The organism is Kitasatospora sp. RG8 (genome assembly GCF_017813315.1).
In the GTDB taxonomy this organism is placed as follows: Bacteria; Actinomycetota; Actinomycetes; order Streptomycetales; family Streptomycetaceae; genus Kitasatospora.
In genome coordinates this window covers 57011-112786 of sequence record NZ_JAGIYX010000003.1, presented here as the reverse complement: position 1 = coordinate 112786, position 55776 = coordinate 57011, and the positions used below count along the sequence as shown (strand labels likewise).

52 protein-coding genes (1 of these 52 running past the window's edge) are annotated in these 55776 nt (G+C 72.9%); 30 read left to right on the top strand and 22 right to left on the bottom strand.

All coding sequences use genetic code 11. The annotated features are described in order from the left end of the window. Positions 1–849, bottom strand: partial view of a peptidoglycan recognition family protein gene (locus tag J5Y04_RS05860; RefSeq protein WP_209410751.1) — the 5' portion only. The gene continues 321 nt to the left of window position 1, outside the view; 849 of the gene's 1170 nt are visible here — the first part of the coding sequence; its start codon is at positions 847–849; its stop codon lies beyond the left edge, outside the window. A 310-nt stretch (positions 850–1159) separates the two neighbouring features. Continuing rightward, the gene (locus tag J5Y04_RS05855) at positions 1160–1606 is read right to left on the bottom strand and encodes an SRPBCC family protein (RefSeq protein WP_209410750.1); all 447 of its coding nucleotides are present in this window, start codon (positions 1604–1606) and stop codon (positions 1160–1162) included. A gap of 135 nt (positions 1607–1741) precedes the next feature. Here J5Y04_RS05855 and J5Y04_RS05850 point away from each other — a divergent pair, with 135 nt between their 5' ends. Next, a complete protein-coding gene (locus tag J5Y04_RS05850; RefSeq protein WP_209410749.1) occupies positions 1742–3379 on the top strand; it encodes an AMP-binding protein in 1638 nt (545 codons plus the stop codon). 303 nt (positions 3380–3682) lie between these two features. Here the strand turns inward: J5Y04_RS05850 and J5Y04_RS05845 are convergent, their stop codons facing one another. Continuing rightward, positions 3683–4444 carry a DNA-binding transcriptional regulator gene (locus J5Y04_RS05845; RefSeq protein WP_209410748.1) on the bottom strand — a complete coding sequence of 254 codons (762 nt, stop codon included), beginning with the start codon at positions 4442–4444 and terminating at the stop codon, positions 3683–3685. Positions 4445–4673: 229 nt separating this feature from the next. Here J5Y04_RS05845 and J5Y04_RS05840 point away from each other — a divergent pair, with 229 nt between their 5' ends. The 4 genes from J5Y04_RS05840 (at position 4674) to J5Y04_RS05825 (ending at position 5940) form a co-directional block, all read left to right on the top strand. Continuing rightward, positions 4674–4811 (top strand): hypothetical protein, encoded by a 138-nt coding sequence (locus tag J5Y04_RS05840; RefSeq protein ID WP_209410747.1) that lies wholly within the window; start codon positions 4674–4676, stop codon positions 4809–4811. A 26-nt stretch (positions 4812–4837) separates the two neighbouring features. Then, positions 4838–4996, top strand: a complete 159-nt coding sequence (locus J5Y04_RS05835) for a hypothetical protein (RefSeq protein ID WP_209410746.1) — start codon at positions 4838–4840, stop codon at positions 4994–4996. 133 nt (positions 4997–5129) lie between these two features. Further along, complete coding sequence (locus J5Y04_RS05830; protein ID WP_209410745.1) at positions 5130–5675, top strand: hypothetical protein; 546 nt, start codon at positions 5130–5132, stop codon at positions 5673–5675. A gap of 34 nt (positions 5676–5709) precedes the next feature. Further along, positions 5710–5940, top strand: a complete 231-nt coding sequence (locus J5Y04_RS05825) for a hypothetical protein (protein WP_209410744.1) — start codon at positions 5710–5712, stop codon at positions 5938–5940. Between the two features lie 247 nt (positions 5941–6187). Here J5Y04_RS05825 and J5Y04_RS05820 read toward each other — a convergent pair whose 3' ends face one another. Then, positions 6188–6874, bottom strand: a complete 687-nt coding sequence (locus J5Y04_RS05820) for an AraC family transcriptional regulator (RefSeq protein ID WP_245204361.1) — start codon at positions 6872–6874, stop codon at positions 6188–6190. A 63-nt stretch (positions 6875–6937) separates the two neighbouring features. Between J5Y04_RS05820 and J5Y04_RS05815 the strand changes: the two genes are divergently transcribed. Then, positions 6938–7741 (top strand): NAD(P)H-binding protein, encoded by an 804-nt coding sequence (locus J5Y04_RS05815; protein WP_209410742.1) that lies wholly within the window; start codon positions 6938–6940, stop codon positions 7739–7741. A 54-nt stretch (positions 7742–7795) separates the two neighbouring features. Here the strand turns inward: J5Y04_RS05815 and J5Y04_RS05810 are convergent, their stop codons facing one another. Then, the gene (locus J5Y04_RS05810; protein ID WP_209410741.1) at positions 7796–8527 is read right to left on the bottom strand and encodes a hypothetical protein; all 732 of its coding nucleotides are present in this window, start codon (positions 8525–8527) and stop codon (positions 7796–7798) included. 284 nt (positions 8528–8811) lie between these two features. On the opposite strand from J5Y04_RS05810, the gene J5Y04_RS05805 reads away from it, so the two are divergent. Beyond that, positions 8812–9882: a hypothetical protein gene (locus J5Y04_RS05805; protein WP_209410740.1), complete on the top strand. Its 1071-nt coding sequence runs from the start codon at positions 8812–8814 to the stop codon at positions 9880–9882. A gap of 54 nt (positions 9883–9936) precedes the next feature. Here J5Y04_RS05805 and J5Y04_RS05800 read toward each other — a convergent pair whose 3' ends face one another. Together J5Y04_RS05800 and J5Y04_RS05795 are read right to left on the bottom strand one after the other, a co-directional pair. Continuing rightward, positions 9937–10734, bottom strand: a complete 798-nt coding sequence (locus J5Y04_RS05800) for an N-formylglutamate amidohydrolase (protein WP_209410739.1) — start codon at positions 10732–10734, stop codon at positions 9937–9939. A 222-nt stretch (positions 10735–10956) separates the two neighbouring features. After that, on the bottom strand, positions 10957–11886 hold the full coding sequence (locus J5Y04_RS05795; RefSeq protein ID WP_209410738.1) for a LysR family transcriptional regulator: 930 nt from the start codon (positions 11884–11886) through the stop codon (positions 10957–10959). A 460-nt stretch (positions 11887–12346) separates the two neighbouring features. Between J5Y04_RS05795 and J5Y04_RS05790 the strand changes: the two genes are divergently transcribed. Then, positions 12347–14140 carry an FUSC family protein gene (locus J5Y04_RS05790; protein ID WP_245204401.1) on the top strand — a complete coding sequence of 598 codons (1794 nt, stop codon included), beginning with the start codon at positions 12347–12349 and terminating at the stop codon, positions 14138–14140. A 62-nt stretch (positions 14141–14202) separates the two neighbouring features. Here the strand turns inward: J5Y04_RS05790 and J5Y04_RS05785 are convergent, their stop codons facing one another. After that, positions 14203–16515, bottom strand: a complete 2313-nt coding sequence (locus tag J5Y04_RS05785; protein WP_209410736.1) for an FdhF/YdeP family oxidoreductase — start codon at positions 16513–16515, stop codon at positions 14203–14205. Between the two features lie 256 nt (positions 16516–16771). Between J5Y04_RS05785 and J5Y04_RS05780 the strand changes: the two genes are divergently transcribed. Continuing rightward, positions 16772–17455 carry a DUF1345 domain-containing protein gene (locus J5Y04_RS05780; RefSeq protein ID WP_307852946.1) on the top strand — a complete coding sequence of 228 codons (684 nt, stop codon included), beginning with the start codon at positions 16772–16774 and terminating at the stop codon, positions 17453–17455. 146 nt (positions 17456–17601) lie between these two features. Here J5Y04_RS05780 and J5Y04_RS05775 read toward each other — a convergent pair whose 3' ends face one another. The 3 genes from J5Y04_RS05775 to J5Y04_RS05765 all read right to left on the bottom strand — a co-directional run bounded on the left by J5Y04_RS05775 (position 17602) and on the right by J5Y04_RS05765 (position 19156). Further along, on the bottom strand, positions 17602–18075 hold the full coding sequence (locus tag J5Y04_RS05775; RefSeq protein WP_209410734.1) for a GreA/GreB family elongation factor: 474 nt from the start codon (positions 18073–18075) through the stop codon (positions 17602–17604). A gap of 167 nt (positions 18076–18242) precedes the next feature. Beyond that, the gene (locus J5Y04_RS05770; RefSeq protein ID WP_209410733.1) at positions 18243–18797 is read right to left on the bottom strand and encodes a TetR family transcriptional regulator; all 555 of its coding nucleotides are present in this window, start codon (positions 18795–18797) and stop codon (positions 18243–18245) included. Beyond that, positions 18794–19156 (bottom strand): DUF1304 domain-containing protein, encoded by a 363-nt coding sequence (locus tag J5Y04_RS05765; protein ID WP_209410732.1) that lies wholly within the window; start codon positions 19154–19156, stop codon positions 18794–18796. The genes J5Y04_RS05770 and J5Y04_RS05765 overlap by 4 nt, the downstream gene beginning before the upstream one ends. Positions 19157–19420: 264 nt before the next feature. On the opposite strand from J5Y04_RS05765, the gene J5Y04_RS05760 reads away from it, so the two are divergent. Continuing rightward, on the top strand, positions 19421–20902 hold the full coding sequence (locus tag J5Y04_RS05760) for a glycoside hydrolase family 16 protein (RefSeq protein WP_374105951.1): 1482 nt from the start codon (positions 19421–19423) through the stop codon (positions 20900–20902). A 149-nt stretch (positions 20903–21051) separates the two neighbouring features. Here J5Y04_RS05760 and J5Y04_RS05755 read toward each other — a convergent pair whose 3' ends face one another. Beyond that, positions 21052–21732, bottom strand: a complete 681-nt coding sequence (locus tag J5Y04_RS05755) for a TetR/AcrR family transcriptional regulator (protein ID WP_209410731.1) — start codon at positions 21730–21732, stop codon at positions 21052–21054. Positions 21733–21814: 82 nt separating this feature from the next. On the opposite strand from J5Y04_RS05755, the gene J5Y04_RS05750 reads away from it, so the two are divergent. Together J5Y04_RS05750 and J5Y04_RS05745 are read left to right on the top strand one after the other, a co-directional pair. Next, entirely contained in the window at positions 21815–22930 is a 1116-nt protein-coding gene (locus tag J5Y04_RS05750; protein WP_209410730.1) for an NAD(P)/FAD-dependent oxidoreductase, read from the top strand. 136 nt (positions 22931–23066) lie between these two features. Further along, the gene (locus tag J5Y04_RS05745) at positions 23067–24158 is read left to right on the top strand and encodes a LacI family DNA-binding transcriptional regulator (RefSeq protein WP_209410729.1); all 1092 of its coding nucleotides are present in this window, start codon (positions 23067–23069) and stop codon (positions 24156–24158) included. A 103-nt stretch (positions 24159–24261) separates the two neighbouring features. Here J5Y04_RS05745 and J5Y04_RS05740 read toward each other — a convergent pair whose 3' ends face one another. Next, a complete protein-coding gene (locus J5Y04_RS05740; protein ID WP_209410728.1) occupies positions 24262–25665 on the bottom strand; it encodes an FRG domain-containing protein in 1404 nt (467 codons plus the stop codon). 701 nt (positions 25666–26366) lie between these two features. Here J5Y04_RS05740 and J5Y04_RS05735 point away from each other — a divergent pair. The 6 genes from J5Y04_RS05735 to J5Y04_RS05710 all read left to right on the top strand — a co-directional run bounded on the left by J5Y04_RS05735 (position 26367) and on the right by J5Y04_RS05710 (position 34347). Beyond that, positions 26367–28430: a hypothetical protein gene (locus J5Y04_RS05735; RefSeq protein ID WP_209410727.1), complete on the top strand. Its 2064-nt coding sequence runs from the start codon at positions 26367–26369 to the stop codon at positions 28428–28430. A 450-nt stretch (positions 28431–28880) separates the two neighbouring features. Continuing rightward, on the top strand, positions 28881–30176 hold the full coding sequence (locus tag J5Y04_RS05730) for an extracellular solute-binding protein (protein WP_209410726.1): 1296 nt from the start codon (positions 28881–28883) through the stop codon (positions 30174–30176). Between the two features lie 38 nt (positions 30177–30214). Next, positions 30215–31156, top strand: a complete 942-nt coding sequence (locus tag J5Y04_RS05725; protein WP_148640539.1) for a carbohydrate ABC transporter permease — start codon at positions 30215–30217, stop codon at positions 31154–31156. A 97-nt stretch (positions 31157–31253) separates the two neighbouring features. Then, a complete protein-coding gene (locus J5Y04_RS05720) occupies positions 31254–32114 on the top strand; it encodes a carbohydrate ABC transporter permease (protein WP_209411070.1) in 861 nt (286 codons plus the stop codon). Positions 32115–32364: 250 nt separating this feature from the next. After that, positions 32365–33786, top strand: coding sequence for a GH1 family beta-glucosidase (locus J5Y04_RS05715; RefSeq protein WP_245204360.1), 1422 nt, complete (start codon positions 32365–32367; stop codon positions 33784–33786). An 81-nt stretch (positions 33787–33867) separates the two neighbouring features. Next, positions 33868–34347 carry a hypothetical protein gene (locus J5Y04_RS05710; protein WP_245204359.1) on the top strand — a complete coding sequence of 160 codons (480 nt, stop codon included), beginning with the start codon at positions 33868–33870 and terminating at the stop codon, positions 34345–34347. A 183-nt stretch (positions 34348–34530) separates the two neighbouring features. Here J5Y04_RS05710 and J5Y04_RS05705 read toward each other — a convergent pair whose 3' ends face one another. Further along, positions 34531–35694 (bottom strand): permease, encoded by a 1164-nt coding sequence (locus J5Y04_RS05705; protein WP_209410724.1) that lies wholly within the window; start codon positions 35692–35694, stop codon positions 34531–34533. A gap of 158 nt (positions 35695–35852) precedes the next feature. On the opposite strand from J5Y04_RS05705, the gene J5Y04_RS05700 reads away from it, so the two are divergent. The 3 genes from J5Y04_RS05700 to J5Y04_RS05690 are packed head-to-tail and all read left to right on the top strand — an operon-like array spanning position 35853 to position 38739. After that, complete coding sequence (locus J5Y04_RS05700; protein WP_209410723.1) at positions 35853–37265, top strand: TerD family protein; 1413 nt, start codon at positions 35853–35855, stop codon at positions 37263–37265. A 34-nt stretch (positions 37266–37299) separates the two neighbouring features. Continuing rightward, positions 37300–37992, top strand: coding sequence for an AIM24 family protein (locus J5Y04_RS05695; RefSeq protein ID WP_209410722.1), 693 nt, complete (start codon positions 37300–37302; stop codon positions 37990–37992). 30 nt (positions 37993–38022) lie between these two features. Next, positions 38023–38739, top strand: coding sequence for an AIM24 family protein (locus J5Y04_RS05690; RefSeq protein WP_209410721.1), 717 nt, complete (start codon positions 38023–38025; stop codon positions 38737–38739). 51 nt (positions 38740–38790) lie between these two features. Here the strand turns inward: J5Y04_RS05690 and J5Y04_RS05685 are convergent, their stop codons facing one another. Then, positions 38791–39333 (bottom strand): hypothetical protein, encoded by a 543-nt coding sequence (locus J5Y04_RS05685; protein ID WP_209410720.1) that lies wholly within the window; start codon positions 39331–39333, stop codon positions 38791–38793. A 257-nt stretch (positions 39334–39590) separates the two neighbouring features. On the opposite strand from J5Y04_RS05685, the gene J5Y04_RS05680 reads away from it, so the two are divergent. Continuing rightward, positions 39591–40898 (top strand): YncE family protein, encoded by a 1308-nt coding sequence (locus J5Y04_RS05680; RefSeq protein WP_245204358.1) that lies wholly within the window; start codon positions 39591–39593, stop codon positions 40896–40898. A gap of 118 nt (positions 40899–41016) precedes the next feature. On the opposite strand, the gene J5Y04_RS05675 is transcribed toward J5Y04_RS05680, so the two are convergent. Then, positions 41017–41901, bottom strand: coding sequence for an MBL fold metallo-hydrolase (locus J5Y04_RS05675; protein WP_209410719.1), 885 nt, complete (start codon positions 41899–41901; stop codon positions 41017–41019). Between the two features lie 525 nt (positions 41902–42426). On the opposite strand from J5Y04_RS05675, the gene J5Y04_RS05670 reads away from it, so the two are divergent. Continuing rightward, positions 42427–43077: a DUF4190 domain-containing protein gene (locus J5Y04_RS05670; RefSeq protein WP_209410718.1), complete on the top strand. Its 651-nt coding sequence runs from the start codon at positions 42427–42429 to the stop codon at positions 43075–43077. A 225-nt stretch (positions 43078–43302) separates the two neighbouring features. Here J5Y04_RS05670 and J5Y04_RS05665 read toward each other — a convergent pair whose 3' ends face one another. The 4 genes from J5Y04_RS05665 to J5Y04_RS05650 all read right to left on the bottom strand — a co-directional run bounded on the left by J5Y04_RS05665 (position 43303) and on the right by J5Y04_RS05650 (position 46873). Further along, a complete protein-coding gene (locus J5Y04_RS05665) occupies positions 43303–43722 on the bottom strand; it encodes an SsgA family sporulation/cell division regulator (protein WP_209410717.1) in 420 nt (139 codons plus the stop codon). 576 nt (positions 43723–44298) lie between these two features. Continuing rightward, the gene (locus J5Y04_RS05660; protein ID WP_209410716.1) at positions 44299–44832 is read right to left on the bottom strand and encodes a flavodoxin domain-containing protein; all 534 of its coding nucleotides are present in this window, start codon (positions 44830–44832) and stop codon (positions 44299–44301) included. A gap of 201 nt (positions 44833–45033) precedes the next feature. Then, positions 45034–45939, bottom strand: coding sequence for a universal stress protein (locus tag J5Y04_RS05655; RefSeq protein ID WP_209410715.1), 906 nt, complete (start codon positions 45937–45939; stop codon positions 45034–45036). 52 nt (positions 45940–45991) lie between these two features. Further along, positions 45992–46873 carry a universal stress protein gene (locus J5Y04_RS05650; RefSeq protein ID WP_209410714.1) on the bottom strand — a complete coding sequence of 294 codons (882 nt, stop codon included), beginning with the start codon at positions 46871–46873 and terminating at the stop codon, positions 45992–45994. A gap of 281 nt (positions 46874–47154) precedes the next feature. Between J5Y04_RS05650 and J5Y04_RS05645 the strand changes: the two genes are divergently transcribed. The 4 genes from J5Y04_RS05645 (at position 47155) to J5Y04_RS05630 (ending at position 50178) form a co-directional block, all read left to right on the top strand. Continuing rightward, complete coding sequence (locus J5Y04_RS05645) at positions 47155–47760, top strand: hypothetical protein (RefSeq protein WP_209410713.1); 606 nt, start codon at positions 47155–47157, stop codon at positions 47758–47760. Positions 47761–47898: 138 nt separating this feature from the next. Beyond that, entirely contained in the window at positions 47899–48615 is a 717-nt protein-coding gene (locus J5Y04_RS05640; RefSeq protein ID WP_209410712.1) for a response regulator transcription factor, read from the top strand. Between the two features lie 204 nt (positions 48616–48819). Further along, positions 48820–49098: an SHOCT domain-containing protein gene (locus tag J5Y04_RS05635; RefSeq protein ID WP_245204357.1), complete on the top strand. Its 279-nt coding sequence runs from the start codon at positions 48820–48822 to the stop codon at positions 49096–49098. A 93-nt stretch (positions 49099–49191) separates the two neighbouring features. Next, the gene (locus tag J5Y04_RS05630) at positions 49192–50178 is read left to right on the top strand and encodes a hypothetical protein (RefSeq protein ID WP_209410710.1); all 987 of its coding nucleotides are present in this window, start codon (positions 49192–49194) and stop codon (positions 50176–50178) included. 69 nt (positions 50179–50247) lie between these two features. On the opposite strand, the gene J5Y04_RS05625 is transcribed toward J5Y04_RS05630, so the two are convergent. Then, on the bottom strand, positions 50248–51015 hold the full coding sequence (locus J5Y04_RS05625; RefSeq protein ID WP_209410709.1) for a GNAT family N-acetyltransferase: 768 nt from the start codon (positions 51013–51015) through the stop codon (positions 50248–50250). Positions 51016–51158: 143 nt separating this feature from the next. Here J5Y04_RS05625 and J5Y04_RS05620 point away from each other — a divergent pair, with 143 nt between their 5' ends. After that, a complete protein-coding gene (locus J5Y04_RS05620) occupies positions 51159–51575 on the top strand; it encodes a hypothetical protein (protein WP_209410707.1) in 417 nt (138 codons plus the stop codon). Between the two features lie 121 nt (positions 51576–51696). Here J5Y04_RS05620 and J5Y04_RS05615 read toward each other — a convergent pair whose 3' ends face one another. After that, a complete protein-coding gene (locus J5Y04_RS05615) occupies positions 51697–53439 on the bottom strand; it encodes a GAF domain-containing protein (RefSeq protein ID WP_209410705.1) in 1743 nt (580 codons plus the stop codon). A gap of 467 nt (positions 53440–53906) precedes the next feature. On the opposite strand from J5Y04_RS05615, the gene J5Y04_RS05610 reads away from it, so the two are divergent. Then, entirely contained in the window at positions 53907–54950 is a 1044-nt protein-coding gene (locus J5Y04_RS05610) for a zinc-dependent alcohol dehydrogenase family protein (RefSeq protein WP_209410703.1), read from the top strand. Positions 54951–54997: 47 nt separating this feature from the next. Next, entirely contained in the window at positions 54998–55672 is a 675-nt protein-coding gene (locus J5Y04_RS05605; protein ID WP_307852945.1) for a pyridoxamine 5'-phosphate oxidase family protein, read from the top strand. Positions 55673–55776: the final 104 nt, after the last annotated feature.

Here is a 55776-nt window from a genome sequence, read left to right as displayed (position 1 = left end):
GTTGCCGGCGGCGTCGTGCGCCGGGACGCCGTCGTCGCCGGACCAGCGGCCCTCGTAGATCCGGCCGGCCTCGTCGATCAGGAAGTGGTAGCCGATGTCGCCCCAGTCGTTGGTGATCGCGTGGTACTCGTAGATCGCGCGGACGGTCGCCGCCGGGTCGGGGTCGGCGTTCGGCGTGTCGGTGTGGTGGACCGTCAGGGTCTGGAGCGGGTAGTACTTCGCGGGGGAGTTCTCCACGCCGTTCTTGAAGCGCTTGGACTCGTCGGCGCCCCACGCGGCCCGCGAGAGGTACTCGACGCCGGCGAAGGAGGCCGGGGCGGACGCGGCGACGGCCAGCGTGCGGACCGGCCCGTGCACGGTGTCGATCGCGGCGGTGCGGACGTTGCCGGCGCCGTCGGGCAGGCGCAGGTCGTAGCCGGGCGCGCCGCCGGCGGCGACCAGCGCGGTGGCGGTGCCGATGGCGCCCGCACCGGCCGGGCGCTCGGGGCCGTCCGGCCCGCCCGCGCAGCCGGCGGGCAGGGGCTGCCACGCGCCGGGGCCCGCGCCGTCCCGGTGGAGCCGGATGGCCGCGCCGCGCCGGGGGCCGTCCCAGCTGACGCCGACGTACCGGATCGGGAACCCGGCCCGGACGGTCGCGGCCTCCGGGCCCGTCGCCGACTGTGCCCGGGTGGCGGGGGCGCTGACCGTCCGCGCGGCCCGCCCGGAGGCGGGCGAGGGGGCGGTGGCGGGCGGGACGGGGGCGGCGGTCGCGGCGGATGCGGCGGCCGGGGCGACGGCGAGCGCGGCGGCGGTGGCGCCCAGCGCCCCGACGACGGTGCGTCGGGTCACGGCGGGCTGCGGGTTCGGCATGGAGGTCCTGTCCAGGGTGCGTGAAAGGCCGGGAGGGGGCGATGACCTGCTCCGATCCCACGCCCCCGTTGACTGATCATCAGTCAGGCGCGAATGTACCCGACTGATCGTTTCGGCTGGTCAGGCGGTGGACGATCTCCGCACATCCCTGCCCGAAGAGGCACCCGGCCCTCACCGGAACGGCGGCCCGGGGCGGCCCGGCGCGGTGGCGTCCGCCCCGGGCCGCCCCGGGCCGCAGGGCCGACCTACCGCCGGCCCTGCACCCCGGGGCGGGAGCCGCAGTCAGGGCGACCCGGGGCGGGAGCCGCGCTCAGGAGGCCTCGACCGCTGCCTTGATACGCCGGCCGAACGCGGGTGCGTCCTTGCGGGCCGCGCTCAGGGCAACGCCCACCAGGAGCTTGCCGAACCCGTGCCCCTCCAGCGAGTTGAAGATCCGCACCCGTGTCGTGGTCCCGGTCAGCGGTGTCAGGTCGTAACCCCCGACGCTGGAGGTGACGAGGTTGCGGGAGACCTCGGTCCAGCGCAGCGTGGTCGGGGCGTCCAGTGCGGTGATCCGGATCCGGCGCCTGGTCCGCATTCCGGCGTCCTTGACCGTGCTGGTGAACACGGTGCCGGGGGCCGTCGGGCCGTCCGGATCCTTGCTGATCTCCAGGACGCGCGGGCTGAACTCGGGGTCGTTCCTGCCGTCCGCGAGGTAGGCGAACACCTCCGCGATGGGTCGCTCGACCTCGATCACGGCCTCGAACTGACCTGCCATGGGTGCTCCTCCGACGTTCCTTCGACAATTCGGTGACGTTGCGTCATGGTTCCAGTACACACGGGTGAATGACGTCAGGCGCGGCCCTGCATAGACTCGGGCGCCAGCTGTCCGGACGAGCCGAGGAGCCCCCGCATGCCCACCCCGCCCGCCAGCATCGGCGCCGGTGCCACGGCCACGCCCCTGCTCGACGAAACCATCGGCGCGGCCCTGGACCGGGTCGTCCGTGCCTTCCCCGAGCGCGAGGCGCTGGTCGACCTGCCGGCCGGCCGCCGCTGGACGTACCGCGAGCTGTCCGCCGAGGTGGACCGGGTCGCGGCCGGCCTGCTCGCCCTCGGCGTCGGCCGGGGCGACCGGGTCGGGATCTGGGCGCCGAACTGCGCGGAATGGGTGTTCGTGCAGTACGCCACGGCCCGGATCGGCGCGATCCTGGTGACCGTCAACCCCGGCTACCGCACCCACGAACTGGAGTACGTGCTGCGGCAGTCGGGCATCCGCACGGTCGTCGCCGCGCCCTCGTTCAAGACCTCCGACTACGCGGCGATGCTCGCCGAGGCGGCGCCGCGCTGCCCGGAGCTGAAGGACGTCCTGCTGATCGGCTCCGCCGCCTGGACCGACCTCCTCGGCGCCGCCGACGCCGACGGGCCGGCCGCTACCGGGCTCGCCCCGGACGACCCGATCAACATCCAGTACACCTCGGGCACCACCGGCTTCCCCAAGGGCGCGACGCTCTCGCACCGCAACATCCTTAACAACGGGTTCTTCGTCGGCGAGCTGTGCGGCTACACCGAACACGACCGGATCTGCGTCCCGGTGCCGTTCTACCACTGCTTCGGCATGGTCATGGGCAACCTCGCAGCCCTGTCGCACGGCGCCTGCGTGGTGATCCCGGCCCCCGCCTTCGACCCCGCCGCCACCCTGCACGCGGTCGCCGCCGAGCGCTGCACGTCGCTCTACGGCGTCCCCACCATGTTCATCGCCGAGCTCAACGACCCGGGCTTCGCCGATCACGACCTCTCCAGCCTGCGGACCGGGATCATGGCCGGCTCGCCCTGTCCCACCGAGGTCATGAAGCAGGTCGTCGAACGGATGGGCATGCGCGACGTGTCGATCTGCTACGGCATGACCGAGACCTCCCCGGTCTCCACCCAGACCCGCGCCACCGACCCGCTGGAGCGCCGCGTCTCCACCGTCGGCCGGCCCGGCCCGCACCTCCAGGTCAGGATCGCCGACCCGCAGACCGGACGGACCGTCCCCCGCGGGACGCCCGGCGAACTCTGCACCCGCGGCTACTCGGTCATGCTCGGCTACTGGGACCAGCCGGACCGCACCGCCGAGGTGGTCGACGCCGACGGCTGGATGCACACCGGCGACCTCGCCGTGATGGACGAGGAGGGCTACCTCACCATCACCGGCCGGATCAAGGACATGGTCATCCGCGGCGGCGAGAACATCTACCCCCGCGAGATCGAGGAGTTCCTCCACACCCACCCCGACGTCCTCGACGCCCAGGTCATCGGCGTCCCCGACGCCAAGTACGGCGAGGAGCTGATGGCCTGGGTCCGGCTGCGTCCCGGCGCCCCCGAGCTGACCCCCGAGAGCCTGCGCGCGTACTGCACCGGCCGGATCGCCCACTACAAGATCCCGCGCTACGTGCACCTCGTCGACGAGTTCCCGATGACCGTCACCGGCAAGGTCCGCAAGGTCGAGATGCGCGAACAGGCCGCCGGCCTGCTGGGCCTCGGGGCGGAGGCAGGCCCCCCGCACGCCTGACGGCCGCGCCCGCCGGGGGCCGCCCGGCGGGCGCCGATCAGTCCGCCGTGGTGGGGGGTGGCTCGCGGGAGGCTGGGTGGTGGAGGACTTGCTTCGAATCCTCTGCGCCTCCTTGCCACAGACGACGCAGGGCCCGTGAAGCTGCCCTGCCGCGCCCTGCGGCGTAGGACTGCGGCGCCTGCTGTGCCCGGCAAGACCGTTCCGGGAGTGTGCGGGAAGTGCCGCCAGTCCGAAGAGGCCCCCCGGAGCGGTCCGGAGGGCCTGGCGACACTGAAGGCCTGGAGGGACAGGCTTTAGTGATGCCTAGTCAGTGGTGAGCGCCTTCGGAGCGACGCTGTACCTGCGTCGAACCTCGTCGGCCGTTGACCTGTCGAGGAGCCGCAGTTCCCAGGGGCCCGTGTTGACATCGAACTCCTTGCCGAAGCCCACCCACTTCCCGGCCATGTGCCGGCCGGTGGGGTCCACGAGGAGCTGGATAGCCCCGTGGTACCGGGCGCCCCGGTAGTAGCCGTCGTTGGCGGTCTGCTCGGTCCAGGTGCCGGTGACGACGTTGCGGTCAACGGTGAGATCGAGCGTAAGCGGCGAGTCGGGGTTGGATGAGGCGCCGGGCAGCGACGTTGCGGTGATTCGGTTGCCGTGGTGGGCCAGTACCACGTGGTGCAGGCCCGAGTAGGTGTTCGCTCGGCTGCTGCTGAAGAACTCGTAGTGACTCAGCCATACTCCGCTGTAGTCGTCGCCTGCCGGGCCGGGCGCGGGGAGTTCCGTCGGGTGAAGAGGTGTCACGTCGTGTCCTCCGGCTCCGTCGTCTGCAACGCGTGGTGGCAGGTGAATGGACTGGAACCCTAGACGATCGGCGGGCAGCTTGGTTACGGCCTCCAGTGCCCGCAGGTACACCGGGCGCGGCGCCCGTACGTCACCGGCCTCCCATCGCTGGACAAGCCGCTTGTTGGCGTCGTTGGGTTCGCCCATGGCGTCACCTGCGTCGCGGAGCCTCCGTGCCATCTCGTCCTGGCTGAGACGGAGGCTGATGCGAACGGCACGGAAGGTCTCGTTCGGGGTCGTCATGCGTCCAAATGTAGGCCGTGCCAGGCCGTTGTGACACCGAAATGACGCCTTGCAAAAGGTCGAAGTGACGCCTTGTTGGCGTTACTAAGACCCTGCGTGACGAGGGAGGATCAGTTCTGCTCGCCCGGCGACAGAACGGATCGAAAGGGGCAACCTCATGGCATCGTCAACGTCGCGTTCCAAGCCCGGGAGGCGTGCCGTGCGCACGCCCGCGTCGAACAAGCCAGCCGTGAGCTGGACCCCGCTGGACGACTACCGGGCCGCCAAGCGGGACGACAGCTTCGCGACGCCCGCCGAACGGCTGTCGAGGGACTCCATCCTCGTGCACTGCGTCTGCATCAACTGCAAGGCCAGGAGATGCCCTTGAGTCCAGCTGGCCCACGACCGCCACGGATGACGAACGACGGCCTGGAGCCCTACCGCGACATCGCCGAGCAGCACCGCCAGGGGATCCGCGACCCGCGGCGTCTCACGGCCGCCTTCGCGGTGTCCGTGGCCGGCCTCGTGGTGGTCGTCGCGTTGCTGCTGACGGTCTGCCGTCCGCGCCCGTGAGCACTCCCACAGATTCCCGCCCCGGCAGCCGAGATCTTGGCAGAGAGCAGCAGCCGGAGCGGGTTCCGCAACACCGAACGGCCCCGAGCGTCATTCGACGCCCGGGAAACCCTCAGCGTGAGGAGACACCAGTATGACCACGCCCGAGCGTCCGCCCGGCGACACCGGTCCCGTCGCCCGCAACCTGCTCGCCCCCGCGCAGTTCGACGGGGTCGTCTTCACCGTCCTGGACAACAACCCCGGTATGGCCGACGACACGGCCGAGCGCATCGTCACCGAAGCGCTCAAGTTCGTCGCCACTGCCCGCACGTTCCCCGCCGCGCGGGTCACGCCGTCCAACGTCGTGGACGAGGGGTGGCACGCGCTCATCCTGCACACCCGCGTGTACGCCGAGCTGTGCGACAGGCTCGATGGGTTCGTCCACCACTACCCGGAGCGGCCCGACCCGACGCGTCACGACGCGGACGCGCTCGCCCGGACCATTGCCCTGATCGAAGAGGCCGGGTACACCCCGGACCACGAGCTCTGGACCGGCCCGACCCGCGCCCTGGTGGCCGTGGCCGCGAACTGCTCCCACACCCCCGTCCCCGGTGGATGCGGACCGATCAACCCCGGCGGGTGCGCGTCGCACTGCAACGGGGGCGGCGGAGGCGGGGGCGAAGGCGGCAGCGCCCGCTAGCCTGGGCGCACCGAACTCCGAAAGGGCGGGAACCGTGGACGAGAACGAAGCCCAGCAAATGGCCAACACCCTGCGCCGGCTGGGGATTCGGGGAATCGTGTCCCCCGAAGACCTGAGCAACCCGGACGGACAGTGGCGGGTGTACGACAGCAGTGATCCAGCCGCCCGACGGGACATCACCGACGAAGTGCTGACGGTCGTAAAGGGCATGTCCCGCACAACAGGTGGGCCGACGCGAGGATTCGTCGTCCGCAACCCTCGCTGAGCAACACCTCAATTCGGCCCGGCCGTTCTGACGTCGCCCGCGGAGGACGGCCGGGCCCCTGAACGCCTCTTCCTCGCACCGCTCGGAGCAGTCGGCAACGGCCTCTGCCCACCCGGTCCGTCACCGACACGACGTTCCGGCGCGTGACTGGCCGGCCCCTCCTCGCCTTGCACAGGGCTGGTGATCACGGGATTGCGACGCGCTGTGCTCGCCGGGAGGCCTGCTTCTCTGCGCCGTGTCCTGGAACTCAGGCAGTGCACACGGTCGCGGCGGGGCGCCGACCAGCGGTGAACGCGGCCGGTGGGACACCCATGAAGTGGCGGAACTCGGCCGTCATGTGGGACTGGTCGTAGTAGCCGGCCGTCGCGGCGATGTCCGCCCATCGGCCCGCACCGGCCGCGAGCACGGTGCGAACGCGGTCGATGCGTGCGAAGTGCTTGGGGGACAAGCCGGTGGCGTCGGTGAACAGGGCGTGCAGGCGGCGCTCACTGATGTTCAACCGGGCCGCGGTCGCGGTGACAGTGGTGGCGGCCAGTAGACGCGCCGCCTCTTCGAGTCGCTCCGACGGCTCCGGGCGGTCGGCCAACGCCTTTTCGAGAGCGGTGACCGGGTCGGCGGCGAGCTCGTCGATGTCCAGGTCCGGTAGTTCGCGGAGCGGCAGGGCACCGTCGGCGAGACCACGCAGCGAACGTCCGAGCAGGGCTTGGGCACGACCCGGCCGCATACGAACCCGCACGCACGAGTGGCCGGGTGCGGCGACGTGATAGGCGGCACGGGTACGGGGGCCCATGACGATCAGCTCGCGCTTGTCGGTGCGCAGGAGAAGTGTGGTGGCGTGGTCGGGCACGTCGACCGCCGCCGAACCGGCCGCCGTGGCGACATCGATCCCGGCCACCCACCGCAGAAGGGCAGGCGGTACGACGAGAGAGCTCATGCGGCCCACGATAGTGCCGAAACTTCCTATCACGAGGTGTGAGAGCGCTGTCATCGTCGGGACATGATCCTTGTTACCGGTGCCACCGGCACCATCGGTAGTCACGTCGTCCGCCTGCTCACCGAGCGGGGCCTACCGTTCCGGGCGATGTCCCGCCGCGAGCGGCCCGGCGGGGTGCGGGCCGACTTCGACGACCCGGCGTCGCTGGCGCGCGCAGTGGCCGACGTCGACACGGTCTTCCTCGTAACCGTGCCCCCCGTACCAACCGCTGACCACGACATCGCCCTGGTCGCGGCCGCGCGGGCGGCAGGCGTCCGAAAGATCGTCAAGCTGTCCGCCATCGGCAGCGGCGAGCGGTTCGACGGGGCGACCGTCGGCGCGTGGCACCTCGCCGCGGAGGAGGCGATCGAGGCCAGCGGGCTCGTGTGGACGATGCTTCGCCCGCCGAGCTTCGCCTCGAACCTCTTGCGGTACCGGGCCCTGATCCAGGCCGGAGAACCGATCCCGAACCTGGCCGGCGACTCCCGGCAGGCCATCGTCGACCCGAGGGACGTGGCCGCGGTCGCCGTCGCCGCCATAACCAGCGATGTGCACGACGGGCAGCGGTACGACCTGACCGGGCCGGAGCTTCTGACGTCCGCAGACCAGGCGGCGATCCTGGAGGGCGTGCTGGAACGGCCGGTCAGGATCACCGACACGAATGCGCTCGACCGGTTGCCGGTCGGGATGGTCACCGGCATCGGCTGGGCACGCGCCGGTGGTGCGGCCTACGTCACCGATCACGTGCCGCGGGTGCTCGGCCGGCCGGCGGGCACGTTTGAGCAGTGGGCACGCGACCATCGGGAGGCCTTCGCGGCAATGCCGTGACCGACCGCCGCCGACGGCCGCCGGGGCTCTGGTAGTTCAAGGGGCACAGCCCGTTCAGCCGTCCCAGGTGGCCACAATGACGCAGGCGGTCATGGACAGCCAGCCGAGGACGGGGGCGGCCAGGGTGACGGCGAGCGGCTGTTGCGACGAGACGAAGACGAGGCAGCCGAGGAAGGCCATGGCGGCGACGAAGACGGCGGTGGAGAAATAGAAGGGGGCCGCTCGCAGGCCCAACCGTGAATGGGACACGCCGGTGGCGGTGAGTGCCGATCCCAGGCCGACCAGGAGGGCCACCTCAAGGGAGGTCAGCCAGGGCGTGCCAGGGTTCTGGGCGCGGTGCCCGTGGTAGGAGACCTCGGCCACCCGCCCCCGGAAGACCGCCAGCTCCACGTCCACGCCGACCTTCGCGTCGTAGAAGACGGCCGAGTTGACCGTGTAGCTGTGCCCGGGGGCCGTCTCGCGTGCCACGGTCAGCCTGTAGGTGGTGGACTCGCCGCCGATGTCGGTGCTGATGGCCGTCACCTTGCCGGTCTCGTGCCGCACACAGTCCGTGCCGGGCGTGTGCGCCGCCGTGTCGCACACCGGGGCGGTGCGGTAGGCGCCCGCCGCGTCGTGCTCGTCGACGAACCAACTGAAGCCGAGAACGGTGGTGGCCAGTCCTGCCAGGAGGAACAGTCCCTTCGTCAGTACGCGGGCGACCGCCCCGGAGGGCCGGGGCCGGGGCCGGGGCCGGAGTCGGGGCCGGGGTCGGGCCGGAGGCTTCGCGTCCCTGATCCGAGTCTTCATCGCAACCCCCATCGATCGCGTCCACGGGCACCTCCCCGATGCCCAGCAGGGATGCTTCCAGGGAGCTGGCCGACTGGGGAGTAACCCGGCGTTCTTGTAGCGAAGTTGTGGAGATTCCGGCCCGAGGGGCGGGCCTCGGGCCGGGGCGAGGGTGTCGGACAGGGGCGATCGCCGTGGAGACGGTGGGTCATGGGCAGCCATCCGAGGGCGGGGACAGCCGGGGTCGCCGGGGGTCGCCGGGGGTGCCCGGACGGCGGGCGCAGCGGCTGTCTATGGTCGTCGCCATGACGAGGACCACCCCGCCGCGCCCGCTCGACGTCGAGGCGCTCTTCCCGGAACTGGCCGCCCACCGGGGTACCACCACCCGGCTCCACCCGCGGCCGGGCCACCCGGAGGTGACGGCCAGCCACGTCGGAGGGCCGCTGCTGTGGCCGGTGGACGAGCCGTGGCCGGTGTGCCCCCAGCCGCATGGCCGCCGCCGTGGCAGGCGCCCGGCCGACATCCACCGGTACCGGCAGGTGCTGGACACGGCCTGGGCCCGCGACCCCTCGTCGGGCCCCACCGACGAGGAGCGGCAGCTCCTGGGTGAACTCCGGCGGGAGTACCGGCTCGAACCGGAGGACGCGGCCGCCCCGACGCCGTTGATCGGCCTTGCCCAGCTGTACCGCCGGGACCTCCCCGACCTTCCGGCCGGACCGGACGGCTGCGACCTGCTCCAGGTCTTCTGGTGCCCCTTCGACCTGCACGGGCCGACCGGCTACGGCATGCACCTCGACCTGCGCTGGCGCCGTTCCCGGGAGGTGGCCGAGGTGCTGGCCGCGCCGCCGCAGCCGCAGGTGGTCGGCTTCGACGGGTACGTGCCCGAGCCGTGCGTGCTGCATCCGGAGCAGGTGGCCACGTACCCGTTCGCCGGCCTCCTGCCCGAGGACCTGTGCGCCCGGATCTACGCCTGGGAGGACGCTCGGGAGGAGGCCGAGGAGCAGACGGTCGAGGAGGAGGACGCCGAGGAGAACGGCGAGGAGTCGGCGGACGAAGGCGCGGACCGGTCGGCCCGCTACCAGTACGACCTCTCCATCCCGCCCGGCTGGCGCGCCGGCGGCTTCGCGTCCTGGCACACGACCGACCCGGGCCCCATGGACTGCCGGGTCTGCGAGACACCGATGCACCTGCTGCTCACCGTCGACAGCTCGGAGTGGGACGGCGGCAGCGGCAGCTGGAAACCACTGGAGGAACGCGACCTGCCGGCACACCAGTACGCCACGCCCACGGAGGTGACCGTCGGCCGCTGGGGCGAGCTCAACGTCTTCGCCTGCCCCGCCGACCCCGGCCATCCGCACGGCTGGAGCATCCAGTAGGTCACGGGATCCCGGAGGCCCGTCAGCCGGCAGGTCGCGGGGCCCGGAGGCCCGTCAGCCGGAGAGCCGCCCGACGAGGTCGGCCAGCGCGCCCGCCAGCGCGTCGAGCCCGGGGCCGGCGGGGCCCCCGGGCTCGTCCATGTAGAGGTCGCGGCGGATCTCCACCATGAGGGCGCTGACGTTCGCGGCCTTCCCGTAGTGCCGCAGGGGCACGTACGTCCCGGCGAACGGGCTGTCGAGGCCGGTGCCGCCGAAGCCCGCGAACGCCTGCTGCGCCGCGTCGAGCAACGCGGCGGGCGTGTGGAACGGGTCCGTGCCGAGGCAGACCGGCGGCCTGGGCCCCTCACCGTGGAGCTCGTACGGCAGGGCCTTCGTCGGGTACGAGTGGACGTCGATGACCACCGCGCGACCGACCGCTTCGAGACGCTCCTCGACCGCGGCCGTCACAGCCTCCGCGTACGGGTGGAAGTAGCGCTCCAGCAACGGCCGGCCGTCGAAGCCCTCCGGGCGGAGCACCTCGCGGTGCGTGGTCCGGGTGTAGACCGCACCCATGCCGGCCGCCAGCATCTCCTCCCGCTCGTCGGGGAAGCGTTCGGGGTCGACGACCAGGCGCGAGAGCCGGTTGACGAACCGCCAGGGGGTGACGCCCGCCGCGGCCGCCGCCCTCGCGGCGATCTCCGCCGTGTGTGCGTCGGTGATGTGGTCGAGTTCCCGCGTGAGCGCCTCCTCGTCCAGCACGATCCCGGCGCGGACCCCGGCGGGTATGTCCCGGGAGGAGTGCGGGACGTGCAGGATCACGGGGGAGTCGGGGGCGCCCGGGTGGAGCCGGAAGGAGGCGGAGGCGTCGGTCATCTGGTCCTCGCAACGTGTCGGGTGTGGTGATGAGGTGTCACCGCCATCATGTCCGCCCGACGGCCCGTCTGCTGCGCCCTGTCTGCGGCGCGCTGTCCGCTGCGGCTCGTCCGACCGCGGCGCGTCCACCGCGCCCGTCTGCTCCGGCCCGTCCGCCGCGCCCCGTCCACCGCGCCCCGTCCGCCGTGGCTTGCCTGCTGCGGCCCGCCTGCTGCGGCTCGTCTACTGCGGCCCGGGGTCGCCGGGGAGGCGGTCCAGGGCGGCGGCGACGTCGGTGCCGCGGGCGGTCTCCGTGAGTGCGCGGGCCAGGACCGAACCCGGCTCGCGGGCGGACACCACCAGCCCGACCGGCACCGCCCGGGCGGGCCCGGTCATCGGCACCGCCCGCATGCCGTACGGCACGCCGAAGACGTGCAGCCAGGTGTGCGGGACGATACTGGCCCACCTGCCCGTCCGGACGTGGGCGAAGAGGGCCGCCACGGAATCGGTCTCGACCCGGGGCGACGGCCGCAGCCCGGCCTCGGCGAACAGCTCGTCCAGCACCCGGCGGCCCTGCATCGCCGGGGTCAGCAGGCAGAGCGGCAGCTGCGAGGCCTCCGCCCAGGTCGCCGGGGTCCGGTGGGCGAGGCTGTCGGCGTCGCCGCTGAGCAGCACGTACCGCTCCTCGTACAGCGGGACGGCCCGGAGGTTCTCGGAGAGGTCTCCGTGCAGGTAGGTGACTCCGGCGTCGAGTTCGAAGTTCTGCAGCCGCCGGAGGATCTCCTCCGACCGGAGGTCCGCGCTGACCTCCACGGTGACCAGCGGGTGCGCCGCGCAGAACGGGCCGGTCAGCTGTGCGACGGCGCCGGACGCGGTCGGGACGGCCCCGATCCGCAGCCGGCCGCTCAGCCCGCTGCGCAGGGCGCCGACCTCGCTCCGGAGGGCGTCACGGTCGGCCAGGATCCGCCGCGCCCGCACGACGATGCGTTCGCCCTCGGGCGTGAGGCCCTCGTACCTGCGGCCGCGTAGGACCAGCGGGACGTCCAACTCCTCCTCCAGCTTGCGGATCGCCTCGGAGAGGGCGGGCTGGGAGACGTGACAGGCCTGCGCGGCGCGGGCGAAGTGGCGCTCCCGGGAGAGGGCCACCAGGTATTCGAGTTGACGGAACAGCACGTCCCGGGTCTACCGGACCGTCGCTCCGGACGCCAGTCGGCGCTTCGGGGGCGCGGGGGGCACGGGGGCACGGGGGCACGGGGGCACGGTGAAATTTTCGGGTATTCACGAGTGTTGTTCGCGAATACACGAATTCTGGTGCGGGAGCAGCTTCCCTCGTGCGCACCGAAAGGTCAAAGAGGGGTCGCCGATAAGCCGATAGGTATGGCTTATCGTTTCGGATAACCGGCGCCGATCGGGCAATCGGTAATCCCTCTTTGACTTCTCCGGGGAATTCGCGGAGGGTGATCGCGGAGTGATGAATCCGGGACGAGGAGCGGATCGGCGCGTGCTGAGTACCAGGGGGAGCGGCCGGCGGCGTGCGGCTTCCAGGGTGCGGCGCGCGCTCTCCCCGCGGGGCGCGCTCGCCCTGAAGAGCGTCGACGGCGCCCTGTCCTTCGCCCTGCGGGCCGCGCTGGCAATGGCGTTGCCGGCGGTGCCGTTGGCCCTGGCCGGGCACGCCGACCAGGCCGTCTACACGATGCTGGGATCCTTCGCCACCACGTTCGGCCACAACCTGCCCTATGCGCGCCGCGCCCGGGTGCTCGCGCTGGTCGCGGTGGCCATGACGGCGTGCGTGGGCTGCGGTTCGGCGCTCGCCGCGTGGGCCCATCCGCGGGACGGGGGAGCAGGTGCCGCCGTGGTGATCGCGGCCATGGCCGTGGTGGCCGGCGTCGCGAAGTTCGCCTGCGACGCGGCACGGCTGGGCGGGCTGGGCGCGGTGCTGCTGCTCTTCTCCTTCGCCGTGGCGGCCAACGGCGCACCCGCCCCGGCCGACGTCCTTCCCCAGACCGGCCTGGCCGCCCTGGGTGCTGCCGTGGCCTGGGGCCTGGCCGTGGCGGGTTGGCTCGTGTACCCGGACCGTCCGCAGCGGCTCGCCGTGGCGGCGGCCCTGCGCGAGCTCACGTACCTGTGGGAGGCGACTGGCGGCGGTGCGGTGGGCGGAGGGGCGGTGGGCGGAGGGGCAACCGGCGCCGGTGCGGTGAACGGGGCGGCGACCGGCAGCGGTGCGGTGGGCGGAGGGGCGACCGGCGGCAGTGTGGCGGGCGAGAGCAGGCCCGCCCGGCACCGGGCGACCGCCGCCGTTCTGCAGGCGTACCAGATGCTCGACGTCATGCCTCCGACGGCCGCCGAGCTGGGTGTCGGCCGGGGCGGTACCTGCGTGCGCCTGACCGACCTCTCCTGGTCGCTGCTGATCGGGTCCGGCCGGCGGCCGCCGGAGGACGCCACCGGCCTGGCGCGGCACCTGCGCGGCCAGGTCCGCCTGCTGGTGAGCCGTCGCCACCGGGAGCCGCCACTCCTGTCGGAGCTGTCGTCGCCGACCGCCCTCACCCGGGTCGCCCCGGTCCCGGACCCGGCCGGTCCGACCACCCGTCCCTCCACCACCCGTCCCTCCGCCACCCGTCCCTCTGCCACCCGCCGCGCCGCCGCGCTGCTCGCCGCCGAACTGCGCGCCGCCGAGCTGGTGACGGGGCGGCTGGTGACGGCGCAGCGCCGGGGCGGCCCCGGGCACGCCTCGGTCCTGCTCGTCCCCGCCCTGCGGATGGCCCTCGGTACCGGGCTGGCGGGTTGGACGGCCCTGCTGCTCGGCCTCGGTCACGCCTACTGGGCGGCCATCTCCGCCGCCGCGGTGCTGCACTCGGTCAACGTCCGCACGGCGGCGCAGCGTGCCGTCCAGCGCACCCTGGGCACGGCCGCCGGGCTGGTGCTCGCGCTCGGTGTGCTGGCCGCGCACCCCGGTCCCCTGGCGCTGGTGCTGGTGATCGTGCTCCTGGAGTTCCTGCTGGAGTACGTCGTGGCCCGCAACTACGGCCTCGGAGTCGTCTTCCTCACGCCGCTCGCGCTGCTGCTGACCGACCTGGCGGCCCCGTCGCCCACCGGGACCCTCGTCACGGACCGGGTGCTGAGCAGCGTCCTCGGCATCGGCATCGCGCTGGCCTGTGCGCTGTTGGTGGTCCACGACCGGGCGGCGGTCCGGGCGCAGCGCGCGCTGGCCGCGTGCACGGAGGCGTCCGAGCGGGCGGAGCAGGTGCTGGAGAGCCGCCTGGAGCGGTCGTTCCCGGTCGTCCAGACGCACCTGGCCGCCGCCGTGGTGGAGTTGCGCGAGGCCGACGACGCCGCGGCCGGCGAGCTCTGGCCGGCGGAGGTCGACCCGACCGAGCTCGCCGCCGCGGAGCAGCGTGCCTACCTCCTCCTGGAGCGGTTCGTCCGGTGACAGAGGACCGACGGCGGACCGAGGGCGGACCGAGGGCGGACCGACGGCGGACCGGCCCGCCGTCAGGCGGAGGGGTCGATGGTGACCTTGAGGTGCTTCATGATCGGCTGGTCGCTCTGGGTGCTGTGGTCGCCGATCGCGCAGAGCACGTTCATCTCCGGCATGTAGCCGGCCGCGCAGCCGCGGGGGATGTCGTAGGGGATGGCGAGGTAGCCGTGGAGCGAGCGACGGCTGCCGTCCCTCGCGGTGCTCGTGATGTCGACCGGCCCGAGGTCGGCGATGCCGCGCTCGCGCATGTCGGCCCGGTTCATGAAGACGAGCGTGCGCAGGTTCCTGATGCCGCGGTAGCGGTCGTTGTCGGAGTAGATGGTGGTGTTCCACTGGTCGTGGGAGCGCATGGTGCCCAGGGCCAGGGTGCCGGGGGCGGGGACGACGTCGGGCAGGGTGGCGGTGGAGAACTCGGCGCGCCCGGACGGGGTCAGGAAGACCAGTTCACGGGCGGGCTGCTTGAGCCGGAAGCCGAGCGGCAGGCGCACCCGGCGGTTGAAGTCCTCGAAGCCGTCGAGGGCCTGGGCCATGGTGTCGCGGATCCGGTCGTAGTCCTCGACGTACCACTCCCAGGGCGTCGCGCTGTCGGGCAGGGCGGCGCGGGCCATGCCGGCGACGATGGCCGGCTCGGACAGCAGGTGCGGTGAGGCGGGGCGCTTCATGCCGACCGACAGGTGGACCATGCTCATCGAGTCCTCGACCGAGGTGCTCTGGACGCCCCTGCGCTGGTGGTCCTTCTCGGTACGGCCGAGGCACGGCAGGATGAGGGCCTGCCGGCCGTGGACGATGTGGCTGCGGTTCAGCTTGGTGCTCACCTGGACGGTGAGCTCGCAGGAGCGCAGCGCCGCGTAGGTGTACGGGGTGTCGGGCGCCGCGAGCGCGAAGTTGCCGCCCATGCCGACGAACACCTTCACGTCACCGCTGTGCATCGCCCTGAGGGTGTTGACGGTGTCCAGGCCGTGGTCACGCGGCGGCCGGATCTTGCAGACCTCGGCGAGTCGGTCCAGGAACTCGTCGCTGGGGCGGTGGTCGATGCCGCAGGTGCGGTTGCCCTGGACGTTGCTGTGCCCGCGCACGGGGGAGGGACCGGCGCCCTCCCGGCCCAGGTTGCCGCGGAGCAGCAGCAGGTTGACGATCTCCCGGACGGTGTCGACGCCGTGCTCGTGCTGGGTGAGCCCCAGGCACCAGCTGATGACGGAGCGGTCGGCCTCGCCGTACACGCGTGCCGCCTTGAGGACGTCGGCGCGGCTCAGCCCGGACTGCTTCTCGATCTCCTCCCACGACGTGGCCTCGCACAGTGCGCGGTACTCGTCGAAGCCGGCGGTGTGGCGGTCGATGAACTCCCGGTCCAGGGCCCTCGGGTCGGACTCGGACTGCTCCAGGACCGCCTTGGCCATGCCGCGCAGCAGGGCCATGTCGCCGCCGATGCGCGGCTGGAGGTTCAGGGTGCTGGTCCGGGTCGTCTTGAACAGGGCCATGTCCATCATGTCGTGGGGGATGATGGTCCGGGTGGCCGCCGCTTCGACGAGCGGATTGACGTGCACGATCTGCGCGCCGCGGTGGTAGGCCTCGGCGAGGGCGGTGAGCATCCGGGGCGCGTTGGAGGCGGCGTTGACGCCCAGGATGAACAGGGCGTCGGCGCTCTCCCAGTCCTTGAGGTCGACCGTCCCCTTCCCTGTGCCCAGGGAAGCCTGGAGAGCGCGTCCGCTCGCCTCGTGGCACATGTTGGAATAGTCCGGCAGGTTGTTGGTGCCCAGCTCGCGGGCCATCAACTGGTAGAGGAAGGTGGCCTCGTTGCCGAGCCGGCCGGAGGTGTAGAACGAGGCCTGGTTCGGGTCGTCCAGCTCGCGCAGGGCGCGGCCGACCACCGCGAACGCCTCCTTCCAGCTGATCGGGACGTAGTGGTCGGACTCGGGGTCGTAGACCATCGGTTCGGTCAGCCGCCCCTGGTTCTCCAGGTCGTAGTCGCTCCACCCGGACAGCTCGGTCACCGAGTGCGCGGCGAAGAACTCGCGTCCGACCCGCTTGCGGGTCATCTCCCAGGTGACGTGCTTGATGCCGTTCTCGCAGATGTCCAGGTGCAGGCCCTTGGTGTCGTCCGGCCACGCGCACCCCGGGCAGTCGAACCCGGTGTTCTCGTGGTTCATCCGCATGATCGCCCGCGGGCCGTCCACCAGTGCGCCCTCGCGCACCATGAAGCGGGACACGCTCTTCGCCGCGCCCCAGCCGGCGGCGGGGTGATGGTAGGGGTGGAACTCGGGATCCGCCTCGGGGACGGGCCCCACGCCGGCCTCCAGGGGATCCTGCTGGTCACTGTTGGTGCTCACGACACTCGACCCTCCGAAGCGGGCATGAGGGGACGGAACGGCATTTTCGGGCAGGCTATGCCCGCTGGTCCGGGCACGCCATTCGACTCCGTGGGCAGTACCGGGCCCTTCGCAGGGGCGCTCCCACCGTGCGGCCGGGGCTGCACCGGTGTACCCGCGCGGATACGCTGACGCTGTCCTCCCCGCCCGCGCCGTCCTCCCCCTGTTCCACCGATGACCGTTCCTGCGTCCCGAGGCCCCCGTGTACAACCGCCTGGTGCTCCCCGCCGTCCCCCGGCTCGCCTGTTCGGCGGTGGCCGGCGCGGTGGTCGGTGCCCTCGTCGGCGCGCTGACCACCACCCCGCTGGGGATCCTCGCCGGGATCGCCGCGGCGGAGACGGCCTTCGTGGTGGCGGGGTGGTGCGTCCTGTGGCCCATGGACGCCGACGCCACCCGCAGCAACGTGCGGCGCGAGGAGTTCCGGCCGGTCGTCGAGGAACTCGTCGTGGTGGCGGCCGCGTTGTGCGGGCTGGCCGGCATCGTGGCGCTGCTTCTGGTCGGCAAGTCGGACCTGAGCCACGCCGCGGCCGCGGCGGCGCTCTGCGGCGTGTTCGCGTCCTGGGCGGCCCTGCATCTGATGTACGCCACCCGTTACGCGTACATCTACTACCTTCCGGCCGGGGGTGGGTCGGCCGACGGCGGGTCGGCCGGGGGTGGGTCAGCCGGGGGCGGGTCGACCAGGGGCGGGATCGACTTCAACACCAACGACCCGCCCCGCTACAGCGACTTCCTCTACTTCAGCTACAACTTGGGGATGACCTACCAGGTTTCCGACACCAGCGTCTCCAGCTCCCGGCTGCGCGCGGTCATCCTCCGGCACTGCCTGCTGTCGTACGTGTTCGGAGCGAGCATCCTGGCCACCACCATCAACCTCGTGGCCGGTATCGTCACCGGCCGTTGACGGGTGGGCCCCCGGCGTCGTGGGGCACGGCGTCGTTGGCGTCGTGGTGCACGGAGTCGTTGCGACCCGTCGGTCCTGTCGGTCCTGTCGGTCGGGTCGGTCTACCTGTCGGTCGCGGCTGTCGGTCCACCTGTCGGTCGTGGCCGCTACCCGTCGGTCCCGTCGCCGAGGGACAGCACGACGGCGGTCGCCGGCCCGGTGGGCGCCTCGTAGTCGACGGTCTCACCGACGCGGTGCCCGAGCAGGGCGCGCCCGAGCGGGCTGTCGGTGGTGACCAGGGTCCGGTCCAGCGCCTCCGCGAGCTCGCCGACCTGGACGGTGGTCTCGGTCCCGTCCGCGAACCGCACCCGCACGGTGCTGCCCACGCCGATCGCGTCGGTGTCCGGGGGGCCGGCCACGGTGGCCTGGCGCAGGCGCCCGTCGATCACGGCGATGCGGGCGTCCAGGCGGTCGACCTCCGTGGCGCGCTGCAACTCGTCGGCCTGGTCTGCCCGGTCGCCCACCTCCTCGCCGCCCCGCAGGGTGGCGGCGACCTTCGCGCGGTCGGTGCGCAGCCCGGCGAGTTCCCGTTCCAGAGCTTCGCGGGCGACGGCGCTGATGGGCTCGGCTTGACCGGTCATTCCGGGCTCCTGGAGTGCAGGCGGCACGGTCGAGTGCCACGGGACAATTGCGGCATTCTCGAAGATATCAGGCAAGCCGCGGCACTGCGGCAGCGGGCGAGGGCCGCCGCCCGGCCCCGGCCGGCCCCGGCCGGCCCCGGCCGGGTGGCCCGAGGACTCGCGGGCCCTCAGGTGAACGGCGTGCGGTGGAGCGAGATCAGCAGGCGCCAGCTGTGGGCCGCGAGCTCGTCCGGGGTGGCCGGCACCAGGGCGTGGAGCCAGTCGGCGAGCAGGGCGCTGAAGGTGGCGGCGACGGCGGTGGCGACCAGGTCGGGATGCGGGGCGCCGGCCAACCGCCGCTCGGTGCGGCTGCGTTCGCGGAGCTGACGGTGGAGCAGGTCGCCCAGCGGACCGGTGCCGCCGGGCAGGAGCAGTGAGCGGTAGACCGCCGCGTGCCGGTCCACCTCGGTGAGGAAGGCGGCCAGGGCGGGTGGCGGGGCGGCCGGGTCGGGGGTGCCGCGCCAGGCGTGCAGGGCGTCGACGGCGTCCCGGACGACCTCGGCGCAGGCGTCCACCGCGAGGGCCTGGAGGTCCTCGTAGTGGAGGTAGAAGGTGGCCCGTCCGACGGCCGCCCGCCGGACCACGGCGGCCACACTGACCTCGGCCAGCGGGCGCTCGGCGCACTCGGCGAGCAGGGCCGCGCGGAGCCGGGCCCGGGTGCGGTCGGTCCGTGCGTCGCTCATCGCGCGGCCAGGACGGCGGCGAGCGCGAGGGCGCCGGGAAGGGCCTGGGCGACGAGGATCCGGCGGTTGGCGGTCGCCGCGCCGTACAGGCCCGCCACCACCACGCAGGACAGGAAGAACACCTGGACGGGGAAGCCCGTGGGGTCGCCTGCGACCAGGCCCCAGACCAGGCCGGCGGCCAGGAAGCCGTTGTAGAGGCCCTGGTTGGCGGCCAACGGGGCGGTGGCCTTCGCCATCTGCGCGTCGAAGCCGGAGAGGCCCCGGCCGGGCGCCCGCTCCCAGAGGAACATCTCCAGCACCAGGATGTATCCGTGCAGCGCGGCCACCAGGGCTACCAACGTGTTTGCCACGACGCCCATGGACGGGCTCCTTTCTGGACAGGTGTCCATTAATCATAGACACATGTCCAGGAAGGCGGTCAATCCCACTCGGAGGGCGGGCGACCTCACTCAGTTCAAGGCATGAACTCATCGGTCGCGGGCAGAAGTTCGCCACTTCACCTCTTGACCGCAGTCGTTCAGGGGCGGGACAGTGGTGCGCATCGGAGGAATGAGAGCGCTCTCATCCGTCGCTCCCACCGGCTCCGAGCCCCCACGTCCGCCCACCCACGGAGGTGCCCCACCGTGTCCGCAAGCACCGTGCCCAGAACCACCGTGCCCAGCACCACCGCCACCCGCCGACGGCGTCCCCGCCGGGCCCTGGCCACCGTCCTGACGGCGGCCGGCGCGGCCACCGCGCTCTGCGCCGCACTGCTGGGCTCCACCGCCACGGCCGCCGTCCCGCCCGCCCCCGCCGGCTGGACCACCGTCTGGAGCGACGACTTCGGCGGCGCCGCCAACACCCTGCCCTCCGGCGCCGACTGGATCGTCGACACCGGGACGAGCTACCCCGGCGGCGCCGCCAACTGGGGTACCGGCGAGGTCCAGACGTACACCGCCGACACCGCCAACCTCCGCCAGGACGGCGCCGGGAACCTGCGCATCACCCCGATCCGGGACGCCAACGGCAACTGGACCTCCGGCCGGATCGAGACCCGGCGCAGCGACTTCGAACCGCCGGCCGGGGGCAAGCTGCGGATCGAGTCCCGCATCCAGATGCCGAACGTGACCGGCCCGGCCGCGGCCGGCTACTGGCCGGCCTTCTGGACGCTGGGCGCGCCGTACCGCGGCAACTACTGGAACTGGCCGTCCATCGGCGAGTTCGACCTGATGGAGAACGTCAACGGCGTCAACCAGGTCTGGGGCACCCTGCACTGCGGCGGCAACCCCGGCGGCCCGTGCAACGAGACCACCGGCCTCGGCGCCGTGCACGCCTGCCCGGGCTCCGCCTGCCAGGGCAACTTCCACACCTACGCGCTGGAGTGGGACCGCACCGTCAGCCCGCAGCAGCTGCGCTGGTACGTCGACGGCGTGCAGTACCACTCCGTCACCTCGGCGCAGATGGACGCGGCCAGTTGGGACGCGGCCACCGCGCACGGGCACTTCATCCTGCTGAACGTCGCGATGGGCGGTGCGTTCCCGGACCCGGTGGCGGGCTACCGCACGCCGACGGCGAGCACCGCCTCCGGCGTCCCGATGCTGGTGGACTACGTCGCGGTCTACAGCTCCGGGGGCACGGGCACGCCGCCGCCGACCACGCAGCCTCCGACGACGACGCCGCCGCCCACCACCACGCCGCCGCCCGGCGGCACCGGCAGCGCGTACGGCACCATCCAGGCCGAGGCCTACAGCGGGCAGTCGGGGACAGCTCTGGAGACCACCACGGACTCCGGCGGCGGCCAGAACCTCGCCGCCCTGGCCAACGGGGACTGGGCGCTCTACCCCGGCGTGGACTTCGGCACCACCCCGGCCCGGCAGTTCAAGGCCCGGGTGGCCTCGGGCGCGGCCGGCGGCGTCAGCGGACTGGTGGAGGTCCGGCTGGACAGCCGGACCAGCGCCCCGGTCGGCTCGTTCGCCGTCGCCAACACCGGCGGCTGGCAGAGCTGGACCACCGTGCCGGCCAACATCAGCGCGGTCACCGGCAAGCACGACGTCTACCTGACCTTCACCAGCGGCCAGCCGGCCGACTTCGTCAACGTCAACTGGTTCACCTTCAGCACCACCTGACGCGGGGCGCCGCGCGGCGGTGGACGGCGCCCGTCCACCGCCGCTGCGGCCTGCCCGGGTGGGGGAGGTGACGGCCGGGGAGCGATCTCAACGGTTCGCCCAGACCCCCGGTGCGGCGGTCGGAGTTGGTGCGGGCTCCCGGCCGGGCGTCAGTTCGAGATGCGGGCCTCGATGCCGTCGAGGAGGAAGTCGAGGCCGGTCCGGAAGGTCCGGTCGGCGTCCAGGTGGGGGCCGTCGCGTACGACCGTGGCCAGCGCGGGGAACCGGCCCGTTGCGAAGGTCCGCTCCAGGTACGGCCCGAAGGCGGCCTGCCACTGCTGCTTGTCCATCCCCGTGGCCCGCTCGGCGCGCCGCTCGGTGATCTCCCGGCGCACCGCGCCGACCACGTACGCGTTGACCGCGGCGATCGCCGGGACGGTGACGTCCAGGTCGACACCGCCCATCGCGGCCACCACCGCCTCCCCGCCGGCCAGCGTGTGCGGGCCGAGCTGCGGCCGCCCACCGATCAGATCGGCGAACCATTCGTGCCGGTGAGCCGCCCGCCGAGTGGCTTCGGCAAGGGAGTGCAGCACCTCCCGCCAGCCGTCTCCGGCCGGCCGGATCTCGGCGTACACCGCATCGACCATCAGGTCGAGCAGCTCCTCCTTGGTGGCGATGTAGCCGTACAGCCGCATCGGTCCGACGTCCAGTACGGCGGCGACCTTGCGCAGCGACACCGCGGCCAGGCCGTCCGCGTCGGCCAGCCGGATCGCCGCTCCGACGATCCGCTCCCGGCTCAGCGGGGCAGGCACCGGTCGATCCGACGGCTCCGGCCGCTCCCACACCAACATGCCGCCGACAATACATCGCCCGGGTGTTACAGTGACATCGCTTGATACAGTGTATCGACCGATACGGTGAATCGGGGTAGCCGTGAACATTGCCATCGTCGGAGCCGGCCTGGGCGGCCTGGTCCTCGCCCGCGTGCTGCACGTGAACGGCGTCGACGCCGTCGTGTACGAACGTGAACCATCACGCGCCGCGCGCGGTCAGGGCGGCATGCTCGACCTGCACGCCGGGACCGGGCAGCAGGCGCTGCGCGAGGCGGGCCTGATCGACCGGTTCCACGCGATCGCCCGTCGCCAAGGCCAGGACCTGCGCCTTCTCGAACCGGACGGCACCCTGCTGCTCCAGGAGGACACACCCGACGACGCCCCGCTCGACCGACCCGAGGTCGACCGCGCCGATCTGCGCAACCTGCTGCTGGACTCCCTCCCCGAACACACGGTGCGCTGGGGGCACGCCTTCGAATCCGCCGACGACGGGCACCTGCACTTCGCCGACGGCGGCAGCGCGACCTACGACCTGCTGGTCGGCGCCGACGGCGCGCACTCCCGGGTCCGCGCGCTGCTCACCGACGCCCAGCCGGCACACACCGGCCAGAACGTCGTCGAGCTGGGCATCCCCGACATCGACCGAACCCACCCCGGCCTCGCGGCGATGGTGGGGCGCGGCAACTACTGGGTGCTGGGCGACGGACAGTCCCTCTCGGCGCAGCGCAACGGCGACGGCCGCGTGCGCATCTACCTCAGCTTCTACAACACCGCCGAGGACTGGCTCGCCACCAGCGGGATCCCGTTCCACGACCCGGCCGCCGCCCGGCTGCGGCTCACCGACCTGTTCGCCGGCTGGGACCCACGGGTCACCGCGCTGATCGCGGCCTGCGACGACACGGTCCTGCCACGGCAGATCACCACCCTCCCGGTCGGCCTGACCTGGCCGTCGACACCCGGTGTCACGCTGCTCGGGGACGCCGCGCACCTGATGCCACCGGTGGGGCAGGGTGCCAACATGGCCATGCTCGACGGCGCCCTGCTCGGCCTCGCGCTGGCCGCGGACCCGGACGATCTTCCCGCCGCCGTCAGGGAATTCGAACGCGAGATGTTCGAACGGACCAGTGCCGCCGGCCGGCAGTCCGCGCACGTCCAGGAGGTCCTGGCGTCGCCGGGCGCCGGCCGGAAGATGCTCGCCTTCTTCCAGCCCACCTGAACGAGGACCGGGGAACCGGCCCGGTCCACTCGGCGCCGCCGCTGCGCACTCGGCACATAACCCCATGTCAGGTCAGGAAGTCCGACCGTCGTACTAGGCTCAGGGGCAGGCCGTCCGCGAGCGAGAGGAGCCCACGGTGCCGGAGCAGACGCCGCGTCCCACGGCCGAGGCCGACCCGGCCGCGCCACGTCCGACGCTGGAGTCGGTCGCCGAGCGGGCGGGGGTCTCCCGCGCCACGGCGTCGCGGGTGGTGAACGGGGGAGCGGGGGTCCGCGAGGCGCTGCGGGAGAAGGTCCAGCGCGCGGTCGAGGAGCTCGGCTACCTCCCCAACCTGGCCGCCCGCACCCTGGTGACCCGGCGCAACCACGCCGTCGCCGTCGTGGTGGCCGAGCCCGGCAGCCGGCTCTTCTCCGACCCGTTCTTCGCCCAGCACCTGCGCGGCATCGGCCGCGAACTGTCAGCCGCCGACAACCAGATGGTGCTGATGATGGTCGAGGACCAGTACGACTACGAGCGGGTGGGCCGGTACCTGGCCGGCGGCCACGTGGACGGCGCACTGCTGTTCTCGCTCCACCAGCCGGACCCGCTGCCACAGATGGCGCGCAAGGTCGGCCTGCCCTTCGTGGTGGGCGGCCGCCCGGGCTGGCCGGGCGCCGAGTCCGACCGCCAACTCGTGTACGTGGACAGCGACAACCGAGGCGGCGCCCGGCTCGCCGTCGGCCACCTCCGCTCGCTCGGGCGCGGCACCATCGCCACCATCACCGGCCCGCTCGACCAGACCTCCGCCCTCGATCGCCTGGACGGCTACCGCGACGTGCTGCCCGACGGCGACCCGGCGCTCGTCGCCGAGGGCGACTTCACCCCCGACGGCGGCGGCCGCGCGATGGCCGAACTGCTGGCCCGCCGGCCCGATCTGGACGCCGTGTTCGCGGCCTCCGACGCGATGGCCTCGGGCGCGCTGCGCGTCCTGCGCGAGGCGGGGCGCCGGGTGCCCGAGGACGTCGCCGTGGTCGGCTTCGACGACGTCGAGTCGATCGCCGCCTGGACCGAGCCGCCGCTCACCACGGTGCGCCAGGACATCGAGGAGATGGGCCGGCTGATGGCCCGCCTGCTGCTGCGCCGCCTCGACGTGACCGGCCCGGACCGGGTGCCCGCGACCGGTCTGCGGTCCGGCGGTCCGACCTCGGTGATCACCCCGACCCGCCTGGTCCGGCGGGCCTCGGCCTGAGCCCGGCCCGGTCGGCCTGGCCCGGCGCCGGAACCCGCTTCCGGGTCCAGGCTGACGCGATCGTGCTCCAGGGGGTCCAGGCCGCACGAGGAGGCGCCACAGGCTACCGCGATGCCCCGATCAAGCGCGAGACCGCCCGGGCTCTCCGCTCCGCCCGCGTTGTCGTGGCTGCCTGTTCAGACTCGGAGAACGAGATCGGGGGCACCCCGTCGAGGCGAAGCAGCTGCCAGCGTGAGTCTGCGTTCCGCCCCGGTGATGACGCGGCGAGGAGACGCACCCGCGCGTCGGATCGTGCCGCGCTGGTCAGCGCTGCCACGCCCGGGCCCGTCTCGGCGGCGTCCGCGAGGCTCGACGACGGGCCGTGCCGTTCGTCCAGCGAGCGCAGCTCGGAGGTGATGGCTCTACTCAGCACTGTGAGGGCGTTCAGAGATGTATATGTGGACCGCCAGAATGCGTACAACGGACCCTGACCGTACTGGAGCGCCCCTGCGCTCGCCTGTGCCGCCATACTGTCTGCGTAGTCGGCGGTGATCGTGAGGTTCTCGCGAAGCGGGTGGTTCGGCAGGGGAATCGGCGGCAGTCCTTTGCGGCCGGCGTCTTCCTGGAGGTATCCGGGATTGACGTAGCCGACAGGCGGCGGCTCGTCAGCCGCACAAATGGCCCACTGAACGATCGGGTGAAGAGGGTCGGTGCGTTCCCCGAGCCAGAGAAACCTCAGGGCGGCGATCGCCGTGACGTCTTCCGGTGTGACCACGAATTCGACCCGGGGATAGGAGGAGACCGGGTACCGTTCCATGACGTACGGCAGATACCGGGCAATCTCCGTCGCCTCCTCCTCGCACGGGTGGTGTCTGAACAGCCCTCGCTGGATCCAGAGGCGCTTGACAAGTGACGGCGGGAAATAGGTGTCGTCAGGCTCACCAGCGCTGTAGTCGCAGCGCTGCCAAAGGACCACGCCCGTTTCGCCAGCCTGCAACTTGTCCGCGGCGAAGAAGACGGCAACCAGCGGATCGAACGACCAGTCGGTGAGCATGGTCCTGATTCCGTAGTGCTGCGGAGCCACGCTGTAGTCTATTGGGCTGATGAGCATCATCCTGGGGAATGGCAGGACCATGGTGAAGGAGCCGAGGTCATACATCGCGTTCAGGGCGTGGCTGAACCAATCGGCGGCCCTCCGCTCCCGGCGACGGTCGACTCCGGACCTGCATTGCGACGCGGTCACTTCCGTATACCTGGCATGCTGTCCCCGGAAGGCGCCGACATAGCCGTCCTTTTTCCGGGCCATGCCTGCTGGCAGGTCCGTCTCGTCGTCATCGACGGATGCGGCGTGTCCGGCACGCAGTAACCAGGCTGCGGCCGCGGCGGCGGAAGGTGCCGACCATTTAAGTTCGCTTACACGCGTCACCTTTTCCGCCGCTTCGGCTATGCGGGTGGGGACGCCTGGTAGGTGCTCGTTCAGCAGGACAGGGCCAATGCGGGGTGTCGCGGCGATTTCAAGAAGGCTCATGTTCCGTTCCGATCTCTGGGGCACGATCCCCACGGACACGACTCCTGCGGCCTGGCCTCGGACCTCCCGAATCGTTGAAACCGTCCTTTCCCCCACCAGTCCCTGCCGCCGACCCGTCGCCAGCTGGTCGAGCCTGACGAGGGTGGGATACGGCAATCCACCGTGGTGGGCGCCGGGTGCCTCTTTGACCCACACCTCCAGGATGCATCCGTCAAATCGTGATCAACGATGCGAGGCCGGAGCGCGCCGGCAAGCCGCACAAGGGCCGCTCGGGCCCGGACACGCGGTGTGACGCCCGGCTGATGGCGCCGCAGCGGCGGAAGCAGGGGCAGGCCACTCCACCGCCGGACGGCCCTTGGTGTTCCGGCCGGGGCGGACGAAGACCACGCAGTAATCCGGCACACCTGCGTCACTCTTCGCATGCGCACGTCCTGGTTGGCGGACAAGTGCATCCGGGGTTTGTCCCGCGCCTCCCCGGAGCGGCTCGTCGACGTACCGGGTGGCGGCAGGGGCGGCGTGCGCCGATCCTTGAGGCACGGACAGAAGGACAGGGTAGGGCGGGACGTGCCCGCCGGACTCGGTGACCTCCTCTCCGGCGAATCTCCTTTCGAGGCCGGTTACAGGGAGATGGAATGCCGACTTGGCTGAGCACCACTCGCATCGGACCGCTCACGGGCCCCGCAGACCAGAATCCACCACCGTTGCAGGACACGACGCGGTGGGGTGTGCTCGGCACCGACGAAGGCGTGAACGTCGTGTTCGGCGGGCGGACGTACATCTACTTCGGCGACGTCAATCCCTCTCCGTGGGACGAGGGGAGGCTCAACCTCGACCTCATCGCGTGGACGAGCGAACCGCACGTCCATACACACGGTGGGCATGCCGCGATCGGCTGGATGTTCTACCTCCCCAACGGCAACCAGCAGGGCGGCCCGGCGAGTACGCAGCAGCCGAACTGGCGGTACTGCGTTAAATGCTTCTCGCTGTTCTTCTGCCCGGACGGAGCCGGCGGCGCCGGCAGGTGCACCTACGACAATGCCCTTCACCAGGTCGCCGGCGACGAGTTCTACCTCCCCAATGTCGAGGAGGGGGCCACCGCCGACGACGGGCAGTCGGATTGGCACTACTGCGGCAAGTGCAATGGTCTCTGCTTCGCGCCGGGCTTCGTCGAGACGGGCAGCTGCCCGGCGGGCGGGCCCCACCAGCCGATGGGCTGGACCTTCCTCCTGCCCAACGATGTTCAGGGACCGGCGCCCTCGACCGGTCAGAAGGACTGGAGGTACTGCGCCTACTGTCAGGGGCTCTTCTTCGACGGATATGTACACAAAGGCGCCTGCCCCTCCGCTCCGGGCGGCGGTCTGAGGCTGACTCCCCTGCTTGAGAGCGGGTCGAAGGAGGGCGGGCAGTTCTACCCCTTCCAGGGTGAGCCGCTGGTCGGCACCCTGAAGTCCTATGAGCGGCCTGGTGGCGCATTCGTCTGGAACGACCGGGTTCACGTCTTTGTCGGCGTCGCCCATCCCAAGTATTCAGGGCGGATCCGGCCGGGGAACCCGCAGTTCGGCACCTATCTGCTCTCGACCGCCACGCCCGATCAGTCGGCACCGCTGACAACCCACTACCTGTTCAGTCCCCGGATCGGCACATGCGTGCTGCCGGACGGCACCGTCCGCAGCCACAGCCCTCTCGGTTTCTACTTCCGCGTTTCACGCGCGGCCGCCGGGGCGTCAGCCGTCTGGCGGCGCTGCAAACGGTGTGAGGGTCTCTTCGAGATCGTTGCGGGAAACGCGGGGCTCTGCTTCGGAAGTCCCGCCGGACACAGTCCGTACGACGAATCCTTCGCCGTGTTCGAGGGATCGTCCGACACCGGCGACTCCCAGTCGAATTGGCGTCGCTGCGCCAAGTGCCTGGCGTTGGTCTACAACGGGTACGCATCGAAGGACCGGTGCCCCGCGCCCGGTGGCACGCACGACCTGGCCGACAGCCCGTCGTACTCGATGGGTTTCACGAGTGACGCGAACGCCGACGAGCAGAGCGAGGATGGCGGGTGGCGCTACTGCTCGCAGTGTCAGTGCATGGTGTTCACACGGCACGAAAATGCCGTCGGCGGTGCGACGCCCTACGTCGTGAACGCCGCCGACCACACCGACCTGCCGGCGCCGCCGTCCGCGCCCGGCATAGCCTTCTCGGGTCGAGCGGCGGTGATCATCAGCCACCGCTTCAGCTGGCTGCCGTATCACCAGGGTGGCTTCGTGCTCGCGTGCTGGCACCTGCCCGTCGGCGCGTCGCCGCGGCTGCAGGATCTCCTGTACTTCGACCCCGAATCGCGGCAATGGACCCCGCATGTCTCGGTGTTCCAGAAGAACCTCTTCGACTACACCTACCAGGGGAGCCCGAATCCCCCTGGGTACTACACGGAAACCGGTCTTCTCTGGCTGCCCGGGGCGCGACGATGGATGCTGACGTACACGCAGGCGCAACCGCCGTCGGAGCAGAATCCCTCCGTCGCGCGAAGGCCCGTTCATGCCCGGTTCGCCGAACGGATCACCGACCTGGGTACCGCCACCGATGTACCGCTCTTCGACCCGGGCAGGCCCGCCGATCTGGCGCTCTTGGCCGGGCCGACGAGTTATCCGTACGGGCCGTATCCACTGGAGAACTACACGACGTGGGATCCGCAGTTGGGCATCCTGGATCTCTGCTATCTGTTGTCCCTCTACGACCCGTACCAGGTCCAGATCATGCGCACGCAAATCCGCTTGCCGTGACACGGTGATCCGTCAGGGCCGTTTCAAAGTCCCGGCGAGCGCATGCCTCCGCTGGTCGTGGCGGGGCGAGGAGTGCAGCGCGGCCCGTCGCGTACGCAACAAGGCGCCGGTTGAACGGTGACCCCCTCAGCGCAGGCGCCGGCCGACGAGAGGAGCGCCCACCACCTGCTGGTGGTCAGGGCTGGCCAGCCGGTTTCGGGCGGCCTTCACCTTCTGAAGGCCAGCTTGGCGGCGGCGCGGAGATTACGTTCAGGTTTCGGCCTCTTGACCGCCGCGCCGGTGCGCGGCACGCTCCTCTCAGCGCCTGAGAGCGCTCTCAGGTCACGCCGTCGCCCGCCAGGCCGCCCGTCGGTCCGCCGTCACCGTGCACGAGACCGCGCCCGTCGTACGCACGCCGCCCACCCGCCCCGCCGTCGCCACGAAGCCCACCCGCCCCGCCAGGGAGACCTCATGCGCCGCTCCACCGCCGCCCTCGGCAGCACCGTCCTCGCCGCCGCCCTCCTGCTGACAGCCTGCAACGGTTCCGACGGATCCACCGGCTCCTCCGACGCCGCCGGCGGCAAGGTGACCATCACCGTCGACCTCTTCGGCACCTTCGGCTTCAAGGAGAGCGGCCTCTACGACGAGTACATGAAGCTGCACCCCGAGATCACCGTCAAGCAGACCGACACCCAGGACGAGGGCCAGTACTGGCAGGCCCTGCAGACCAAGCTGGCGGGTGGCGGCGGGCTCGCGGACATCCAGGGCCTGGAGGTGGGCCGGGTGGCGAGCGTGCTGCAGAAGCAGGCCGACAAGTTCACCGACCTGAAGACCCTCGGCCTCGGCGCGGTCAACGACGAGCTGGTGCCGTGGAAGGGCGCCGCAGTGAAGACCGCGGACGGCCGGGTGCTCGGCGCCGGCACTGACATCGGGCCGGAGGCGATCTGCTTCCGCACCGACCTGTTCAAGGCCGCCGGCCTGCCCACCGACCGCACCGAACTGGCCGCCCGGTGGTCGACCTGGCAGGGCTACCTCGACCTCGGCAGGCAGTACGTCGCCAAGGCCGCGCCCGGCAACGTCTGGACCGACAGCGCCGCCGGCGTGTTCACCGCCGAGGTCGGCCAGCAGAAGGTCCGCTACGCCGACGAGAGCGGAAAGCCGGTCTTCGAGACCAGCCAGGCCGTGAAGACCGCCTGGGCCGACGCCGGCCGGCTCGTCGCGGACGGCCTGTCCGCGAAGCTGCCGCAGTGGAGCCCGGAGTGGAACAAGGCCTTCAGCACCGGCAGGTTCGCCACCCTGAGCTGCCCCGCCTGGATGCTCGGCTACATCAAGGGCCAGGCGGGGGAAGCCGGTTCGGGGACGTGGGACGTCGCCCCCGGCCCCGGCCGGACCGGCAACTGGGGCGGTTCGTACCTGGCCGTGCCGAGGACGGCCAAACACCCGAAGGAGGCCGCCGACCTGATCAAGTGGCTGACCGCCAAGGAGCAGCAGACCACCCTGTTCACCAAGCAGGGCTCCTTCCCCTCCTCCGTCGGCGCGCAGGCCGCGATCAAGGACGTGACCGACCCCTACTTCGGCAACGCGCCGATCGGCCGGATCTTCAGCGAGTCGGCGGCCGCCATGCCGGCCCAGGTGCTCGGCGTGGACGACGGCGTGATCGGCAAGGCCTTCACCGACGCCCTCGGCGAGGTCGAGCGGACCGGCACCGCACCGGACTCCGCCTGGAAGCACGCGATCGACAACATCCGCAAGGCCGACGGAAGCTGACGGACAGTCCCGACGAATCCACCACGAAGACACCGCCCATGGCCACCGTCTCCTCCGCCCGCCTGCCCGCCACCGGGCCGGCGAAGGCCCGCACCCGTCGCGCCGGCCGGCTCGCGCCGTACGGCTTCCTCGCCCCGTTCTTCGGCCTCTTCGCCGCCTTCGGACTCTTCCCCCTCCTCTACACGGCGTACGTCTCGCTGCACCGCGTCGAGTTGCAGAGCGCCGACCGGATGGACTGGCTGGGCCTGCAGAACTACTCCCGCCTGCTGGCCGACCCGTTCTTCTGGAACGCGCTGCGCAACACCTTCACCATCGGCGTGCTCTCCACCGTCCCGCAGCTGCTGATGGCCCTCGGCCTGGCGCACCTGCTCAACTACCGGCTGCGCGGCCGCACCTTCTTCCGGGTGGCGATGCTGCTGCCGTACGCGACCTCGGTGGCCGCCGCCACCCTGGTCTTCGCCCAGCTCTTCGGGCGTGACTACGGCCTGATCAACTGGGTGCTCGGCCAGGTCGGGCTCTCCCCGGTGGACTGGCAGGCCGGCACCTGGGCCTCGCAGTTCGGCGTCTCGGCCATCGTCACCTGGCGGTGGACCGGCTACAACGCGCTCATCTACCTGGCCGGCATGCAGGCCATCCCCGGCGAGCTGTACGAGTCGGCCGCGGTGGACGGCGCCTCCCGGTGGCAGCAGTTCCGGCACGTCACCGTCCCCGGCCTGCGCCCGACGATCGTCTTCACCGTGGTGGTCTCCACCATCGGTGCCACCCAGCTGTTCGGCGAACCGCTGCTCTACGAGGGCAACTCGCGCGGCGGGATCTCCCACCAGTACCAGACCCTCGGCCTCTACCTGTACGAGCAGGGCTGGAGCTTCTTCCACCTGGGCCGGGCGGCCGCCGTCGCCTGGGTGATGTTCCTGCTGATCGTCGTACTCGCCCTGCTGAACGCGGCCGTCGCCGCCCGGCGCAACCGTACGGACCGGTGATCCCGTGACGCTCCTGCGACCGACCCCCCGACTGCGACCGACCCCCCGACTGCGACCGACCCCCCGACTGCGACCGACCCCCCGACTGCGGCCGGCCCTGCGTCCGCGGTCCGCCTCCCGGCTTCGGCCGGCCCCCCGTTCGCCGCTGCACGGCGGCCCGCTCGCCTACGCGGTGCTGATCGCCGCGACCGTGGTGTTCGCCTTCCCGTTCTACTGGACGCTGGTGGCCGCCAGCCGGTCTAACGCCGAACTCAGCTCGGCCACACCGGCGTTGACCCCCGGACCGAACCTGCTGCACAACATCGGCGAGGCCCTCCAGCAGGCGGCGATCGGCGAGGCGCTGCTGAACTCGCTGATCGTGTCGGCCACCGTCACGGCCGGGGTGGTGCTCTCCTCCACGCTGGCGGGCTTCGCCTTCGCCAAGCTGCGGTTCCGCGGCCGCGGGCTGCTGCTGGGCGTCACCGTCGCCACGATGATGATCCCGCCGCAGCTCGGCGTGATCCCGCTCTTCATGCTGATCGTCCGGCTCGACCTGCAGAACACCCTGCCCTCGGTGATCCTGCCCTCGCTGGTCTCGGCCTTCGGGGTGTTCTTCATGCGGCAGTACCTGGTCCAGGCGCTGCCGGACGAGCTCGTCGAGGCCGGGCGCGTCGACGGCGCCTCGCTGCTGCGGATCTTCCGCTCGATCGTGCTGCCGGTGGCCCGGCCCGGTATGGCGGTGCTGGGCATGCTGACCTTCATGGCCACCTGGAACGACTTCTTCTGGCCGGTCGTCGCCCTCAGCTCCCAGAACCCGACCGTGCAGGTGGCGTTGAAGTCGCTCGGCCAGGGGTACGTACCCGACCAGTCGATCGTCCTGGCCGGCACCCTGATCGGCACGCTCCCCGTGTTGCTCGTCTTCGGCCTGCTGGGCCGCCAGATCGTCGGCGGCATCATGCAGGGCGCCGTCAAGGGCTGAGCCCGCGTCCGCCCCCGAGCCGGTGAGCGCGCACCAGCGACTCCGGGCCAGCAAGCGTGCACTAGCGACCCAGGAGCAGCAAGCGTCCGAACCAGTAAGCGCCCGAACCAGCGACCCTGAACCAGTACCGCGAACCAGCGACCCTGAACCAGTACCGCGAACCACCAACCGCGAGCCAGTACCGCGAACCACCAACCGCGAGCCAGTAATGGCGACCCGCAGCTGCGAACCAGCGACCCCGGAAGGCGACATGACCGACCAAGCCCCGCCCCTCGCGTTCCCCGCCGACTTCCTCTGGGGCGCGGCCACCGCCGCGTACCAGATCGAGGGCGCGGCCGACGAGGACGGCCGGACCCCGTCCATCTGGGACACCTTCAGCCGGACGCCCGGAAGGGTCCGCAACGGTGACACCGGTGACATCGCAACCGACCACTACCACCGCTACCGCGACGACGTCGCACTGATGGCCGAACTCGGCCTGCCCGCCTACCGGTTCTCGCTCTCCTGGCCGCGCATCCGGCCCGGTGGCAGCGGTTCGGCCAACAAGGCCGGCCTCGACTTCTACGACCGGCTGGTGGACGAGCTGCTCGCCCACGGCATCGCGCCGGTCGCGACGCTCTACCACTGGGACCTCCCACAGGAGTTGGAGGACGCGGGCGGCTGGACGGCCCGGATCACCGCCGACCGCTTCGCCGAGTACGCCGCGCTGGCCGCCGGCCGCCTGGGTGACCGCATCGCCACCTGGACGACGCTCAACGAGCCCTGGTGCAGCGCCTTCCTCGGCTACGGCAGCGGCGTCCACGCCCCGGGGCGCGCCGACCCGGCCGCGGCCCTCACCGCCCACCACCACCTGCTGCTCGCCCACGGCCTGGCCGTCGGCGCCCTGCGGGCCGAACTCCCGCCCACGGCGAGGGTTTCGCTCACCCTCAACCTGGCCGCCGTCCGCCCGCTCACCGACGACCCGGCCGACCGGGAAGCGGCCCGGCGGATCGACGGCCTGGCCAACCGGATCTTCCTCGACCCGGTCTTCCACGGCCGGTACCCGGCCGACGTGCTCGCCGACACCGCGCACGTCACCGACTGGTCCTTCGTCCGGGACGGCGACCTCGCGGAGATCTCCCGCCCGCTGGACTCCCTCGGCATCAACTACTACACCCCGACCGTGGTCGCCGCCGACGACCCGGCCGGCCCGGCCCCCCGCCAGGACGGCCACGGCGGCGGCGAACGCTCCGCCTGGCCGGCCGACCACGGCATCCGCTTCCTGCCCGCCGAGGGCGAACGCACCGCGATGGGCTGGCCGGTGGACGCCGAGGGCCTGTACGAACTGCTCACCCGGCTGCGCGACGAACTGCCCGGTCTGCCCCTGCTGGTCACCGAGAACGGCGCCGCCTACGACGACTACAGCGACCCGTCGGGCGCCGTCCACGACCCCGAGCGGATCGCCTACCTGCACGCCCACCTCACCGCCGTCCACCGTGCGATCGCCGCCGGCGTGCCCGTGCGGGGCTACTTCCTCTGGTCCCTCCTCGACAACTTCGAGTGGGCGTACGGCTACGGCAAGCGGTTCGGCATGGTCCACGTCGACTTCGCCTCCCAGCGGCGCACCCCCAAGGACAGCGCCCGCTGGTACGCCGAGGTCGTCCGCTCGGGCACGCTCCGGCCCCCGGTCTGAGCGCGCCGGCGCAGCGGTCCGGCCGGAGGAGAGCCGAAAATCCACTGGCGCGGGCCGGCCCGGTTGGCCAGGCTGCGGCGCATGGACTGGATGCCCCTGCTCTCCACGCTCACCGGCGCCGGTATCGGAATCGCCGCCACCCTGATCGCCGACCGCACCCGCTGGCGGCGCGAGCAGGCCCGGCACGCGCTGGACGTGCGGCGCGAGGCGTACACGGAGTTCGTCTCCGCGCTCAAGGCGGCGGGTGAGGAGATCCGGGCCGTGGCCCTCGGCGACCACCGGTCCGAGGCGGCGCGGGACGCGGCCGTGCGGGAGGCCTTCCGCAGCACCGGTCTGTACACGGCGAGCGAGCGGCTCTGGCTCGTCGGGCCGACGCCGGTCGTCACGGCGGGCAACGAGGCCTTCCTCAGCCTGCGCCGGCTCCGTGACGCCTACGCCCGCGGGGTGGGCGTCGGCTCCGTCGAGGACGCGCCGCTGATCGCCCAGCGCCGCACCGCCATGGCCCGGATGCGCGGCCTGATGCGCGAGGACCTCGGCATCGGGCCGCTGGGCTTCGAGTGACTCCGTACCCCGGCGCGCGCCGCCCGGGCGCCCGTACGACCTCGCCGCCTCCGCCCCGGTGACGGCACGAACCGCCCGGGAGCGTCGCCGGCCGCCGCGTGGAGGCGCGCCGGGCTCAGGGCCGGGGTCCGCCCGGGGACAGGGCCGGGGCAGGGCCGGCCGCCGCCCGGGGCAGGGCCGGGCTCAGGGCCGGGTGCCGGGGTCCTCGTGCCGGGAGCCGGGAGACCCGCCCATCATCGGGAGCATGGCGCGGCCGCCGGTGCGCAGGAACCGGATCACCAGGGCGGCGGCCAGGGCGAGGAAGAGGATGTTGAGAAAGGTGGTGTAGTTCCAGGAGACGCCTTCGGTCGGCACCTTCGCGGTGGCGGGGTCCGGGACGAGGCCGAGCGCGCCGAAGACGAGCTCGACGACGTAGCCGGCGACGACCATGGCGACGTAGAAGGTGACGAGGAGGAAGACCGCCGTCCTGCGGCCGTAGTACTTCCGGTAGATGTTGAGGATCGGCAGGATCAACAGGTCGGCGAAGATGAAGGAGACGACGCCGCCGAAGCTGATTCCCCCGGTCCAGAGCACCACGGCGAGCGGGACGTTGCCGATCGAGCAGACGAAGGACAGCATCGCCACCACCGGGCCGATCAGCGGGCCCCACAGCTTGGCGGCGACCGGGTGTCCGGCGAAGAAGAAGGAGTGCCAGAACGAGTCCGGGACCCACGCGGCGATCGCCCCGGCGATCAGCAGCCCGAGGACCAGGTCCCGGAGGATCGCGGCCCACTCCATGACGAACACGTGGGAGACCGAGGTGTAGCCCTCACGGGAGAAGAGCCGCGCGGCGAACGATCCCTCGCGCTGCACCGACATGTCCATCGCCGCGTGGCCCTCCATGGAGCCGGCCCGCCCCTTCCCGGCCTGGTGGCGGGCCTCGCGCAGCAGGTGCTCGGGGAGGAACCGTCGGAACAGCACCGCCAGCACCGCGATCATGACGGGGCCGCCGACGAACTCGGCGGCGGTGAACTGCCAGCCCATCAGCAGTGCCAGGATGATGCCGAGTTCGACGACCAGGTTGGTGGAGGCGATCTCGAACGCCATGGCCGCGGTGAAGTCGGCGCCCTTGCGGAACAGGGACCGGGCCAGCGCGACAGCGGCGTAGGAGCAGGACGAGGAGGCCGCCCCCAGCCCGGCGGCGCGGGCGAGTGTCCGGGGGCGGTCGTCGCCGAGCACCGAGACGATCGTGGACCTGCGCGCCACGGCCTGGACGCCGGCCGACAGGACGAAGCCCAGAATCAGGGCCCAGGTGATCTCCCAGGTCATCGAGCCGGTGATCGACAGGGCGTGCAGGATCGCGTTCATCCCGTCAGCCTTCCGCGGCCGGACCGGCTGCGGGCACCGGACACACCGGAACGCCTGGTCAACGGCAACCGTCCGCCTTTCTGGTTCGTCCGAACGGGGTGGGGTAGGGTCGCCAGGACCACGCCCGTCACAGCCAGGGGGAGGGCCGGTTCGGCGCTATGACCAGGGAACTCGTCAAGGCCTCGCGCGTGCGCATAGCCGACCTGACACCGGGGACCGACCTCTATCTCGGGGTGTACCTGAGCGCGCCGGGCCTGGTGTTCGACATCAGCTGCTTCGGGCTGGACGCCGAGGAACGGCTCAGCGACGACCGCTACTTCGTCTTCTTCAACCAGCCCGCCAGCCCCGAGGGCTCGATCCGCCTGCTGGGCGCGCAGTCCGGTGACACCGAGGCGTTCCGGGTGGTGCTGCCGGACGTCCCGCCGGCCATCCACCGGCTGAGCCTGACGGCGACCATCGACGGCGACGGGCGCATGGCACAGGTGGCCTCCGGGTACGTCCGGCTGGTCGCGGACGGCGTGGAGGTCGGCCGCTACTCGTTCACCGGAGCGGAGTTCAGCACCGAGCGTGCGGTGATGCTGGCGGACGTCTACCGGCGGAACGGGGAGTGGCGCTTCACCCCGGTCGGCCAGGGCTTCGACGGAGGCCTGCGGGCGCTGCTGGAGAACTTCGGCGGCGAGGCGATCGAGGACGGGCCGGAGGCGGCCCAGGCACCGGCGGCTCAGGAACCCGTCGTGCCGGTGCCGACCGTTCAGTCGCCCGTCGCGCCGGCGCCCACCGTTCAGTCACCCGTCGTGCCCGCGCCGACCGTTCAGGTGCCCGTCGTGCCGGCGCCCGCCGGTGAGGCCGCGGCCGTCCGGCTGCCGCCCCCGCCCCCGCCGGGCGTGCCGCCGGAGCCGCCCGCGCGGCCGGGAGTCCGGATCAGCCTGGTGAAGTACGCCGAGGTCCCCGAGCAGAGCGGCTGGGTGCAGCAGAACGACCACCTCGTCCGCTACACCCTCACCAAGGGGCAGGACGTCCTCGCCCTGCACGGCAGCATGGTGGCCTACCAGGGCCGGGCCGAGTTCGCCCACGAGAGCTCCGGGGTGCTGCGCAAGCTGACGGGCAACCTCACCGGGCAGACGCTGAAGCTGATGCGGGTGACCGGCGAGGGCCAGGTGTTCCTGGCCGACGAGGCGAGTCACCTCCACACGGTGCGGCTGGAGGGCGACGCGATCTGTGTCAGCTCCGACCGGGTGCTGGCCTTCGACGCGCACCTGGAGCACGAGGTCCGCCGGATCGAGGGCGAGGGCCTGCCGAACGGGGGCTTCTACACGCTCCAGTTCAGCGGTCACGGCACGGTCGTGGTGAAGACCAACGGCATCCCGGTGGTGCTTCCGGTCACCCCCGGGCCGGAGACGTACGCCGACGTCCACGCACTGGTCGCCTGGTCGCGCGGAGCACAGGTGATCACCACGGCGCCGGTGCGGATCCGGCGCTCCGCCTACGCGGGGCACGCCGCGGAGTCGTACAGCCTTCAGTTCAGGGGCGGGCCGGGCAACTTCATCGTGGTCCAGCCGTTCGAGGTGTGAGCCGGGCTGAGAGCCCCGGGCAAGGAGGTCGGGAATGGAGCGGCAGCTGCTGTCGGGCACGTACCTGGAGGGCTGCACGGCCGTACCGGCCACGGCCCGGATGGCCAACCACGGCGGTGCGATGTGCAGGGTCGCCGTGACGAGCGGGCAGGACGTGCTCGCCAAGGCGGGCGCGATGGTGGCCTACGACGGCTTCCTCCAGTACGAGCCGGTGTCGCAGTCGTTCCGCCGCACGCTGGGCGAGTGGGCGTCGGGCGAGCGCACCCCGCTGCTGCGGTGGTTCGGGGACGGCACGCTCTACCTGGCCGACTTCGGCGCGGACGTGCTCAACCTCCAGCTCGACGACGAGTCGCTGTCGGTCAACGGCTCGCACCTGCTGGCCCTGGACTCGTCGCTGGGCTGCACCGTCGAGAAGGTGAAGGGGCCGGCGCTGCTGGCCGGCACCGGCCTCTACAACGTGACGGTGAGCGGCAGCGGCTGGGTGTCGGTCACCTCCCGCGGCGTTCCGGTGGTGCTGGACTGCGCCGAGGCCGAGACCTACGTCGACCCGGACGCGCTGGTCGCCTGGACGACGGGGCTCGAGATCAAGACCCGGCGGACCCTCAAGGTCGGCGCGCTGATCGGCCGGGGCAGCGGCGAGGCGGTGCAACTGGGCTTCAGGGGCTCGGGGTTCGTCGTCGTCCAGCCCAGCGAGGACACGTCCGACCGACTCAAGATCCGCGGCTGAACAGCCCGCAGCTGAGGAGCAACGAGCACCGTGCAGAGTCCCCTTCTCGACCACACCGCCCTCGTCGGCGACGAGCGCTTCGCCCTGCAGAACCCGCAGCTGCTGCGGGTCTCGCTGGACGGGCGGGCCGAGGTGCTGGCGCGTACCGGCGCGATGGTGGCGCACACCGGCCGGGTCCGGTTCACCGCTTGGAGGCCGCCCCGCAGTCAGCGCAACCAGCAGGGCGGCCAAGCCGGGTGGCGGGGTGGCGCCGGCGCGGCGCAGCCCGCCGCCCTGGACCTGATGCGCTGCACCGGCACCGGCACGGTCTACCTGGCCAACCTCGCCCAGCACCTGCACATCCTGGAGCTGCAGCGCGACCGGCTGACGATCACCAGCAACTACGTCCTCGCCCTCGACGCCGGCATCGCGTGGCAGGCGGTCGGGATCGAGGGCGGGGAGCGGATCTCCGGCGTCGGCAGCCGCAGCCTGGAACTGTCGGGCCGCGGCACGGTGGTGGTGATGACCTCGGGCCGGCCGCTGGTGATGCCGGTCCGGGCGGGCGAGTACGTCTACGCGGACGCGGACGCCGTGGTCGGCTGGTCCTCGGCGCTGGAGGTGCAGCTCCAGGCGCAGAGCGCCAACACGGAGGCCTGGCGCCGGCGCGGCACCGCGACCGAGGGGTGGGAGCTGTCGTTCACCGGTGACGGCTTCGTCATCGTCCAGCCCAGCGAGCTGCTGCCGCCGCAGCGCGTGCCGCTGCGCTGACCCCGCAGGAGCGGTGCCGCGCGCTCACCGCAGGAGCGGTGCCGTGCGCGCTCACCGCCGCCGGGTGAAGCCGCCTTCGACCAGGTAGAAGTCCGCGTCCCCCCGGACGGGCACCTCGCACCTGGCGGCGGCGGGCGGGGCGGTCGGGTCGTCGTAGCGCGGGATGCGCCAGCCGACCCGGCGGTGGCCGCTGTCGTCGGTGTAGAAGCTGAAGGCGGTCTCGGGGTGCCAGGAGTCCCTCTGCGTGGGCTGGGGCCGGCCGGGCGGCATGGTGATGGTCAGTGACGAGACCGTCCCGGTGAGGGCCGTGGTGGAGCCCCTGGTGATCAGGCAGTCGACGTCGATCTCGGCGTTCACGACGCCCCCCTCGGGGAACTCGTGCCGGATCGTGGCGTGCCCCCGTGCCTCGGTCGAGCCCGTGGTGCTGCCGGGCCGGTGCCGGGAGTGGGCGTCGACGAGGAGGGTGAGCCGGTCGTCCTTGGGGACGGGGCCGGTCGTGTCGAGCCGTGCCCACCCCCGCAGGTCCGCGTTCGGGCCGGCCGCCGCCGAGGCGGCCGGGGCCGCGAACACCGCCGCGGCGGTCAGGACCGCCATGCCTGCGAATATCCTACGCATCGTCACATCTCTTTCATTTGGCGTGCTTTGCTCTTCCGGCCGCCGGGGCCGTGATTCAAAGATCGCAGCGGCCGGGCGCCCCGGTCCTCCGTCGTGGGAACGGTCCCCCTCACCCGTGCGGGGGAGGAAAGCTCTTGCTGACGTCTTGTCAGGAAGGAGGCCTGTCTCTACCGTCGAGTAACACCATCGGGCGAACCCTCGTCCCGGGCCCTGCTCGCACCCGCGAAGGAGCGGCGATGTCTCACGCCAGACCCCGGCCGGACTCCGGTTCCCACCGCAACCCCCGCCGCACCAGAGCCATCGGCGCCCTCGCCGCAGTCGCCGTCCTGTCCCTTGCCGCCGCAGCCCCGGCGGGCGCGGCGGGTGCGGCAGGTGCGGCCTCCGAGCGGACGGAGGGGCTGCGCGAGGTGCTGTTCGTGGGCAACAACTGGGACGGCACCGCGGACGTCATCCACTCCAGCGGCGACCTGGCCCGGATCGGCCGCCTCAACGTCGTCCCCGACAAGGACCAGCGGCTCGCCGAGATCTACCTCAACCCCGTCAAACTCGCCTACTTCCTGGGCATCCGCCTGGGCCCGGGGGAGGGGCACGACCAGTTCGTCGACGACATGTACTCCACCCCGGACGGGTCCGCGGTGGTCGTCTCCCGCCCGAGCTTCGCCGACGTCGTCTCCCTCGACGTCGCCACCGGCCGGATCAACTGGCGCTTCCCCGTGTCGGGTTACCGCTCCGACCACATGGCGCTCTCCCCGGACGGCACCCGGGTGGCGGTCTCCGCCTCCACCTCCAACACGGTCCACGTGCTCGACGTCCGCACCGGTGCACAGCTCGGCTCCTTCGCGACCGGCGACAAGCCCCACGAGAACCTCTTCACCGACGGCGGGCGGCGGATCTGGAACATGTCCATCGGCGAGGTCAACACCGCCCTCGACGCCCCGTGGCTGGACTGGACGAAGGGCGACCGCCGGATCACCGTGGTCGACGCCGACACCTTCGCACAGGTCAAGGTCATCGACATGCGGGAGCGGCTCGACGCCGCCGGCCGCTCGGACCTCTCCGACGCGGTCCGCCCGGCCGCCTTCACCCCCGACGGGTCGACGCTCTACTTCCAGGTGTCCTTCTTCAACGGCCTGGTCGAGTACGACGTCGCCACCGACCGGATCACCCACATCAAGACGCTGCCGAAGAACCCCGCGACCAGCGAGGACCGCACCACCTGGGTCAACGACTCACGCCACCACGGGCTGTCGGTGAACCCGGCCGGCGACAAGCTCTGCGTCGCCGGCACCATGGACGACTACGCGACGGTGGTCGACCGCGCCACCCTCCAGGAGGGACCGCTGGTGCCCGCCTCGAAGCCCTACTGGGCCACCGTCAGCGGCGACGGCAAGTCCTGCGTGATCTCCGAGAGCGGCGCCGACCAGGTCACCGCGATCGACTTCGCGACCGGACGGAAAACCGCCTCGGTGCCGGTCGGCGACCACCCGCAGCGCGTACGCCTCGGCCACGTGCCGGCCGGCTGGACCGGCCCCTCGGCGCGGTGACCACGGGCGCGGCCCGGGCGCGGGCCCTCGGCCCGGTTCCTCGCCGGGGCGCCGGGTCGCCGCACCCGGGTTCCGGTAAGCCTGCTGCCGCCACGCCTGGTCTCGGCATCTGCTGCCGCTACGCCCGGTAGACGATCAGGAAGTCGTCGTAGACGTGCCGCCCGGGCCGGCCGGCCACCTCGCCGAGCGCGCGGCGGATGTCGTGCAGCTGGCCGACCGTCATCTGCAGCGGCGGCTCGTCGGGCTGGTAGGTGTAGCGGATCGGGTAGTCGACGCCGGGCTCGTTGGTCATCTCGATGTGGCAGCCGAGCACATGGCTGACCGGGTGGGCGTCCGCGAAGGCGATCAGCCGGTCGACGGTCGCGACGTAGGCGTCCCAGTCGGCGACGTACAGGCGGCCCGGGTAGACGGTGTCACCGGTGAGCAGGAAGCCGGTGAACGGGTCGTAGTAGGTGATCGCCGCCGCGTGGTGGCCGGGGCTGGCCAGGCACGTCAGGACCCGGCCGCCGAGGTCGAGCAGGGCCGGCGTGCCGGGATCGTCACCCAGGCCGAGGAACTCCCGGACGGTGTCCAGCGCGGCGTCCACCACCACCGTGTTCGGCCGGCCGGCGAACTGGGCGTCCCCCGCGACGTGGTCGCCGTGCCCGTGGCTGTGCAGGACGAGCAGCTGGTAGCCGGCGCGCGGGTGGCGGGCGAGCCAGTCCGTGACCAGCCCGTCGACGACGCGCCGCAGCGGGAAGTACTCGGGGGAGGCGGTGGCGCCGGTGTCGATCAGGACTGCGCGCTCGTCGCCGAACAGCAGGAAGAGGAACGGGGCCTCGTAGTTGACCGCCTTGTTCTGCCGCAGGATGACGGTGTGCTCGTCGTAGTGGTGGACCTGGAGCTCGGGGTCGGTGTTGTGCTTCGCCGACTCGGAGCCGTGGATCCAGCGCACGTCGAGCGAGCGCCGCGCGGCCTGCGCGGCCGGGTCCGAGAAGTCCACCGGGATCGGGCCGGAGGTCATGCGCGTTCTCCCGTCAACGGGCTCCACGCCGGGCGGGATGGCCGGTTGCCGCCCCCGTCCGGCGTCGGCTCGGCAGTGAGCCGCCCTGGCGAACCTACCAGGCACCCGCCGCCCGCCCCGCCGCCCGCCCCGGTCCTGCCCCGGTCCTGCCCTGGCGGCCAACTCCCCGGCCCTTCAGGGCGATGCTCGTGGGCCCCGAGCCCCGGGGCCGTCCTGGGCGGTGTGCGGGCGGTCCTCGGGCGGAACGCGGATGATCTGTAGTCATATGATCCGCTATATTCGCCGCGCGGCCCGTGGGGAGCGGGCGCCTCCGCCTACCTCACCGGGAATCCAGCCACCGTGTCGCAGCCTCTCGACGATCCGTCCTCCGCCGTGCCCGCACCCCCGGCGGAGGCCGCAGGCCCCGCCGTACCGCCGCCGGGCCCGGCCGACCCCTTCGCGCCGCCACCGGCCGGGCCGACGGCCTACGGCCCGGGCGCCCACGGATGGCCGCCGAACGCGCCGGGCCAGCCGGTACGGAAGCGCTTGAGCGGACTCGCCGTCACCTCGCTCGTGCTCGGCGTCCTCGGGTTCGTCCCGCCGCTGTCACTGGTGTCGTTCGGGTTCTCCATCGGCGCCTTCCGGCGGATCTCGCGCCGCAGCCAGCGCGGCTTCGGCCTCGCCGTCGGAGGGCTCGTGTTCTCCTGCTTCTGGGGGCTCGTCACCGTCGCGGTGGCGGTGCTCCTCGCCTTCGTCTTCCACGACCTCTCGTCGGGCCCCGAGCGAGGCCCGGACGGCCGGCCGAAGTACGCCGGGCCGGCGGGCCAGTGGTACCTGAAGGCGGGCGACTGCGCCACCGACTACCTGTCGCCGAGCCGCGACCACGACCCGGACGACTACCAGGTCGTCCCGTGCGACCAGCCGCACCGGTACGAGGTGTTCGCGGTGGTCCACATCCCCGGCGGGGCCTCCTACCCCGGAGTGGACGCCGTCAGCGAGACCGCCGAGCGGCTCTGCCAGGAGCGGCAGAGCGGCACGGAGCGGCCGCGGGGCGCCGGCATGGGCATGTCCTACCCGTCGGCGGCCGCCTGGTGGGTGCCCGGCGACCACGAGGCGCTCTGCTACTACAGCTCGGCGACGGAGTGGACCGGCCCGGTCAAGCCGGCCACCCCGACCGGCACTCCGACGACGGTCTGACCGCACCCCGGCGACGGCCCGACCGCCGCCGTCACGAGCGCGGTGACGGGGCGTCCGGAACCGCGCTCGTGTCGCCACTCGGGCGATCCCGATGTCCTGGATCCGTGTGCCCAGGCCGGCCCGCGCGGCCGGACGGGTCCGCGGACCCGGATACCTGAGCGGTCGGTCCGCAGAGCCGGCCCGCCGCCCGGACGGCGTGTCGAGGGCTCGGGCACGAGCGTGCGATCAGTCGTCGAGAAGCCGGTCGACCGCGGCGTCGATGTCGAGGTGGCGGCTCTCCGAACCGGCGGGCACCAGCGCGAACGAGTCGGCGAGGAACGCGGCGACGGCGTCGGCCGGAGCACTGAGCACCGCCCTGCCGACGGGCCCCTCCAAGGTGATCAGCACCTCGCCCGCGCACCCGGGACACACCTTCACGTCCCCGCTTCCGGCCGGGGCGTGGCGTCCCTCGTCCAGCAGCTCACGGCTGAAGTACCAGCACACCTGGGGATCGCTGCCCGTGCAGTTGCACCCGGCCAGGGGGAACGAGAGGCACGCCGCGTAGGGGAGGCCGGGGTCGAAGCTGAGCTGCGCGTCCACCGCGACGTCGGGCAGCGGGCTGTCGGGGAACGTGACGGGCAACGGGTGAACGGCGGACCTCGGCATCGGTTCGTCCTCCTGGGGCGCTGCGCCGGCCCCCGGTGGGCCGACCTCACCCGGGCGCCTACCCGGTACCCGGCGTACCAGTCGGCAGGTCCGGAACCTCCACAACTCCTCTGCACGGAGCATGCGTTGTCGAAGCCATGGCCGAGGCACCGGCGATCCGGTCCGGCCGGTGACGACCCGGGCCGGTGACGACCGGGGCCGGTGACGACCAGGCCCGTGACCACCGGGGCCGGTGACGACCGGGGCCGGTGACGACCGGGGCCGGTGACGACCCGGGCCGGTGCGCGGCGTCAGTAGGGCATCGGGCGACCGGACGGGGTCCGCAGGTCGAGCGGGGGACGCGGCTGCGGGCGGGCCGGGTGCTTGGCGATCCTGATCCGTTCCATCGCGATCACCTTCTCGGGGAGGACTCCACCATGGCCCGGAGCCCGGCACAGGTCCCAGAGGCCGCGGCCCCCCGTTCGGGGACGGGCCAGGACCCCTCGCGGGTGGGGCGTCCGGCCCATGCGCACGGGCACCCGCGGGACCGCCGCCAGCCGCGGGTCGCGGGTCCCGCCCCGGCCTTCGCCGCAGGCCTCACACCAGTGCGGCGCCCCAGGCACGGGCCCGGTCGAGCTCGCCCTCGCGGAGCGGGCCGTCGCCGTCCTCGACGATGAAGCCCTCGGGTTCGGCGACCACGTCGTAGTGGTGGCGGGAGAGCCGCTGGGCGATGCCCGCGGCCGCGCCGCCGCTGCCGGGCGAGGCTCCCCGGGTGTCGAAGGCCGCGGCGTGCGTGCCGTGCTCCGTCTTGGGGAGCTGGTGGAACCAGTTGCGCAGGCCCGGGCCCTCGGCGGTCTCGTGCGCCTCGTGGGCGGCGTCCTCGTGCCCTTCCTTCTTCGCCTCGGCCATGGCGGCCATCCGGCGGCTGAGCCCGGAGGACATGCCGCGCATGTGGGTGGGACCCCCGACCACCAGGAGGTCCGCCGTCCGGGCGACGTCGGCGTCCGCCCGGGCGACCGGGAGGCAGTCGACCGACGCCTGGGGGTCGGCCTGGTGGACACCCTCGGCGATGGCCTCGGCGATCTCGCGGGTGTTGCCGTACATGCTCTCGTACACGATCACGGTGTGCATGGCTCTCACCTCTCGTCACCTGTCGTCACCACCAGGCTGCCGCGCCGTGCGGGCCGGCGGCGTGGGCCGTTCGGCCCGGCCGGGCCGCCGAACGGTCCCGGGCGGGATCACCGGGCGAGGTCACCCGGGAGGGACCACCCTGAAGACGTCACCCCGTAGACGTCACCCGGCACCGGGCCCCTGGCCCGCGCGCCGCCGGGCTCAGTCGTGCGGGACGACGGCGACCGGGCAGCGGACGTGGTGGATCGCGGCGTGGGCCACCGAACCCAGGTGCGCACCCAGCGGCGACCTGCGGAGCCGACGGCCGATCACGACCAGCCCGGCCGCCGCCGAGGTCTCCACCAACGCCGCGGCGGCGCTGCCCTGGACGAGGTCGGGCACCACCTCGACCCGGGGATACCGCGACCGCCAGGGTGCCAGGAGGTCGGCGAGGCGCCCCGTCTCGACCGTCGACTGTTCCTGGTCGAAGGCGCCGATCGCGTCCAGCGCCATGTGGCTGCTGGTCCGTGGCGACCAGGCATGGACGACCCGCAGCGGCGTCGGGCGCCGGTCGGCGACCGCGAAGGCGAACGCCAGGACGGCGTCGGCCGGGTGGTCGAGGTCCACCCCGGCGACGACCTCCCGACCCGCGTCGTCGTCCCCGTCCCCGCCGTCCCCGCTGCCGTCCTTGCCGTCTCCGCCCTCGCTGTCACTCCCGCCGTCTCCCGCCCGGACCAGCACCACCGGGCAGGTGGCCCTGCGCAGCACCTGGTGGCTCACCGAGCCGACCAGGAAGCCGCGCACCGTGCTCAGTCCGCGCGACCCGAGCACCAGCAGGGAGGCGGTCTGTCCGGCGGCCTCCAGCGCCTCGGCCGGGTCCTTGTGGACGTGTGCCGAGGTCACCTCCAGGCCGGCGAGTTCCGCCCGCAGGTCGGCCTCCCGGGCGGCCAGCCGCTGACGGCTCAGGGTGATCGCCTCGTGCGTCCCGACCACGTCGGTGCTCGGCCACGGCCAGGCCTGGAGGATCTCCAGGGGGAGCCCCTGGCGCAGCGCCTCCCGGGCCGCCCATCCGGTGGCGGCGAGGCTCTCGGGCGAGCCGTCGAAACCGACGACGACGGGTCCGTTCATGGGTTCCTCCGGTAGTCGGACGGGACCGCGGGGGCGGCGGGCGGGGGTGGACTCACTTCCCGTCGTCCGGGGGAGTGGGCACGGTGACGACCGGGCAGTGGGCGCGGTGGAGCAACCCGTGCGGCACGGAGCCGAGCCGCATGCCGGTGAAGCCGCCGTCGCCCCGGCGGCCGACGACGACGGCGAGCGCGTGCTCGGACGCCTTCGCCAGCTCCTCGACGGGGTGCCCGTGGACCACCTCGTGGGCCACGTGGACCTCGGGGTGGAGCCCGCGGGGGCCTGCGGTGGCCTCGACGAGCAGCCGCCGGAGCTCCTGCTCGGTGCTCTGCGGATCGACGCGGCCGATGGCCGGGCGGTGCCACACCTGGACAGCGCGCAGGTCGGCGTGCCGCTCCGCGGCGAGGCCGATGGCGACGTCCACGGCGGCGGCCGACGACGCGCTGCCGTCCACCCCGACCACGACGTACGGGGACTCCTGGGTGACGTGCTCGGGCTCGCGGACGACGACGACCGGGCAGTGGGCCTGGGCGCTGACCGGGACGGTCACCGAGAAGGTGCTCAGCACCTCCTCCATCCGGCTGAGCCGCCGCGTGCCGAGGACGACGAGCCCGGCGCGGGCGGACTCCCGGCACAGTGCCAGCGCCGGCACCTCCTCCGCGACGACGGTGGACACGTCGAGGTCGGGGTGCCGCTCGCGGGCCGCCGCCGCGGCCCGGTCGAGGGTCTCGTAGGCCTGCTCGCGTCGCCTCGCGCGGCGGCGTTCCTCGTCGAGCGCGTGGAAGTCCTGGGGCGGGACGGCGTGCACCAGGAGCAGTGGAAGTCCCCGCCGGGCGGCCTCGTCGGCCGCCCACGCGGTCGCCATCGGCCCGGGGGCCGCGGCGTCGACGCCGAGGACGACCGGACGGCCCCGGCCGTCCGAACTCGCGGCTGTCATGGTTCCTCCACACGGGCTCGGCGAGCGGACGGGGGCCACGTCGGCCCGCTCCTGACCTCCCACGCTAGGCAGGCCCGCCGCCCGCCGCCCGCCGCCCGCCGCCCGCCGCCCGCCGCCCGCCGCCCGCCGCGCAGGCGGGCAGGCGGGCAGGCACGCACGCAGGCGGGCGCGGGCCGGAGGGCCCGGGGACATGGCCCACTCGGCCCTGCGGCGGCGGCCCCCGAGGGGGGACACTGGGGCCACGACCGGCCGCGCCAGGTCCGGTCCCGAGGAGGTGCGCCATGCCCGCCCAGCAGCTCCCGGCCACGCACACGACCCTCAGACGACACGTTCGCCGCGCCACGGGCCGGGACCGGAATGCGCTCTGCCGTCCGCTCGACCGGGCCTACAGCCGGCTCGTGACCGCACTGGCGCTGGTCCTGGCGGCCGCGGCCGCGGTGTCCGTCTGGGCGGCGCTGCTGGTGTACCGGACGGAGACGCACACCGCCGCCGCGTCGGCTCGGCACCGCCACGCCGTCACCGCGGTGACGACCGGCCCGGCCTGGTCGGACGATTTCCGGGCCGGGGCTCCGCGAGCGCAGGCCGAGGCCCGCTGGGAGTATCCGGCGGGGCCCGGGAGCGGCGCGATCCACGTGCAGGCCGGAACGCCCGTCGGCACGTCCGTCCCGATCCTGCTCGACGACTCCGGGAAACCCGCGGCCGCTGCCAGGAGCACCGGGCTGATCGCCTCGGACGCCGTGCTCGTCGGCCTCGGCACGGGGGCGATGCTCGCGACGGCGACGGCCGGTGCGTACGAGGCCGGGCGCCGCACCCTGGACCGGAGGGCCGAGCGGAGTTGGGAGCCCGACTGGGAGCGGGTGGAGCCGCATTGGTCCGGCCGCGGCTGACCGGACCGGCTGCCGCTGACCGGACAGCCGCCACCGGCCGACCTGCCGGGGGCGGGCCCGACCGGCCCGCCGGTGCACGGGGCGGGCGGGGCGCGCAGAATCGGGGAGGGGACGGCCGGGCTATCCAGGGAGCAGGCGATGGACGCGACGGAGTCCGCGGGGCCGGAGCAGACCGTGCGGGTGTTCCTGCTGGACGACCACGAGGTGGTCCGGCGCGGCGTGCGCGACCTGCTGGAGGCCGAACCCGACATCGAGGTCGTCGGCGAGGCCGGCACCTGCGCGCAGGCGTTGGCCCGGGTCCCGGCGCTGCGTCCGGACGTCGCCGTCCTCGACGTGCGGCTGCCGGACGGCGACGGCGTCAGCGTCTGCCGGGAGCTGCGGGACGCGCTGCCCGGGCTGGCCTGCCTGATGCTCACCTCGTTCGATGACGACGACGCGCTGCTCGACGCGATCATGGCCGGCGCGTCCGGGTACGTGCTCAAGCAGGTCAAGGGCGCCGACCTGGTCAGCGCGGTGCGCACGGTGGCCTCGGGCCAATCCATGCTGGACCCGGCCACCACCCGCAAGTTGATGGAGAGCCTGCGCCATCACGACGAGAGCGCGACCGACGTGGCACTCGCCCGGCTGACACCGCGCGAGCGGGAGATCCTCGCGCTGGTGGGGGAGGGCAAGACCAACCGGCAGATCGGCCAGGAGCTCTACCTCGCCGAGAAGACGGTGAAGAACCACGTCTCGCGGCTGCTCGCCAAACTGGGCGTGGAGCGACGCCTCCAGGCCGCCGTCCTGGCCGCGCACGCCGACGCCGACCACGGGGGAGGCGCGCACACCGAGGCACCACAGCACCACCGGCCGTGAGCTCCCGCGCGCCCGACGAGGCCCCCGCGCCCGACGCGAGCCCCCGCGCCCGCGCCCGACACCGCGCCCGCGCCTGACGGCCCCCGGGATTGAGCCGAACGGCCCAAGCGCCCACCCCGCCCCCGGCCGCACGGTGGTGGTGAGGGGGAAAGCCTCACCGGCCCGGCCGAGGAGCCCACGATGATGTACTGGAACGATCACGGTATGAGCGGCTGGGGATTCGGCCTGATGACCGTGAGCATGCTGCTCTTCTGGGGTCTGCTGGTCTTCGGCGTGGTGGTCCTGGTCCGGTACGTCGGCCACGCCTCCCAGCACCACCCGGCGGCCCCGCCCCCTGCCGCACCGCCGTCGGCCGCACCGCCGGCCGAGCGGCCCACGCCGGAACGGCTGCTCGCCGAGCGCCTCGCCCGCGGCGAGATCGAGCCGGAGGAGTACCGCCGACGCCTGGACGTGCTCCGCGGCGACCCGCCCGCCGTCGGTTGACGGCTGACGGCTGACGGCTGAGCGCGGACCGGTGACCGCGACGGCCGCCGGCCGACCGCGAACCGCTGAAGGCACGCACCCCTGGAGACGGCCATGCCCACCCTCACCCTCGACGCCGCCGCGCTGGAGAAGCTCGTGTCCGCAGCGGTCGCCGCACCCTCCCTCCACAACAGCCAGCCCTGGCGCTTCCGGCTCCAGCCGGAGACCTCGACCCTGGAGGTCCGCGCCGCCCGCGAGCGCGCCGTCCCGGCCGCCGACCCCCAGGGCCGCGCCCTGCACATCTCGGTCGGCGCGGCACTGCTCAACCTGCGCGTCGCCGCCCGCCACCTCGGCTGGGCACCGGACGTGCGCCTGCTTCCCGACCCGGCCGAACCGGACCTCTTCGCCGCCGTCCGGCTGGACGCCCCGGCGCCCGTCCGGCTCCCCGGCACGGACCAGCTGTACGAGGCGGTCTGGCACCGCCACACCATCCGCACGCCGTTCACCGAGGACCCGGTCCCGCCCGTCGTCCTCGACGAACTGGTGACGGTCGCACGGGCGGAGGACGCCGTCCTGCACCTCCCCGGCCACGACGAGACGGACCGCCTGCTGGAGCTCACCGCCGAAGCCGAGCGGCGCAACACCACCGACCAGGCCCAGCTCACCGAGAGCCGTCACTGGATCCGCAGCGGGGACGCCGTCCCGTACGGCATCCCCGCCACCGCCCTCGGGCCGCAGGACCGGGCGGGCCGGCTGCCGATGCGGGACTTCGCGGCCATCCGGCCGGCCGAGCACCGCACCCCCGCCACCTTCGAACGCGAGCCGCGGATCGGCGTCCTCGCCACCGACCGCGACGAGCCCGCGGACTGGCTGCGCGCCGGCCTCGCCCTGGAGCACGTGCTGCTCACCGCCACCGTCCACGGCGTCCGCGCCTCGCTGCTCCACCAGGCGATGGAGTGGCCCTACCTGCGCTGGGCCGCCCGCGAGCCGCACCTGCGCCCCGGCCACGTCCAGATGCTGATCCGCCTCGGCTACGGTCCCGAGGGCGCGCCCACGCCGAGGCTGGCCACCGCCGACGTGCTGGAGGACCCGGAGGCGTAGGCACCGCCCGCCGGGGCGCCCTCGGCCCCGACCGCCCTCGGCCCCGACCGCCCTCGGCCCCGACCGCCGTCAGCCGCCGACGGACAGCTCGTGGTAGCGGCCGACCGTCTCGAAGCCGAGCGCCGTGTAGAGCGCGACCGCCGCCGGGTTGGCCGCCTTGACGTTGAGGGCGACGTGATCGGCCGTGCCGACGAGGCGCCGGCAGAGCTCCGCGACCACGGCCTTGCCGATGCCCCGGCCACGGGCACGCGGGTGCGTGGTCACGTTGCCCAGGGCGGCTATGCGCTGCTCGGGCGACCACACGTGCACGCCCGCGACGGCGACCAGCTCACCCTTGTCCCGTACGCCGACGTACTGGCCGGTGTCGAGCATGCGCGGGTCGAACCAGTTGCCGGGGTAGGCGGTCTCGTACAGCGCCAGCAGGTCGGGCAGATCGGCACGGGTGAGCTGCTCGCCCCTGGCCTCCTGGCGCAGCAGCCGGTCGTGGTCGGTCAGGGCCATCTTGAGGTGCAGCCCGTTCGACGCCACGTCGAACCGCGAGCCGAGCACGTCCTCGGCCCCCTCGGCGATGTGGGCGTGGAAGCGCCGGGGGAGCAGGACGAGCAGCCCGTCGAGCAACTCCCGCAGCGTGCCCACGTGTTCGGGTCCGTCGAAGGCGAGAAGGGTCGGCAGCCCCGCGCCGTGGTAGACCAACGCGACGCTGTCACCGAGGCGGTACCAGTTCGTCCAGGGCCAGAAGAAGTCGTCGAGGTCGCCCAACTCGTAGGCGTGCAGCGCGGGATCGCGACGCAGCAGGGCGGCCAACTCGGCCCGGTCATGGACGGAAACGGGTATCATCCGGCCGATCCTAAGGGCTGTGCCGCCCTTCCCTCATCCACAACCCTCGTGCGCCATGGCGACCGACAAGGCGGCTGACGGGCCGGATCGGGCACACGAATCCGCTGGGCCCCGCCCGTGGACGACGCGTAGTCTGTCGGACCATGTGCTACCACGCGTTCAACGGCGCCTTCCGGCACTACGTGTGCGTCGGGTGCCGGCTCGCCTTCAAGGGCAGCACGTGGCCGATCCGGAAGCGCATCTGCCCCGGCTGTCGTGAGCCACTCGCTTGCGCGGGCTACGACTTCGCCGCGCCCCGGCGACGCGACACCAAGGCATGGTCCGTCGTTGCGACCGTGCTCGCGGAGGGCCTGACCTATGATCACCGCCCGGGCTGCGGCTGCTCGCGGCTCCCCTCGTTCCGGCCCCGGACCCCAGCGCAGGTGCGTGTCCGGCGGCTCGCCGCCGAGCGGCTGGGCCTGCCCCTGTCGGTAACCCTCGCCCGACGCGACGCCTTCACCCCGGAGAGCCGCGACGAGCAACCACCCTCGCTGTCGGCTCCGAGGCGTGACACGACCTGAGCTCGCGTCGACGCGGAATGCCGGCTGTGGTGCCCTGCTGCGGTGAGCTGTTGCAACCGCGTGTCACCCGCGAGCGCCGGCTGTACCGAGAAGGACCGGACTGCCGGCAGACGCCCCCGGGTCACCGGGCCGGCTGCCCGGAGGTCCCTTCCTCCGCCAGCGGGACGCGCCACTCCAGAGCGGTGCCGCCGCTCTCGGGGCAGGGGCCGGCGGTGAAGGTGCCGCCGAGGGCGGAGGCACGGTCGGCGAGGTTGGCCAGCCCGCTGCGCCGGCCGCCGGCCGGGAGGCCGACGCCGTCGTCCGTCACGGTCAGCGACAGCTCGGTCCCGGCGGTGAGCGTCACCTCGGCCGAGCCGGCGTGCGCGTGCCGGGCGACGTTGGACAGCGCCTCCTCCAGCACCGCGACGGCCGCGTCCGCGATCTCGGCGGGCACGGTGACGTCGAGCAGGCCGGACATCCGCAGGCCGGGGGTGAAGCCGAGGGTCCGGGCGGCCCGCTCGACCACCTCGACCACCCGGCTGCGCAGACCGGTCGCGGCCGGGCCGCTCTCGCGCAGGCGCAGGCCGAAGATGGTGGCGCGGATGGTCCTGGCCGTCTCGTCCAGGTCGTCGATCGCCCGCAGGACGCGGTCTGACGCCTCCGGGTGGTCGATGAAGCGGGTGGCACCCTGAAGGGTCATCCCGGTGGCGAAGAGCCGCTGGATCGCCAGGTCGTGCAGGTCGCGGGCGATCCGGTCGCGCTCCCGCAGCAGCGCCACCTGCTCGGAGTCCCGGCGCCGCTCGGCCAGCTCCATCGCGACGGCGGCCTGACCGGCGAAGCCCAGCAGCGGGCCGGACTCCTCCTCGCCGAACAGCGCCGACCCCGCCGCCCGGGCCAGCATCAGCACGCCGCGCACCCGGTGCTCCGTGGTGCCGATCGGCACCGCCACCGCCGGGCCCAGCCCCTCCCAGCGCGGCGGCCCGGACGTGATCCGGGGGTCCTTGCGCACGTCGGGGCTGACCACCAGCCCGCCCGTGAGGACCGCGGCACCGACGAAGGAGCCGTGCACCGGCAGCACGAGGCCGCGGTGCGCCTGCTCGCCCAGCCCGGCGGCGATCCGCACCTCCAGCGCGCCGCCGTCCGGCAGCGGCAGCGCGACGACGGCGAGGTCCGCGCCGGAGATCCCGGCGGCCCGGGCGACCAGCAGGTCGAGGACGTCCTGTTCCTCCTTCCCCGACAGCAGGGCGTTGGTCACTTCGGCGCTCGCCGCCAGCCACTGCTCGCGCAGCCGCGCCCGCGCGTACAGGCGGGCGTTGTCGATGGCGACCCCGGCGGCGACGGCGAGGGTGGCGAGCACCGACTCGTCCTCGGCGTCGAAGTCGGCGCCGCCGCGCTTCTCGGTCAGGTAGAGGTTCCCGAACACCCTGTCCCGGACCCGGATCGGCACCCCCAGGAAGGAGCTCATCGGCGGGTGGTTGGCGGGGAAGCCGTACGAGGCCGGGTGGTCGGAGATCCGGGAGAGCCGCAGCGGCTCGGGGTGCCGGATCAGCTCGCCCAGCACGCCGTGGCCGGACGGCAGCGCGCCGATCAGCTTGATCCGCTCCTCGCTGACGCCGACCGGGATGAACTGCGACAGCCGCCGGTCCTCCCCGATCACGCCGAGCGCGCCGTACTCGGCGTCCACCAGGGTGACCGCCGCCTCCACGATGTGCTGGAGCGCCTGGGTCAGCTCAAGGTCGCGGCCGACCGCCAGCACCGCCTCCAGCAGGCTGTGCACCCGGTCGCGGGTGCCCCGGGCCGTGTCCAGACGGGCCTGGAGCTCGTCCAGCAGCTCGTCCAGACGCAGCCGTGGTACGGGGGCGGAACTCTCCGATGCGCTGCCCAAGGGATCCTCCCTGGCTCGCCCTACGCCACCGACCAGCCTAGGGCCGGACTTCCGACTCCCGCCTGCCTGGCGTTCGACGACGGGCCCCGGACGGGCCCCCGAACACCCCCGAACACGCCAACGGCCGGCCGGTCGGCTGACCTGTCCGCCCCGCCCGCGTGGGCGTCGCCGTCCGTCGCCGGGGTGTCGCCCTCCGTCGCCCCGGGGTGGTGGTCAGGGCCGGTCGGCCCAGGGCCGGGGCCGCGCGCCCCTGGCGGCTGCCGCGGTTGGGCGGAACGCTGGAGGAGTAGCGGAAGTGGAGCGATCGGAACCGGGCCCCTCCGGGCCGGCCGCCACCTGCGTCCGCCACCGCCCGCGTCGGCCGCCACCTGCACCGGCTGCCGTCCGGGCCGGCCACCACCCGGCTCCCCGCCGCCCGGCTCCGACGGCGGGGGAGGACCGAGGAGCCCGAGAGGAGTGACCGGGAGATGAAGGCGCTGACCTACCACGGACCGGGCCGCCGTACCTGGGGAGCGGTCCCCGACCCCGTCCTCCGCGACGCCGAGGACGCGATCGTCCGGGTGGACGCGGTCACCATCTGCGGCACCGACCTGCACATCCTCAAGGGCGACGTCCCCGAGGTCGTCGAAGGCCGGGTCCTCGGACACGAGGCCGTCGGCACCGTCACCGAGACCGGGCCGGGCGTGCGCACCGTCAAGGCCGGCGACCGCGTCCTGGTCTCCTGCATCTCGGCCTGCGGCCGCTGCGCCTACTGCCGCGCGGCGGCGTACGGTCAGTGCACCGGCGGTGGCGGCTGGATCCTCGGCCACCTGGTCGACGGCTGCCAGGCCGAGTACGTCCGCACCCCCTTTGCCGACAACTCGCTGCACCGGCTGCCCGAAGGGGTCACGGACGAGGCCGCGCTGCTGCTCGCCGACATCCTGCCCACCTCCTACGAGGTCGGCGTCCACAACGGCCGGGTGGGGCCCGGCGACACCGTCGTGGTCGTCGGCGCGGGCCCGATCGGCCTGGCCGCGATCCTCACCGCCCGGCTCTACAGCCCCGGCCGCATCATCGCGGTCGACCTCGCGCAGGCCCGCCTGGACGCCGCCAAGCGGTTCGGCGCGGACACCACCCTCACCGTCGCCGACGCGACCCCGGAGGCGGTGCGCGAACTGAGCGGGGACGGCCTGGGCGCGGACGTGGCGATCGAGGCGGTCGGCGTGCCCGAGTCCTTCGAACTCTGCACCCGCGTCGTCCGGCCCGGTGGGCGGGTGGCGAACGTCGGTGTGCACGGCAAACCGGCTCTGCTGCACCTGGAGGAGCTCTGGATCCGCAACCTCACCATCACCACCGGCCTGGTCGACACCCACAGCACCCCGCTGTTGCTCGACATGCTCGCCGCAGGCCGGCTGGACGTCGCCGGGCTGGTCACCCACCGCTTCGGCCTGGACGAGATGCAGGACGCGTACGACGTCTTCGCCGACGCCGGGGAGAACGGCGCCCTGAAGGTCGCCCTCTTCCGGGCGTGACCCAGGGGCACCGGCGGGGGACCGCCGTGACGAGCCGAGGAGCCACCGTGAACCACACCCCCGACCCCGACGTCATCGGACGGGCCGACCCCGCCGACGTCGCCCGCCGCGTCGTGGAGCGGCGCGACCAGCTCGGCATGACCGACCAGATGTTGGCCTACCAGGCCGCGATGGCACCCCGCTACCTTCGGCACCTGCTGAACGCCGGCCCGGCCTTCGACCCGGCCGGGTTCGCCCGGATCGGCGGAGCCCTGCGGATGTCCTGGTCCGAGTTGCTGGAGGGCCGCGCCGACGCCCCGCCGGGACAGTCCGAACCCGGGCCGCGACCGCTCCTGCTCCACCTCACCGAGCCGGAGTGCTGGGCGCTCATCGGCACCCACGGCATCGGCCGGGTCGGACTCCCCGTCCAGCCGGGGCCGGCCGTCTACCCGGTCAACTACGCGGTGACCGAGGGCACGATCGTCTACCGCACGGCGGCCCGGGGCAGCGCCGCGCCGGTGGACGGCTCGCCGGTCTCGTTCCAGGTCGACCACATCGACGACCACCTGAGCCGCGGCTGGAGCGTGCTGGTGCTGGGCGAGGCGCACCACGTCGACGACCCCGACGAGGCCGAGCGGCTCTCGCAACTGCCCGGCACCACCCCGTGGGCCGGCGGCGACCGTCCGCTCTGGGTACGCATCCGCCCCGACGAGATCACCGGCCGCCGCCTCGGCACCGCCTGACGGGCCGTCGGCCCCGGCGGGGACTGCCCGCGGCCCGGCGGTCGGCGGCCGCTGTCCGCGGCCCGCTGCCCGGCGTCGGAGGTCGGCGGTCGTGGAATCCGGGG

Coding starts and splice junctions, on each gene's coding strand:
- J5Y04_RS05855 (WP_209410750.1), bottom strand. CDS start 1,606: ATGGCAGGTCAGTTCGAGGCCGTGATCGAGGTCGAGCGACCCATCGCG.
- J5Y04_RS05850 (WP_209410749.1), top strand. CDS start 1,742: ATGCCCACCCCGCCCGCCAGCATCGGCGCCGGTGCCACGGCCACGCCC.
- J5Y04_RS05845 (WP_209410748.1), bottom strand. CDS start 4,444: ATGACGACCCCGAACGAGACCTTCCGTGCCGTTCGCATCAGCCTCCGT.
- J5Y04_RS05835 (WP_209410746.1), top strand. CDS start 4,838: ATGACGAACGACGGCCTGGAGCCCTACCGCGACATCGCCGAGCAGCAC.
- J5Y04_RS05830 (WP_209410745.1), top strand. CDS start 5,130: ATGACCACGCCCGAGCGTCCGCCCGGCGACACCGGTCCCGTCGCCCGC.
- J5Y04_RS05820 (WP_245204361.1), bottom strand. CDS start 6,874: ATGAGCTCTCTCGTCGTACCGCCTGCCCTTCTGCGGTGGGTGGCCGGG.
- J5Y04_RS05815 (WP_209410742.1), top strand. CDS start 6,938: ATGATCCTTGTTACCGGTGCCACCGGCACCATCGGTAGTCACGTCGTC.
- J5Y04_RS05810 (WP_209410741.1), bottom strand. CDS start 8,527: ATGAAGACTCGGATCAGGGACGCGAAGCCTCCGGCCCGACCCCGGCCC.
- J5Y04_RS05805 (WP_209410740.1), top strand. CDS start 8,812: ATGACGAGGACCACCCCGCCGCGCCCGCTCGACGTCGAGGCGCTCTTC.
- J5Y04_RS05800 (WP_209410739.1), bottom strand. CDS start 10,734: ATGACCGACGCCTCCGCCTCCTTCCGGCTCCACCCGGGCGCCCCCGAC.
- J5Y04_RS05790 (WP_245204401.1), top strand. CDS start 12,347: ATGGCGTTGCCGGCGGTGCCGTTGGCCCTGGCCGGGCACGCCGACCAG.
- J5Y04_RS05775 (WP_209410734.1), bottom strand. CDS start 18,075: ATGACCGGTCAAGCCGAGCCCATCAGCGCCGTCGCCCGCGAAGCTCTG.
- J5Y04_RS05770 (WP_209410733.1), bottom strand. CDS start 18,797: ATGAGCGACGCACGGACCGACCGCACCCGGGCCCGGCTCCGCGCGGCC.
- J5Y04_RS05765 (WP_209410732.1), bottom strand. CDS start 19,156: ATGGGCGTCGTGGCAAACACGTTGGTAGCCCTGGTGGCCGCGCTGCAC.
- J5Y04_RS05755 (WP_209410731.1), bottom strand. CDS start 21,732: ATGTTGGTGTGGGAGCGGCCGGAGCCGTCGGATCGACCGGTGCCTGCC.
- J5Y04_RS05740 (WP_209410728.1), bottom strand. CDS start 25,665: ATGAGCCTTCTTGAAATCGCCGCGACACCCCGCATTGGCCCTGTCCTG.
- J5Y04_RS05730 (WP_209410726.1), top strand. CDS start 28,881: ATGCGCCGCTCCACCGCCGCCCTCGGCAGCACCGTCCTCGCCGCCGCC.
- J5Y04_RS05725 (WP_148640539.1), top strand. CDS start 30,215: ATGGCCACCGTCTCCTCCGCCCGCCTGCCCGCCACCGGGCCGGCGAAG.
- J5Y04_RS05715 (WP_245204360.1), top strand. CDS start 32,365: ATGACCGACCAAGCCCCGCCCCTCGCGTTCCCCGCCGACTTCCTCTGG.
- J5Y04_RS05710 (WP_245204359.1), top strand. CDS start 33,868: ATGGACTGGATGCCCCTGCTCTCCACGCTCACCGGCGCCGGTATCGGA.
- J5Y04_RS05705 (WP_209410724.1), bottom strand. CDS start 35,694: ATGAACGCGATCCTGCACGCCCTGTCGATCACCGGCTCGATGACCTGG.
- J5Y04_RS05700 (WP_209410723.1), top strand. CDS start 35,853: ATGACCAGGGAACTCGTCAAGGCCTCGCGCGTGCGCATAGCCGACCTG.
- J5Y04_RS05695 (WP_209410722.1), top strand. CDS start 37,300: ATGGAGCGGCAGCTGCTGTCGGGCACGTACCTGGAGGGCTGCACGGCC.
- J5Y04_RS05685 (WP_209410720.1), bottom strand. CDS start 39,333: ATGGCGGTCCTGACCGCCGCGGCGGTGTTCGCGGCCCCGGCCGCCTCG.
- J5Y04_RS05680 (WP_245204358.1), top strand. CDS start 39,591: ATGTCTCACGCCAGACCCCGGCCGGACTCCGGTTCCCACCGCAACCCC.
- J5Y04_RS05675 (WP_209410719.1), bottom strand. CDS start 41,901: ATGACCTCCGGCCCGATCCCGGTGGACTTCTCGGACCCGGCCGCGCAG.
- J5Y04_RS05665 (WP_209410717.1), bottom strand. CDS start 43,722: ATGCCGAGGTCCGCCGTTCACCCGTTGCCCGTCACGTTCCCCGACAGC.
- J5Y04_RS05660 (WP_209410716.1), bottom strand. CDS start 44,832: ATGCACACCGTGATCGTGTACGAGAGCATGTACGGCAACACCCGCGAG.
- J5Y04_RS05655 (WP_209410715.1), bottom strand. CDS start 45,939: ATGAACGGACCCGTCGTCGTCGGTTTCGACGGCTCGCCCGAGAGCCTC.
- J5Y04_RS05650 (WP_209410714.1), bottom strand. CDS start 46,873: ATGACAGCCGCGAGTTCGGACGGCCGGGGCCGTCCGGTCGTCCTCGGC.
- J5Y04_RS05645 (WP_209410713.1), top strand. CDS start 47,155: ATGCCCGCCCAGCAGCTCCCGGCCACGCACACGACCCTCAGACGACAC.
- J5Y04_RS05640 (WP_209410712.1), top strand. CDS start 47,899: ATGGACGCGACGGAGTCCGCGGGGCCGGAGCAGACCGTGCGGGTGTTC.
- J5Y04_RS05635 (WP_245204357.1), top strand. CDS start 48,820: ATGAGCGGCTGGGGATTCGGCCTGATGACCGTGAGCATGCTGCTCTTC.
- J5Y04_RS05630 (WP_209410710.1), top strand. CDS start 49,192: ATGCCCACCCTCACCCTCGACGCCGCCGCGCTGGAGAAGCTCGTGTCC.
- J5Y04_RS05625 (WP_209410709.1), bottom strand. CDS start 51,015: ATGATACCCGTTTCCGTCCATGACCGGGCCGAGTTGGCCGCCCTGCTG.
- J5Y04_RS05620 (WP_209410707.1), top strand. CDS start 51,159: ATGTGCTACCACGCGTTCAACGGCGCCTTCCGGCACTACGTGTGCGTC.
- J5Y04_RS05610 (WP_209410703.1), top strand. CDS start 53,907: ATGAAGGCGCTGACCTACCACGGACCGGGCCGCCGTACCTGGGGAGCG.